Source organism: Ochrobactrum sp. RH2CCR150 (genome assembly GCA_014138095.1).
Taxonomy (GTDB): domain Bacteria; phylum Pseudomonadota; class Alphaproteobacteria; order Rhizobiales; family Rhizobiaceae; genus Brucella; species Brucella gambitense.
Window position 1 is genome coordinate 55562 of sequence record JACGXE010000016.1, and the last position, 42336, is coordinate 97897.

Consider the following 42336-nt stretch of genomic DNA (forward strand, 5'->3'; position numbering starts at 1 on the left):
CAACGGGTATTGCCGAGCAGATTCATTGGTTTGAGCGCTATACGCTCTGGTTCATTATTCCGGTTACGTTGCTGGTTCTGGCGTTGCTGGTGATCGTTGTGCTTCGCTTCCGGGCGAGCGTCAATCCAGAACCGTCGAAGACTAGCCACAATACGATGATCGAAGTGATCTGGACCGTCGGTCCCGTGATCATTCTTTTGTTCCTGGCTGTGCCGTCGTTCCAGCTTTTGACCGCGCAATATTCGCCGGAAGACCCGTCCCTGACGATCAAGGCGACCGGCTACCAGTGGTACTGGGGTTATGAATATCAGGTCGACAATCCGGTCAGCTTCGATGCCCTTCTGTTGAAGGATGGCGATCGCGCCGCTGCGGGCAAAGAGGATAAGTCCCGCTATCCGCGCCTTCTGGCCGTCGATAATGAAGTGGTTGTTCCAGTCGGTGAAAGCGTTCGCCTTCTGGTGACTGCCGCCGACGTGATCCATTCCTGGACCATTCCTGCCTTCGGCGTAAAGATGGACGCCGTTCCGGGCCGTATCAACGAAATCTGGTTCAAGGCTGAAAAAGAAGGCCTCTATTACGGTCAGTGTTCCGAGCTTTGCGGCAAGGATCACGGGTTCATGCCAATCGCCGTGCGTGTTGTCTCGAAAGACCAGTATCAGACCTGGCTCGCTGCTGCGGGATCGGATCTGAACGGTGCGAACAAGGCGTTGCAAGCTGCCGTCGAAGGTGGCGAAAACAATAAAGTGGCTGCGGCGGGTCTCTGATCCCGAACGCCAAACTGTTGAAAAACGGGAGCGAATTCCATGGCTGGCACAGCAGCTCACGAGCATGGTGCCCACGACGACCACAAGCCGCACGGCTGGGTTCGTTGGGTATACTCGACCAATCATAAAGACATCGGTACCCTGTACCTGATCTTCGCAATCATTGCCGGTATCATCGGCGGCGCACTGTCTATCGCGATGCGCGCCGAACTTCAGGAACCAGGCATTCAGATTTTCCATGGCCTTGCGTCCATGGTCTACGGTGTTGAGGGCGATGCCGCGCTTGATGCCGGCAAGCAGATGTTCAACGTGTTCACCTCGGCGCACGCGCTGGTCATGATCTTCTTCATGGTTATGCCTGCGCTGATCGGTGGTTTCGCCAACTGGATGGTGCCGCTGATGATCGGCGCGCCGGACATGGCGTTCCCGCGCATGAACAACATTTCGTTCTGGCTTCTGCCGCCTGCGCTGACGCTGCTTCTGATCTCGCTGTTCATGCCTTCGGCACCTGGCGGCTGGGGTCCTGGTGGCGGCTGGACGCTGTATCCGCCGCTTTCGACGAGCGGTCAGCCTGGCCCGGCAATCGATTTCGCCATTCTGGCGCTGCACATTTCCGGTGCGTCGTCGATCCTCGGTGCGATCAACTTCATCACCACGATCCTGAACATGCGCGCTCCGGGCATGACGCTGCACAAGATGCCGCTTTTCGCCTGGGCTGTTCTGGTGACGGCATTCCTGCTTCTGCTTTCGCTGCCCGTTCTGGCAGGCGGCATCACTATGCTGCTGACCGACCGTAACTTCGGCACGACCTTCTTTGCGCCGGATGGCGGTGGTGATCCGATCCTCTATCAGCATCTGTTCTGGTTCTTCGGTCACCCGGAAGTGTACATCCTGATTCTGCCGGGCTTCGGTATCGTCAGCCACATCGTGTCGACCTTCTCGCGCAAGCCGATCTTCGGTTATCTCGGCATGGCCTATGCCATGGTTGCGATTGGTGTTGTCGGCTTCGTGGTCTGGGCGCACCATATGTACACGGTCGGCCTGTCGCTCGACACGCAGCGCTATTTCGTGTTCGCCACGATGGTCATCGCGGTTCCCACAGGTATCAAGATCTTCTCATGGATCGCGACCATGTGGGGCGGTTCGATCACCTTCCGCGCACCGATGCTGTGGGCAATCGGCTTCATCTTCCTGTTCACTGTCGGTGGCGTGACGGGCGTTCAGCTCGCCAATGCCGGTCTCGACCGTGCACTGCACGACACCTACTACGTTGTGGCGCACTTCCACTACGTTCTGTCGCTTGGCGCTGTCTTCGCGATCTTTGCGGGCTGGTACTACTGGTTCCCGAAGATGAGCGGCTACATGTATAACGAGTTCACCGCGAAGCTGCATTTCTGGGTCACCTTCATCGGCGTGAACCTGATCTTCTTCCCGCAGCATTTCCTCGGTCTCGCTGGCATGCCGCGCCGTTACATCGACTATCCGGATGCCTATGCAGGCTGGAACATGGTGTCGTCCTACGGCTCCTATATTTCGGGCTTCGCCGTGCTGATCTTCCTCTACAATGTCTTCGAGGCATTCGCGAAGAAGCGTGAAGCAGGTGCAAACCCGTGGGGCGAAGGCGCAACCACGCTGGAATGGCAGCTTCCTTCTCCGCCGCCGTACCACCAGTGGGAACAGCTGCCGCGCATCAAGTAATCGTGCGAAGGGCGGGGTCTGCAAAAGACTTCGCCCTTTCCAACAAATTGTGCTAAAGGCGGGCGACATTCTGTTCCGCCCATCGCGTTATGACCGTACTGGCAGGTTTATCCTGCCGACAATTGCACGGCATTTCCGGCAGGAACGGATGTTCTCCGGGAGGGACAAGTTGTGTTGGTTGTCGAACTGCATCGAACAAGATGCGGTGGTCGGACCGGTGAATTTGAGGTTATTGAAGTCTAATGTCGCTGGTGGAAAAAAACGTAAGCGTTTCAGGCCCGAATGACGCAGTCGCGTTCTCGGAGGCAACGGCGCGGGACTATCTGGTTCTGCTGAAGCCGCGCGTGATGTCCCTTGTGGTGTTCACGGGGCTGGTCGGGCTTGTCCTTGCTCCGGGCACGATGAACCCCGTTCTGGCTGCCATCAGCATTCTGTGCATCGCAGTTGGCGCTGGTGCGTCCGGTGCGCTGAACATGTGGTACGACGCCGATATCGACGCGGTGATGAAGCGTACCCGTAACCGCCCGATTCCGGCCGGTGTGATTGCGCCCGATCAGGTTCTGGCTTTCGGCCTGACGTTGTCGGTCTTCTCGGTCCTGACGCTTGGCCTGATGGTCAACTGGCTGTCGGCAGCGCTTCTGGCCTTCACCATCTTCTTCTATGCCGTCATCTATACGATGTGGCTCAAGCGTTCGACGCCGCAGAACATCGTCATTGGCGGTGCTGCGGGCGCATTCCCGCCCATGATCGGCTGGGCCGCGGCAACGGGCGAGATCACCTGGGACAGCGTCGTGCTGTTCATGATCATTTTCCTCTGGACGCCGCCGCATTTCTGGGCGCTGTCGTTGTTCTCGACCAATGATTACGAAGCTGCGCGCATTCCGATGATGCCGAATGTGAAGGGCGAGCTTTCGACGCGCCGTCAGGCGATGTTCTACACACTGCTCATGGCGCCGGTGGGCGTGCTGCCATGGGTGATGGGTTTTGCAGGCCCGGTCTATGGCGCTGTATCGGTGCTGCTGGGCGGAGCCTTTGTTTATTATGCCTGGCGCATGTGGATGGCCGCATCGCAGCCCGCCATGCTGGTTGCCGCGCGCAAGCTGTTCCGCTTTTCGCTGGTGTACCTGTCGGGCCTGTTCGCGGTTATGCTGTTTGAGGCACTGACGTTCAAGGCGCTTCACGCCTTTGGAGTGTTGTAATGGATAAGACGGTAGAAAAGCCGGTACATGAGAAGCTGGAACTGGTCGTACCGACCGAGCAGCAGAAGAAAGCCCAGCGCAACCGGTCCTGGGGACTGGCAATTGCCTTGGCGCTGTTCGTGCTGCTCGTCTATGTCGGCACGATAGCGAAACTGGGTGCCAATGTTCTGGTACGGCCGCTCTGACGAAAAGTTCGGGTTAGGCTGTTTCGGGAGGGAAACTGGGAGGAGACCATGGCAGATCAGCAGGATAAAGACGAAAAGCTCAAGCGGCAGCAGCGTTCCAACCGGACCATTGCCATTGCCTGCGTGTCTTTCTTCGTCTGCATGATCGGCGCAGCCTATGCGTCTGTTCCGCTTTACACGCTTTTCTGTCAGGTCACCGGCTATGGCGGCACGACGCAGCGTGTCGAACAATATTCCGATACGATCCTCGACAGGACGATCAAGGTGCGTTTCGACGCCAATACGGCCAATGGCCTGCCTTGGGATTTCAAGCCGGTGCAGCGCGAAGTGACGGTGCGTATCGGCGAAACCGCCATGATCAAGTATGAAGGGCGCAACCTGTTCGATCAAACGACCTTTGGCCGTGCGAGCTTCAATGTCTCGCCGGGCCGCGCAGGCGCCTATTTCAACAAGGTCCAGTGTTTCTGCTTCACGGATACCACGCTGAAGCCGGGCGAAGACATGGAAATGCCGGTGGTTTTCTTCGTCGATCCGGAGATCGTCAACGATCCCGATCTGAAGGATGTGAAGACCATCACGCTTTCATACACCTTTTTTCCGATCGAAAAGCCGAAGCCGGTTGCTGACGCAAAGCCGGCGACGAAGACCGAAGCTGCGATGAGCAGCGGGGGATAAAGGGACACGAGTTTCGATGCGGCACATAATGCCGCAAAGACAAATGCGACGACTGGTTTTATTGTCGGATTCGGACCGTCGGTAAAACCGCTTGATTATTGACGGTATGCGGCATCTGGTCAGGGAGCCATCTGACGCAAAACATGGTCGCGCTTGCGTGTGTCCCTTCGTGGATTTCAGCAGGCAGGCACGAGAGAGGAGCCCCTCAGGGGATTACGGGGAGAGACATGGCGGACGTACACGAGAAGAACCACGATTATCACATTATAGCGCCCAGCCCTTGGCCGTTCCTGAGCTCGATGGGCGCTTTTGTGCTCGCAATCGGCGGCATTGCCTGGATGCGTTATCTCAATGCGAGTGAGCTGCCGTTCTTCGGGCACAACCTCGTAACGCCGTGGCTTTTCTTCATCGGCCTCGCAATCGTGCTGTATTGCATGTTCGGCTGGTGGTCGGACACGATCAAGGAAGCGCATGAGGGTCATCACACCCGCGTCGTGTCGCTGCATCTGCGCTATGGCATGATCATGTTCATCGCCTCGGAAGTCATGTTCTTCGTGGCATGGTTCTGGGCGTTTTTCGATGCAAGCCTTTTCCCGAATGAAGTGCATCAGGTAGCACGCGCCACGTTTACGGGCGGTGTCTGGCCTCCGAAGGGCATCGAGGTTCTCGATCCGCTTCACCTGCCGCTCTACAACACCGTGATCCTGCTTCTGTCGGGCACGACCCTGACCTGGTCGCACCATGCGCTGCTGCATAACGACCGCAAGGGCATGATCACCGGCCTCGCTATCACTGTGGTGCTCGGCATTCTGTTCTCGTTCGTGCAGGCCTATGAATACATGCACGCTCCGTTCGCGTTCAAGGACTCGATCTACGGCGCTACCTTCTTCATGGCCACCGGCTTCCACGGTTTCCACGTGATCATCGGCACGATCTTTTTGCTGGTCTGCCTGTTCCGCGCAATCGGTGGCGATTTCACGCCGAAGCAGCATTTCGGTTTCGAAGCTGCCGCCTGGTACTGGCACTTCGTTGACGTGGTCTGGCTGTTCCTGTTCTTCGCCATCTATGTCTGGGGTGGCTGGGGTGCGCCGATGCACGGTGGCTGATTGGCCGTAATCTGAATTTCGAGGCGGCCCTGGCAACATGGCCGCCTTTTGCTTGTCTGGAGCAGTATTGAAATGAAGGAGCGCGCCATGCCTGATGCCAATCTTTATCCGCCGGTTGATCCGATCAAAAGCGGTATAGCGGGACGTTGCCCGCGCTGCGGCGAGGGCAAGCTGTTCAACGGTTTTTTGACGGTTGCGCCACGCTGCACTTCCTGCGGGCTGGATTATTCGTTTGCGGATTCCGGTGATGGTCCGGCGGCCTTCGTAATCCTGATCATCGGCTTCATTGTCGTCGGGCTGGCGCTTTGGATGGAAGTCAATGTCGGTCCGCCGCTCTGGGTGCATTTCATCCTGTGGGTGCCGCTGGCGATCATCCTCAGCCTTGTCGCCATGCGATGGATGAAGGGTATTCTGATCAATATGCAATATCGCAACAAGGCTGCCCCCGGCACGATACAAACAAGTGCTGACAGCCATACGGATACGAAAGAATGACCGAGCGTCAGGTTTCCCGCCGTTTTCCCTGGGGCGTTGTCATCGCATCCGGCATCGCGCTGATCATTCTGCTGGCGCTCGGCACCTGGCAGGTGGAACGGCTGTTCTGGAAGGAAGCGCTGATCGCTTCCACCAATGAGCGCATCAAGGAACCGCCCTTGTCGCTGGCGGATATGGAAAAGCTCTATAAGGAAAAGGGCACGGTCGAATATCTGCCGGTCACGGTGTCGGGCACTTTCATGCATCAGGGCGAACGGCACTTCCTGTCCACCTATGAAGGTGCTGCGGGCTATAATGTCTATACGCCGCTGATGCTGGAAGATGGCCGCTTCGTGCTGGTCAATCGCGGCTTCGTTCCCTATGAAAAGAAGGACCCGGCCACCCGCGCCGATGGCCAACTCGACGGGCCGGTCAGCATAACCGGGCTGGCGCGTGATCCGTTGTCGGCGAAACCGGGCTTCTTCCTGCCGAATAACGATATCGCCAAGAATATCTTCTTCTGGAAGGACTGGGCGGCAATGGCCGAAAGCGCCGATCTGCCGGATATCAATCAGGTCGTGCCGTTCTTTATCGATGCCGATAACAAGCCCAATCCGGGCGGTCTGCCTATTGGCGGTGTGACGATCATCGAATTTCCCAACAACCATCTGCAATATGCCGTGACGTGGTATGGCCTCGCTCTGGCGCTGATCGGGGTTGTCGGAACATGGCTATGGCGTTATCGAAAACAGCCAAGGGGTTGACATTGGCCGCGTTGCGGCCCAACTCCGTGAAGGTCAGTTGATATTCGGTCTCTGACGGCCTGCAAATGGCGCGGTTTTCGCTTCCGGTGCTCATGTACCTTCAAGTACATTCCGCTCCGGTTCTCAAACCACACCATTTTCGGCTCCTCATAGACCGAATCTCAGCCGACCCTAAGTCCTTCGTCAAGCCGAACCTGCGAGCTCTTCATGACCGATCAGCGCCCCCCACTGGAAATCCGCCTTTGCGGTCCGCGCGGCTTTTGCGCCGGTGTTGACCGGGCGATCCAGATCGTCGTGCTGGCGCTGAAGAAATACGGTGCGCCGGTCTATGTCCGCCATGAGATCGTGCATAACCGCTATGTGGTCGAAGGGCTGCAATCGCGCGGCGCAATCTTCGTCGAAGAGCTTGATGAGATCCCGGCGGAGCATCGCGATCAGCCGGTTGTTTTCTCCGCCCATGGTGTGCCGAAATCCGTGCCTGCCGATGCTGAATCCAAGAACCTTTTCTATCTCGATGCGACCTGCCCGTTGGTTTCCAAGGTGCACAAGCAGGCGATGCGCCATCAGCGGCTTGGACGCCATGTGATTTTGATTGGTCATTCCGGCCATCCTGAAGTCATCGGCACGATGGGCCAGCTGCCGGAAGGCGCGGTCACGCTGATCGAGACGGTCGAGGACGCCCGCAACTGCCATTTTGCCGATGAGGATAATCTCGGCTTCGTCACGCAGACAACGCTCTCGGTGGACGATACGGCCGGCATTATCGAGGAATTGCAGGTGCGCTTCCCCAATCTTTCTGCCCCGGCTGCGGAATCGATCTGCTATGCCACCACCAACCGTCAGGATGCGGTGCGGGCGGCAGCGCCCGGCTGCGACCTTTTCCTGATCGTCGGCGCACCGAATTCGTCCAATTCGAAACGTCTGGTTGAAGTGGCGGAAAAGGCGGGCGCGCGCATGTCCATGCTGGTGCAGCGCGCCGCCGATATCGAATGGGACAAGATCGGCGATATTTCCGTTGTCGGTCTTTCGGCAGGCGCTTCTGCACCGGAAATCATCGTTGATGAAATCATCGCATCGTTCCGCGACCGCTTCAATGTGCGCATTGAATTGGCGGAAACGGCAGTGGAAACCGAGAACTTCCTTGTAAATCGTGAAATTCGCGATGTGGAACTGACGGTGCAGGATATGGCATTCGTCAATGGCGAGAACAGGGTTGCCGGTATTCCGAAGCTGGCACCCCAGATCATGCCTAAGATAATGCCCAAGGTCATATAGGGGAAATAAACGGCATGGCCGTCTATACTGATATCAATGAGATCGAACTTGGCGCATTCCTGCAGCAATACGATATCGGCACGCTGACTTCCTATAAGGGCATTGCCGAGGGTGTGGAGAATTCCAACTATCTCCTGCATACCACGTCCGGCTCCTTCATTCTGACGCTTTATGAAAAGCGCACCAACCGTGAAGACCTGCCGTTCTTTCTGGGTCTGATGCAGCATCTGGCGCAGCGCGGTCTCGACTGCCCGCAGCCGGTGGTGCGCAGCGATGGCGAGACGATTGGCGAACTTGCCGGGCGTCCGGCTGCTATCGTCACCTTCCTTGAGGGCATGTGGATGCGAAAGCCCACAGTCGCCCATTGCGAGGCTGTAGGTGAGGGGCTGGCGCGCATGCATCTTGCAGGCGAGGATTTCGCCATGCGCCGCCGCAACGGCCTGACGCTGCCCGACTGGCGTCCGCTGTGGGACATGTCGCGCGAACGCGCAGACACGGTCGAGCCGGAGCTGGTCGAGGAAGCGGAAGCCGACCTCGATTTTCTGGAGAAAAACTGGCCTGCCGATCTGCCACAAGGCGTGATCCATGCTGATCTGTTCCCGGACAATGTGTTTTTCCTCGGCGACAAGTTGTCGGGCTTCATCGATTTCTATTTCGCCTGCACCGACATTCTGGCCTATGACGTCGCCATTTGCCTGAATGCATGGTGCTTCGAAAAGGATTTTTCCTACAATCGCACCAAGGGCGCGGCCCTTTTGCGCGGTTACACGTCGATCCGCCCACTTTCGACGGCGGAAGCCGATGCGCTGCCTGTGCTCTCGCGCGGCGCTGCAATGCGCTTCATGCTGACGCGGCTTTATGACTGGCTGACCGTTCCAGATGGCAGTTTCGTCATGAAGAAGGACCCGATGGAATATGTGCGCAAGATGCGCTTCCACCGCCAGATCGTTTCGGCTGCCGAATATGGGCTGGAACCGCAGGGAGCGGATGCGTGAAGCAGATCGAGGCTTACACCGACGGCGCCTGCTCAGGTAATCCCGGCCCCGGCGGCTGGGGCGTGGTGCTGCGCTGGAACGGCAACGAGAAAGAGCTGAAGGGCGGCGAGGCCGACACCACCAACAACCGTATGGAATTGATGGCCGCAATTTCTGCACTATCCGCGCTGAAAGAACCTTGCGAAGTCGATCTCTATACGGACTCGGTCTATGTCCGCGACGGTATTTCCGGCTGGATCGAAGGCTGGAAGCGCAATGGCTGGAAAACAGCGGCCAAGAAGCCGGTAAAAAATGCCGAGCTATGGCAGCTGCTGGATGAGGCGCGCAAGCCGCACAAGGTCAATTGGCATTGGGTCAAGGGCCATGCCGGTCATCCGGAAAATGAACGGGCCGACGAATTGGCTCGCGCCGGTATGGAGCCGTTCAAATATGGCGGGCGTAAATCGCTGAAAGTGCAATAAGCACCGGTCAGAACTGTGTTTTGGTATTAGAAAAGGGCGGTTTTCACCGCCCTTTTTGAATTTGATCAGAGCTGCTCGAGAATTGCCGAAGCAGCCGAAGTGACGGCCTGACCAGCCTGTTCTTCGATATTGAGCGTCTTGACCACGCCGTCTTCGACAATGGCCGAATAGCGCTTGGAGCGAATGCCAAGGCCGCCAGCGGTTGCGTCGAGCTCAAGGCCTGCTGCCTTGGTGAAGGTGGCCGAACCGTCTGCGAGATAGAGGATCTTGCCTTCGCCGCCGGTGCTCTGCGCCCATGCGCCCATCACGAAGGCGTCGTTGACGGCGATCACTGCAATCTGGTCCACGCCCTTGGCGAGAATGGCATCGCGATTGTCGAGATAGCCCGGCAGGTGGTTGAGGCTGCAGGTCGGCGTGAAAGCGCCCGGAACGGCAAAGAGAACGACCTTCTTGCCCTTGAAGACTTCGTCGGTCGTCACTTCCTTGACACCGTCCGCAGTCTTGACCTTGAAGGTTGCTGCGGGAAGCGTGTCGCCAACTTTGATCGTCATCTGTTTTCTCCTGAGGGCAGGGGACAAATTGCCGTCTGGTCCGCTGCCTGTTTTCAAAACTGTCATTGCCGCACCGCGAAGCGCGAGCCGCGACAGTTAAACCGATAACGGGGCGCTCGACAATTTCAAAACGCTGATGTCGCCATCAAAATGGGGGAGGATGGGCAAGCAGTTTCAGGCGAAGCAAAAGCCGCTGAGTTCAGTCGAGTGTAACCTGTCCCGACACTGCCTTGCCATTCTGCACGATGGTGTAGTCGACGGTTGCATATCGCGCATCGCCCTTGACCGTTACGGTGAAGTTGCGACCATCAGAGGCGACCGGATCGGACAGGCGCAGCTTGTCGCTGGCCACAAAAAGCTCCGCAGGTGCTTTCGGGTCAGGCACAGCCAAGGTGAATACTGCGGTGTCCCGATCGCGCTTCACGGCGCTCACACCGAAAGAGGGGGAGGCCGTCGCGGGAAGTCGCCCGAACGCGGTCTCCACGATGGTGCGTGTAGCGATGGCCTGCGGCTCGGCAGATTCGACATTTGTGCTGACGGGGAAGTCAAACTCAGCTTGCACCGGAATGCAGATATGCTCGCAAACGCCGAGAAAGGCATGGCCCTTGAGACGGGTGTCATCAGGCTGCAACTGGAAAATGATGGGCAGCGAAACCGGCTTCTTGTAACCGATGCCATCGTCATCGCCGCCGAACCGCACCGGCGCGGGATAATCGATCTGCGCGTTGGCGTTGCCGTCGAGATTGATCTGCGGCGGCACGCCGGCATCGCCCGGATTGCGCCAGTAGGTTTTCCATCCCGGCTGCAACTCAATCTGCAACGCGCCGCGTATCTCGCGCTTGGGCCCGGCCTCAGTAGAAACCGCGGCATCCTCGATGATTACGCGCACACGCCCGCCGGGCGTTTCGGTCCAGGCGGAGGTCGAGGCATGGGCCGACAAACTGGAGGCGGTAAGCAAGCCGAAAGCGAGAATGTTCAAACGTGTTCTCATTGCTCAAAAATGAAATGAAATCATGGTTGCTTCAAGTCCAACATTGTTGGGAGCAATTATATTTTTGCGTCCTTTGAAGACAAATTTGCGACTCCCATTGTTATTTTCTGCAGGCTTGCTACCTTCATCAATATGACCACGATGCGGAAGCCGAACCAGGAGCAGGGGTTCTTAAACGGGCAATTCCTGCTTGCCATGCCCGGCATGAGCGACGAGCGTTTTGCCCGGTCGGTGGTCTATATCTGCGCCCATTCCGATGAGGGCGCGATGGGCTTCATCATCAACCAGCTTCAGCCGATCGGCTTCCCCGATATCCTGCGCCAGATTGGTGTGATTGATGAGGATGAGCTGATCATACTGCCAGATCGCACGCAGCATATGATGGTGCGCAATGGCGGGCCGGTGGACCGCACACGCGGCTTTGTGCTGCATTCCGACGATTACATGGTCGATTCCACCATGCCGGTTTCCGAAGAGGTCTGCCTGACCGCAACGGTCGATATTCTGCGCGCCATTTATGGCGGCAAGGGCCCTTCACAGGTGCTGATGGCGCTGGGTTATTCCGGCTGGGCGCCGGGGCAGCTTGAAGCGGAACTGGCCGATAATGGCTGGCTATGCTGCGATGCTCCGCTCGACATGCTCTTCGACAGCGATATTGAAGGCAAATATTCGCGCCTCATGCTTCATATGGGCATCGACATGTCGCGGCTGGTTTCCGACGCGGGGCATGCGTGAGTTAAGGCAGTAGGGGAATAGGGCAGTAAGGGAGTAGGTCAAAAAGACTTGCTTCGGCTGATCCGATTCAGTTTTTATTCCCCTATTCCCCTATTCCCCTATTCCCCTATTCCCCTCACTTCACGCCGCCGCCGCTTCCAGCTGTTCCTTGATCATGCGCGTGGCGTCTTCGCGGCTCGTCGGCTGACCGAACATGAAGCTCTGCACATATTCACAGCCCATCTGGCGAAGCTGGAGGGCATCGCTTTCGCTCTCCACACCTTCCGTCACCACCGCCAGACCCAGATCATGCGCCATACTAACGATGGAACGCAGCAGGGTCGTCTTCTGCGGCTGGTCGCCCTTCACGAAGGAGCGGTCGATCTTGATAATGTCGAACGGAAAGCGCGTCAGATAGGCGAGGGACGAATAGCCGGTACCGAAATCATCCAGCGACAGACCGATCCCCATCGTCTTGAGCCGTGCCAGCACATGGGCCGACTGCTCGGGATTTTCCATGAGGACGGATTCGGTCAGTTCCAGCTTCAGGCTGCCCGGATTGAGGTGAATGCGCGACAGCACGGAGCGAACATCGTTGATGAGGTCCTGCCGGATCAGTTGCGTGGAAGACAGGTTGACCGAGACGAACAGGTCGAGTTTCGGGAACTGCTCCTGCCAGGCGAACAGGTCTTCGGCGGCGCGCTGCATGGCGAAAAGGCCAAGCTGCACGATCAGCCCGGAGTTTTCGGCAATCGGAATGAATTCCGAAGGAGAGATTGCGCCACGGCGCGGATGTTCCCAGCGCATCAGCGCTTCAAAACCTGCGATAGTGCCTTCGTCCAGCCTGACAATCGGCTGATAGGCCATGCTGATTTCGTCGCGTTCGAGCGCGCGGCGCAGATCGGATTCGAGCTGCAGCTTGTCGCTGCCGATGGCGCGGAATGCCGGGCGGAACGGTTCGATCCGGTCGCCGCCGAAGCGCTTGGCTTGATACATGGCCAGCTCCGCATCCTTCACGAAATCTTCCGCCGTGGTGGCGGTTTTCGTCCAGGTGATGAGGCCGACAGAGGCGGTCAGAACGATCTCGCGCTTGGCATAGGCAATCGGCGCGCGGGTGGCCTGACGCAGCGCTTCCGCAAAGGCTGCGATGCGGCCCGGATCGCTTTCGGAGGCAAGCAGCAGGCCGAACTGGTCGGAAGAAAGACGCGAGAGTGTGTCCTGCGGCTTCATCAGGCGAGCCAAACGGCGCGAAATGGTGAGAAGGATCGTATCGCCTGCCGACATGCCCAGACTGTCATTGACCTGCTTGAAGCGGTCGATATCGATCATGAACACGGTCGGGTGCAGATTGTTCTCGCCGCGCGCCATGTTCATCACATTGCTGAGACGGTCGAGGAAAAGCTCGCGATTGGGCAGGCCGGTGAGATTGTCGTGCACGGCATCGTGCAGCAGACGTTCTTCGGCCTTCTTCTGCTCGGTGACGTTGACCAGCGTGCCGACGCAACGCACGACTTCGCCGTCCGAACCGATCACCGGGCGCGCACGCAGCGCGTACCAGTGGTAATGGCCGTCATTGGCGCGCAGGCGGAAGATCTGGCCGATGCGTCCGCGACGGTTTTCCAGAATGGCGTCCAGCGTCGAGCGGAAACGGTCGCGGTCGTCGGAATGCATGACCGGCAGCCAGTTGCGCACCGGACCCTGCAAACTGCTTGCCGTATTGCCAAGCTGGTTGGCGATATCCGGCGTGGTGACCACGCGGTCGCGCGGCACATCCCAGTCCCAGACAATGTCGCCTGCGCCGATGACGGCGAGCGCCTGACGTTCCATGTCGGACAATAGCCCCTGCTGGAGTGCACCGCCTGCAAAGGCGTGCTGCATGACGGTGAAGCCGATCAGAAGCACGATGAGAACTAGGCCGCCGCCAAGTGCCGGCTGGACAATGTCGTTGTCGAGACGGCCTGTGACGGCCATCCATGCCCCGAGCAGCCATATCAATGTGAGAAGCCAGGCGGGTATCAGCATGACCGCTCGGTCATATCCCTTCACCGCGAGGTAACCGATGATCGCAACACCGGAAACGATGGTCAGTGCGAGCGAGATGCGGGAAATGCCCGAAGCGATGGGCGGATCGAAAACCGCAACGCCAGCAAGCGCCAGCAAGCCCAGAACCCAGGTCACAGCGCCATAGCTGAAATGGTCGTGCCAGCGGTTGAGGTTGAGATAGGCGAAGAGGAAAATCACCAGCGAGGCGGCCAGCGCCACCTCTGTGCCCGCGCGCCATATCTGTTCGTTTCCGGGCGTGATTTCCATCAGCTTGTTCCAGAAGCCGAAATCGACGCAGATATAGGCGAGGACCGCCCATGCCAGCGCCGCCGTGGCGGGGAACAACGAGGTGCCCTTGACGACGAAAAGAATGGTCAGGAACAGCGCCAGCAGGCCTGAAATGCCAAGCAGGATGCCGCGATAGAGCGTGTAGGAATTGACGGTGTCCTTGTAGGCTTCCGGTTCCCACAGATAGAGCTGCGGCAGATTATGCGAGGAAAGCTCGGCAACGAAAGTGACAACGCTGCCCGGATTGATCGTGATACGGAACACATCCGCGTCGGCGCTTGGCTGGCGGTCGAGCGCAAAGCCTTCACTGGGGGTGATCGACGCAATACGCGGCGAGCCGAGATCGGGCCAGATGATGCCGGAACCGACAAGACGATAATGCGGCGCGACGATCAGGCGATCGATCTGCTGGTCTGTCGGATTGGCGATGGAGAAAGCGGCCCAGTCGCCGGATGCATTGCTGTTCTGGTCGGCCTGTACTTCGATGCGGCGCACGATGCCATCGGGGCCGGGCGCGGTGGAAACCTGAACGCTTTCACCCTTGTTGCGCAAAAGTTCGACGGCGCGCGACAGATCAAGGGCGGTGTCGTCCTTGGATATCTTGATCGGTTCGACGGCAGACGCATAGACGGTCGAAAAGGCCAGAAGGACGATCAGCGCGAGAAAACGCGCGGCGTTCTGGAATAGCTTTTCAGAAAGGCCCCTCACGAGCGTTCAACCTTGCCATTGATCATGCGGCTATCCAACATACGTTTGTCGCTTTCTATGAGGGCAAACAGCAGGTGGTCCTGCCAGAAGCCATTTATCTTGAGATAGGAGCGCAACAGTCCTTCTCTCTGAAATCCGGCTTTTTCGAGAAGCCGGACCGAACGTACATTATGGGGAATACAGGCAGCTTCAACCCGGTGCAACCGCAGTTGGTCGAATGCAAAGGGGATAACCAGAGACAGTGCCTCGGTCATATAGCCTTTGCCCGCGAAAGGAGCGCCGCTCCAATAGCCGATCATGCCGTTCTGTCCTACTCCGCGGCGGATATTGCCGAGCGTGATACCGCCGAGAATGCGGTTGTCGCTGTTGCGGAAAATGAAGAAAGGATAGCCGGTTCCGGCAGAAATTTCTTCCTGAAAACGCCGCATCCGGTAGCGGAAGGCGCTTTTCGTCAGGTCATCGTCGGGCCAAGTCGGTTCCCATGGAGACAGAAAGGCCCGGCTTTGCTCACGCAAATTGGACCAGCCTGCAAAATCGCCCATCATGGGCTCGCGCAGATAAATGCGCGGTCCACGCAGAATAGTCGGATTATTGCGCCGGAACGACAGGCCGATCATTGGAGTTAGGGGAGTAGGGGAATAGGTGAGTAGGGGAATAGGAAAAACGAAATCTTCACGGCCACATACTCCCCTATTCCCTTAGTCCCCGACTGCCTTAAACAGCTATCTTCCTCTTATGCGCATTGGTCGAAAGCGCATCGGACAGATCGTCAAAGCTCATCAGGCGGCCAACCGGACCAACACCTGCAATGGTTGGCTTGTTGTCGAGGAACAGGCGACCTGCGAGATCCGTCAGACGTTCTGGCGTGATCAGGGAAAGACGTTCCATCAGCTCATTATTGTCGACCGGGCGGCCATAGAGCAGGAACTGGCGGGCGAGTTGACCTGCGCGGCTGGCCGCGCTTTCCTGCGACATGAGTAGGCTGGCGCGATATTGCGCGCGGGCGCGGTTGACTTCCTCGATGCTGATCGAGTCCGCTGCCTTGTGCAACTCGTCAATGATGACCGGAACCAGTTCGACCAGCTCGTCGCGACCCGTGGCGGCATGGATGCCGAACAGGCCCGTATCCGAAAAGCCCCAGTGGAACGCATAGACCGAGTAACACAGGCCGCGCTTTTCGCGCACTTCCTGGAACAGACGCGAGGACATGCCGCCGCCCAGTACCATGGACAGGAGCTGTGAGGCGTAGAAGTCGCGCACATGATAGGCACGGCCTTCAAAGCCGATCAGCACCTGTGCATCCATCAATTCGCGGTTTTCGCGGAAGTCGCCGCCGACATAGGTCGCAAGGTCGAGGGTCGGCGCCGTGTTATGGGCGCGGAAGCCGCCGAGACGCTTTTCAACTTCCTTGACGAAAGCATCGTGGTCCACGCCGCCGGCAGCCGTCACGACCATGCGGTCGGCGCTGTACTGCTCGTCCATATATTGGCGCAGGTCGCCGGAGGAGAACGACATCACCGTGTCCGGCTCGCCAAGAATGGCGCGGCCGATGGGCTGGTGACGATAGGCGGTTTCGGTGAAACGATCGAAGACGATATCGTCCGGTGTGTCGTGCGCTGCACCGATCTCCTGCATGATCACCTGCTTCTCGCGCTCAAGTTCGTCTTCGTCGAACTTCGATGCGGTCAGGATATCGGAGAGAATATCGATGGCCAGCGGCATGTCATTGCGCATCACGCGGGCATAATAGGATGTGGTCTCGACGCTAGTTGCGGCATTGATCTCGCCGCCGACGTCTTCGATATCCGATGCAATTTGCCAGGCAGAGCGGTTTTCCGTGCCCTTGAAGGCCATATGTTCAAGTAAGTGAGCTATACCGTGCCGGTCGGCGGCTTCGTTTCTCGCGCCAGCTTTAACCCAGATTCCAAGCGCTACGCTTTCCACATGTGGCATGGTATCGGTGGCTATCGTCAACCCGTTGGGAAGACGTGTTACTTCAACACTCATAAGCGAACTGCTCCCTGCATTCCTCGCTCTGACTTTTTTTCACCCGATCCCGAAACAGGTATCTCCGTTCGGGGCCGGGCGTAAATTTCCTTTCCAGAGCCTCAGGCGTGAGCTCTGGAATGGCGGCTCACGTATTCTTCTACGATTTTCAGGTCGTTGTGAAGAACTGTGAAGCTTTCTTTTCGTTGCATCAAGTCCGACAACCATGCAGGAAGCTGCGGTTCGACACCGCATGCAGCCTTTACGGCGTCGGGGAATTTGGCCGGATGCGCGGTGGCGAGCGCCACCATCGGGGCAGCACTGGACACATTTTCGCGAGCCACTTTGACGCCGATGGCGGAATGCGGGTCGAGAAGGTAGCCGTCATCGGCCAGAACCGACTTGATGGTCTCCGCCGTTTCCGCAACCGTTGAGCGTCCAGCCGAGAACTCGGCGCGGATGGCCGAAAGCGGCTTTTCGGAAATGGTGAAACCGCCGGATTGCTTCAGGCTTTGCATGAGACCGCGCACGGCGGCGGCATCGCGACCATGGGCTTCGAACAGCAGACGTTCGAAGTTGGACGAAATCTGGATATCCATCGACGGCGATGTGGTCTGGGCCACACCGCGCATCTCATAAGCGCCGGTGTCGAGCGTGCGCGAAAGAATGTCGTTGTCGTTGGTGGCGACGATCAGGCGCTCGATGGGCAGGCCCATACGCTTGGCCACATAGCCTGCGAAAATATCGCCGAAATTGCCGGTCGGAACGGTGAAGGAAACTGCACGGTCCGGAGCGCCGAGGCTCAAGGCGGCGGTGAAATAATAGACCACCTGCGGCATGATCCGCGCCCAGTTGATCGAGTTTACGCCCGAAAGCGACAGCGCATCGCGGAAGGCGAGGTCGTTGAACATGCCTTTGACGAGGTTCTGGCAATCGTCGAAATTGCCTTCGATGGACAGCGCATGAACATTGGCGAAGCCCGACGAGGTCATCTGGCGCTGCTGCACCGGCGAGACGCGGCCATTGGGGAACAGGATGAAGATATCCGTGTTGTCGCGACCGCCAAAAGCTTCGATTGCCGCGCCGCCGGTATCGCCAGAGGTTGCGCCGACGATGGTCGCGCGTTCGCCACGGCTTGCCAGCACATAATCCATCATGCGCGCCAGAAGCTGCATGGCGACGTCCTTGAAGGCAAGCGTCGGACCGTGGAAAAGTTCGAGCACGAATTCATTTGCGCCGGTCTGGACCAGCGGGCAGACGGCGTCATGCCGGAAGCTGCCATAGGCCTCGCGCACCATGCGCTCGAAATCGGCTTGCGGAATTTCGCCGCCGGTGAAAGGCGTCAGCACGGCAAGCGCGATATCGATATAGGATTTTCCGCGCAGGCTGCGGATTTGTTCCGGAGAAAATTGCGGATATTCCTGTGGCAGATAGAGGCCGCCATCGCGGGCTAGTCCGGCGAGCAATGCATCGCTGAAACCCAGGACTGGGGCTTCGCCGCGGGTGCTTACATATTTCATTTCGTCAGGCCTTCATTTCAGATCGGCTGCGCAAGTCTCATTCGACGCGCATCTTGTTGGGATGCGTTTCAAAGCTGTGCAAATGCAATAGGGCGTCCATAAAAAAGCCGCAAGAAATTAAAACATCCCGGAGGGGATGGGGTTGCTCTTCGCGGCAAAAAACGGGAAAACGTCATCGCGCACTGTTTTGTGCGCAGTGGTATAGAGCATTTCCAGCAAAAGTGCGAAGCGGTTTTGCGTTCGGAAATGCGACAGACGAAGAGTTTGCATTTCCAGCAAACGCGCGCAGCGGCTTTGCTGGTTAGAAAATGTGGCGGCGGAACAAATTGGGGTGGTCCGGCGATTTCAAAGAAATCGAGGCGCTCTCAAACAAACAGATTAGTGCAGGGAAGCCCGGTCTATGCAAAAAGCATCACAGAATCGTTCATCGTTGTTTCCAGTCTTTGCAACGGTTTTGCTCACAGCGCTCGCAGGCTGCACGACCAGCGGCGGTGACAAGTCGACTGCGACGACAGATCAACCGCGCGTCAAGGCGTCTGAGCTTCGCGCCTATTGCCCGACGGTGACATTGCGCGACGGCACGGCCTTCTTCAGCACTTATGCCAAGAGCGGCGACAAAGATCCGGCGCAAGTCATCTATCAGGCTTCGCTGACCGATGTGACGCGCTCCTGCCAGTATGGCGACGGCACGATCACCATTGATATCGCTGCGGCCGGCAAGGTTGTGCCCGGCCCGCAATACAAGAGCGGCACCATCACCATGCCGGTGCGCGTGGCTGTGCGCCAAGGCGATCAGGTGGTCTATTCCAAGCTGCACAAGCAGACAGTCTCGATCACCAACGGCGATACTGCGACCCAGTTCGTTTTCAGCGACAAGGGAATTTCGCTGCCGATGCCGGACAAGCAGAATATCCAGATTTTCGTCGGTTTCGATGAAGGTCCAAATGCCAAGTGAGTTTCGCAGCGTCTGACAGGGCGAAACATGGATGGAAGCTCGAATGCACGGGAGAAATCTCGTGCATTTTTTGAAGGTCTACTATTTAAAATGGGTTACTAGAGTAAATACATCCATATTCAACAAGTAAAAAATAAAGACATGTCCTGGATTGGGTGGACGGAACATCATTCTTTGGCGTCCACGACTTGGATTAATATCAAGTTGCTCCTCGAATCAGCGCAGCCAATTTCCAGGACGTCTTTACAGCTTTGCTCTAACGCATGAAGGTCTTTTTCAAGTTTTTTGTGTTAGGAAAAAGCAATGCGATGCTGATCTTCTGTTGAAGATATCTTGAGCTATTATGATGCCCGAAGTTCGAAAAGGGCCCATCCCGGCGCTCGCCGCGTTACTGCATATTCAGTGTAGTCTGGCTTTTATACTGTGAGAATTGCGCTCGTGGCCGAATGAGGTGGCTCGGATCTTTCCACACAGTGGTTTTGAAGTTTCCGTCCAAACACACGCTTAACCGATCATTCGGGACTCGGTTCATTGGTCGACCTGAGCAGAGGGCCGGTCGCGCAGAAGGGCCAAAAGGGCAGGGTTGACGTAGAGGTTCTCGCGTCCCGCTTTGATTTCCTGAAGCAAGCCGTGGTCGGTGAGTGCCTTCAGATAGACGGAGGCAGATTGACGTTTGGCAATGCCAGCCTGAACAAGATCCCTGATGCGGCAGTATGGGTTAACGAAGATCACTTCAGCCAATTCTCGTGAGTAGAGTTTCGGGAGATCTCGGCGAATTCGTTGGGCGGATTGATCGAGCAGATCACGAATGGCGTGAATACGCGCTGTTGACCACTCAGCCGTGTTACGAACAGCTTCGAGCATGTAGAGAATCCAAGGCTCCCATGCCTCTTCCGTCGTTACGGCTAGAAGCCGGTTGTAATAGTCGCTCTTGTTGTCAATGATATATCTGCTGAGGTAAAGGACGGGAATGTCGAGCAGCCCTTTGTCAACCAGATAGAGTAGGTTGAGGATGCGACCCGTACGGCCGTTACCATCTATAAATGGATGTATGGCCTCAAACTGGTAGTGCATGACGGCCAGACGCACGAGTGGGTCAATTTCGTCAGCATCATGAATATAACGCTCCCAGTTGGCAAGCTTGCTCCGAAGCAATTCCTGTCCTTCAGGCGGCGAATAGATGACAGTGCCGGTGGCCTCGTTCATCAGAGCTGTGCCTGGCGTCGAACGAATGTCGAGATCGACGCCTTTGATCCTGCGACAGCCGTGGACGTTGATACCGGGCGATCCCTAAGCGACTGAAATCCTTCGCTGAGAGCCGTGCGATAACGCAACGCCTCTTTTGTTGCGGGGTCGGCTTGATCTCCTGACTCGTTGGCGAAGCGGAACAGCCGATCTGTCGTGGTGACGATATTTTCGATTTCTGAGCTTGCCTGCGCTTCAAGCAGAGGAATCGAATTGATGAGGACCGACTGGTTGGGGATAAGTTGTCCTGAGACGCGGAGTTCAGCAAGCGACGCTCTTGCTGCGATGCATGCTTTCAGCACGGCCTTTGTCTCTATGTCCTCTCGCGGCGGCAGGGATGGTAAATCATTATATGGGCTGTTAGGCCGAAATGTCATGTCGATTAATCCCCATTTCGTAGACGCAAGATGTTTAATATGTCGATAGCGTCGACATGATGGAATAACATGTTAATAATAATCGATTTTATCGACATATTTTCTGCGTGCAAGTCGTTTTCCCGGTCGATGGTGATCCGTCACAAGTCCGGGCTTCTACGAGCGGGCATATTAATGCTCTTAAGAAGGTGTGGAAACGGAGGCGCAGTTAGTTCCAGGAGGAAAGCGCTGATAATGGCGTGCTGATCAACGTAGAGGGCTGATATTTGGGCCAACAGGTCTCGGTGAATATCGCGCAAAAAGTGATGGTCGCCCAATCGGCGAAACGCCGAAAGACGACCCGCAAGGGATCATTCCAGGGTATTGGCGGCGAACCGAAGGTCAGGAGAATAAGGTTGATCTTCCAGAAAATTCCATCCATCAGGTGAATTCCGGTTTGAGCTGAATGAAATTAAGACAAGCGTGAAATCAAGTATTTAATCGCATTCTGTGAACATCCTAAAAGTGTAACGTGCTTTAGCTAAAATTCGAATTAAATTGGACAGCGAAGTTCAAACGAAAAGCAACGAGTCTGCGCTAGTCTACACCCATGAAACAGAAATTTGAACGTATTCTCGAGCCGACGGACACCTGGGCGATCTTCGATACGTCTACGGGTGAACCTGTCATAATGGGGACCCGGCTGCTGATCGGTCTTGATGAGCAGGAAGCCGAAGAGCTGCTCGCTTCCCTTACTGCGCCGCCGAAGGGGCGCAACAAACGCTCCGCAGCCTAAGGCAGTGGGGTCGATAGCCCGAACGCTCGGGCTATCGCGATAATCAGATCAGACCGGGCGGTCTTGTCGGCACCTATGCGTCAGGCGTCGGTCCAGATCGAAAGGGCTTCGATGACGCTGGGCAAGTCCTTGTGACGGTGAATCACAGTCTCGGCGCCTGCGTCGGTCAGTCGGTCGGCATGGCCTGGATAGGTGTGCGCTCCGCCCGTAAAGCCGATGACGCGCATTCCGGCAGCACGTGCGCCCTGAATGCCGTGCACAGAATCCTCAATCACGATCACATTGCGCGGATCGACATTAAAATGTTTGGCCGCATAGAGGAACACATCCGGGGCGGGCTTCGTCTTCTTGGTGCCAACTTCCTTGGCCGAAAAAATATTCGGCGCGAAGAGGTCATAAAGCTCGACGCGCTTCAACATCATTTCCAGCCGCGCGCTGGTCGAGTTGGAGCAAATGCATTTCGGCAGCTTCAGCGCTGAAACCACTTCCAGGACATCATCGACAGCCTGCACCTCATTTTTGAGGCGCTCATCGAGAATGCTCTCCGATTTGTCGATCAGCGATGCGGAAAGCGCTATGCCTGCCTCGCGCTCGACCGTGAGCAGAATATCCTGCCAGGTGAGACCGGCGAAACGTTCGGCCAGTTCGTCGGCGGAAATCTGGAAACCGGCTTCGGTCAGAAGTACGGATTCGACTTCCGCAGCGATGATTTCGGAATCCACCAAAACGCCATCGCAATCGAAAATGATGAGGGACGGAGCCGCCATGTGGGTAGCCTTCTTATCGGGAGGAGGACGCATTCACTCTCGCGGGAACGCATCGGGAATATTGAAGGATCAGCTACAACTTTATCGCCCGAGCGTCAAACCTCGCCGGAGACTTCGCGCCGTCTGCGATCCAGCTCTTCACTGTAGCGGCGCAGCGTATGGGCTTCACTCAACAGGCCCATGACTTTGCGTTCCTGCGCATTGTTGACGACAGCGAGCGCTTCGCTTTCGGAACGGTCAAACCGCACGACAGCTTCCTTGGCGTTCATCTGTGGTAACAGGAATTCATCCTGATACTTCAGAAGCTCGCTGATGCTGTGATTTTCCGAACTGTCGAAACTATCGGCATAGACTTCCGGTACCGGGATCATGCCGACATAGCGCCCCTGCGCATCAACAGCGATAACCCGCTGGGTAGAACCGAGCGGGAAATCGTGCCGGAAGGTTTCGATATCCGTATCGATCAGCACAGTGCGCACATCATGACGCATCATGCGGCTGACGGTCAGATTGCGTATCCAGCCGATATCATGCGCCGAGCGGATGGCTTCGCCGCGCAGATGGAAGCGCCAGGTGGCGAAGGAGTAGCCGAAGGTCTTGCGAACCATCAGCGAGGAAGACACGACAGCTCCGAGCACCAGCATGGAAATCGGAAAGTCGCCGGTCAGTTCCAGCGCTAGAAAGGTCATGGTCATGGGGCCGCCGACAATCGCGACGGCAAGCGAGGACATGCCGATCACGGCATAGACTTCCGGCGCAAGCGTCAGGCTGGTCGGCAATACGACGCCAGCGACAGCTGCGAAAAGCTTGCCGGTTAAAGCGCCCAGAAATAAAGATGCGAAGAACAGGCCGCCGCGAAAGCCGGAGCCGATGGAGATTGCGGACGCCAGCGACTTTGTCAGGATCAGCAGCAATAGCGCCGAGATGGTGATACTCGCATTGAGGTCGAGATGCAGCGCGCCATGGCCGGATGCCAGCACCTGCGGTGAGAAGAAGGCGATCAGCCCGACGATCGCGCCACCGATGGCCGGCGTTAGGACATTGGGCAGAAAGCTGCGTCGTGTGATTGTTTCGACGAAGGTCACGCCGCGCATGATCAGGATGGCAATGCCGGCCGAGACAAAGCCAAGCAGCAAGGCGGGCACATAATCGCGTGGCGTGATGGCGTCGATGTGGCCGATATCGATCAGGAAAGGCGCGCCGCCAATGGCTTGCGTCACCAATGTGCCGACAATTGCTGCAACCACAACCGGGGCCAGCGTGGCGATGGAGTAAACACCGATGATCAGTTCGAACGCATAAAACGCGCCGGTGAGGGGCGCATTGAAAGCGCTGGCAATGGCCGCGGCCGCACCGCAACCGACCAGCGTGCGCAAATCGGCCCGGCGCAGCTTGAGCGCGCGCCCGATGCGCGAGGCAAAGCCGCTGGCAAGCTGTGTATAGGCCGCTTCCAGCCCGACCGAAGCGCCAAAGCCGTTGGAAATCAGGTTCTGCCCGACGAGAATGAAGCTGTCGGTCAACGACAGGCGTCCGCCGTGGAGCGCGTTGGCTTCGATGGGATCGACAATGGGACGCTTGCGCCACCGCGCCAGAACCCAGATGACGACCCCCATGAGAATGCCGCCAGCCAGCGGTGCGATGAAGGCGCTGGGATAGAGCTGCGCTGCTGCGCTGAGCTTTTCGCCGGGTTCGAGCGCGAAAAGCGCCTGATGCATCCACTGCGATATGCCGCCAATGGCTGCAACGGCAACACCTGAGATGATACCGATCACGACACCGGCAATGACGAGGCCGATTTCGCTGCCGCGCACAACAGCACGCATGCGGAAGGGGACGAAGAAGACTCTCAGATAACGATTATGGCGCAGTTCTGCGAAATTCATATGCAAAGACCTGACAGGCACCGGTTCGGTCGGCTTAGTTACTCCGAAGGCTGGATTGTTCGCAAATCATACAGGCAAATGAATAACCGAGCCTTATTGGACACGACGCATTACCGGTCGGCCTTTGCATTTCGATGACGGCGTTAAGATGGCAGCCGCGAAAATGTTGCTCATTGTTTGAAAGGAAAAAGCCCGGAAAGCCGGGGATTTGACGTCATTTTAAGAAAAGGTTTACGATTTCAATCACTTGGCGTTAACGCCATATTTACCCTACCCGGTAACCATAAGGACAAGTTTTCGCGTCCACAGGTAATCGAGTATCCCATGTCCCTAGTACGTCTTGCCCATGAGTTGCCCATCGAGGCCCCGCGTACCGCTTGGCTCGACTCCATCATCAAGGGTGATTGCGTTTCCGCTCTGGAGCGCCTGCCGGATAATTCCGTCGATGTCATCTTTGCCGATCCGCCCTATAATCTCCAGCTCGGCGGTGATCTGCATCGCCCGGACCAGTCGATGGTCAGCGCTGTTGATGATCATTGGGATCAGTTCGAGAGCTTTCAGGCCTACGACGCATTTACCCGTGCATGGCTTCTGGCCTGCCGCCGCGTGCTGAAGCCGAATGGCACGATCTGGGTCATCGGGTCCTATCACAATATTTTCCGCGTCGGCACGCAGTTGCAGGATCTGGGCTTCTGGCTCCTCAATGACGTCATCTGGCGCAAGACCAATCCGATGCCTAACTTCCGTGGCCGTCGTTTCCAGAACGCGCATGAGACGCTGATCTGGGCTTCGCGTGATCAGAAGGGCAAAGGCTACACCTTCAATTATGAAGCGATGAAGGCCGCCAATGACGATGTGCAGATGCGCTCGGACTGGCTGTTCCCGATCTGCACGGGTTCTGAACGCCTGAAAGACGAGAATGGCGACAAGGTTCATCCGACGCAAAAACCGGAAGCGCTTCTGGCCCGCATCATGATGGCTTCGAGCAAGCCCGGCGACGTCATTCTCGATCCATTCTTCGGCTCCGGCACCACCGGCGCTGTGGCGAAGCGCCTCGGACGCCATTTTGTCGGCATCGAGCGCGAACAGGCATATATCGATGCCGCAACCGCCCGCATCGACGCGGTGGAGCCGCTCGGCAAGGCTGAACTGACAGTCATGACCGGCAAGCGCGCTGAACCGCGTGTGGCTTTCACCAGTGTACTGGAAGCAGGTCTTCTGCGTCCGGGTACGGTTCTTTGCGATGCGCGCCGTCGCTTTGCCGCAATCATTCGTGCTGACGGCACGCTGGCCGCCAATGGCGACGCCGGTTCGATCCATCGCATCGGCGCCAAGGTGCAAGGGTTCGATGCCTGCAATGGCTGGACCTTCTGGCATTATGAAGTTGACGGCGTTCTGAAACCTATCGACGACCTGCGTCAGGTTATCCGCGACGAAATGGCTGTCGCCGGCGCATAACACGCATAATCATCGGACGGCCTCCAGCAGAGTCTGATCATGGAGCGCTCGAAGCGAAAGCTTCGGGCGCTTTCGCTTATTTAAAAGCTGAGGCCCAGAGATTTCAGATCGGCGGCGAGTTTGGGCGCACCGGTAAAATGCACGGCCTGCCAGCCCGCAGCTTTGGCGCCATCGACATTATGCAGAGAGTCATCGATGAACAGCGTCGAGGCGGGTTCGAGGCCGAATGACGCGACATGCGTCTCGTAGATTTCGCGGTCGGGCTTCAGCATCCTGACGTCGCCTGAAACAGTGACACCACGGCTTTCCGTCAGGAATGGAAACCGCACCTGCGCTTCGCGGAACGTGTCGGAGGCGAAATTGGTGAGCATGGTGACATCGTTCCCCGATGCGATCAGCCCGCGCAGAATGGCGACGCTTTCATCATAGGCATGTGGCACCATGCGGGACCAGTTCTGCCTGAAAGCGAGAATCTGGTCGCGCCATTCCGGGTGAGTGTCGATCAACAGCGCTTCGGCATCCTGCCAGCTGCGCCCGCGGTCCTGCTCCACATTCCAAGCTCCGGTGCAGACGGTTTCCAGAAACCATTGCCGCTGTTCGGCATCGGGAATGATGTCGAGATAGGCCAATTCGGGATCGTAATGGATGAGAACTTTGCCGATATCGAAAACCACATGTTTGATTGGAGCGGTCACAGTTTCTTCCTTTTGGGTTTGCCTGTCTGCTTGAATGCTTCCGGCACGGCTGCGGCGATGGCTTTCTTCATCACGGTAGGCAGAGCTTCTCCGGCGAGTTCATCCGGAGCCGACCACCAGCCATTTGCGGCCAAATGCTCGCTCACATTCTCGGCCCGATAGACCGAGAGGCGCAATTCGAAATGGGTGAAGACATGGCTAATGCTGCCGGACGGGGTCCATGACGCCGGAAAGGGGGCAGCTTTGACTGTCGCATCGCCATCGATACGCGCAGTCCATGGGCTGCCAGGCACTTCCGTCATGCCTGCTAGCAGGCCTTCGCCTTTTCGTTTTTGCAGGAAAATGGCTCCATCTCCGGTAATCGCGACGAAGGCCGCACCGATGCGGATCGGCTTTTCCGCCTTTGGCGCCTTGACCGGAAATTCTTCCGGGTCGCGGGTGGCGAGCGCAACGCAATTATCATTGACAGGACAGATCGCGCAGGCCGGTCGGCGCGGCGTGCAGATCGTTGCGCCGAGGTCCATCATCGCCTGTGCGAAGTCGCCGGGGCGGTCTGACGGTGTCATCTCGGCCATCAGGGCACGGATCTGCGGCTTGGCGGCAGGCAATGGTGTGTCGATGACATAGAGCCGCGAAATGACGCGCTCGACATTGCCGTCCACCACTGCGGCATTTTCGCCAAAGGCAATCGCAGCGATCGCTGCCGATGTGTAGTCGCCAATGCCGGGCAGTTCTTTCAATTCTGCCGCATTGTCCGGGAATTTCCCGCCATATTGTGCGGCGACGAGATCAGCGCATTTCTTGAGATTGCGCGCGCGCGAATAATAGCCGAGCCCCGCCCAGGCCCGAAGGATATCGTCTTCGCTGGCGTTGGCCATTGCGCGCACGCTCGGCCAGCGTTCGACAAAAGCAGTGAAATAGGATTTGACCGCCTCGACGGTCGTCTGCTGAAGCATGATCTCCGAAAGCCAGACCCGATAGGGATCGGGACGCATGCCGCGCGCCTGTTCGGATGGTGTTACGCGCCAGGGCAGAACACGGTGATGGCGATCATACCAGGCCAGAAGCTGGCTGCTGCGTTTTGGGCCGCTGTTTGGCTCATGCGAAGCGGTGATCGGGCGGGCAGTATTGTTCAACGGCAAGGCGGTGTTCCCGGCAAGGTCTGTTTTCTGTAGTTGATAGGAAAAACATCGATAGTGTAAAGCCAAACATGGTCAGCACTTGGCAAATGGCTATGGCAGGTTACAAATCTTCCCATTGCGCTTTTGCCGTGGAAAGAGAATCAGTGATTAATTCCGTACCGGTTTATGTCATCAATCTCGCGCGTTCGCGAGACCGATGGGAGCGCCTGCAGAAAAGCGCCGACGCGTTTTCTCTCGATTTGCGGCGCGTCGAGGCTGTGGAAGGCAAACTGTTGCAGCCGGATGAACTTGGCAATTTCGATGATGCCGGGTTCCGCCGCTGTCATGGCAAAATAGCCTTGCCCGCTGAGATCGGCTGTTATTTCAGTCATATTCGGACTCTTGAAGTCATTGCTGCAGCTCCGGAGCCTTTTGCGGTTCTGGTCGAAGACGATGTTATATTCACGCCCGTTTTCTTGCCGTTCATTGAAAAGGCTAGGAAAATCAGCGGTTGGGATGTGATCAAGCTGGTCAATCATCGCACAGCAGCGTTTAGACCGTTCCGTCAGGTCGATGATGAATTCACAATCGGGCGTTGCCTGCACGGGCCGCTTGGGAGTTCTGCGGCCTATATAGTCACGCGTAAAGGAGCCGGAAAATTGCTGGCTGCGATACGCCCCATGCGGGTGCCTTACGATGTCGCACTCGAGCGGGGATGGGCTGGCAATTACGAGATTTTCACCACGGACAAACCGGCGGTGGAATTCTCCGATATGGCGGTCTCGACGATCGCACAGGGGCGATCAACCTACGCTAAAAAACGATTGCCGCCATACAAAAGGCTAACTACGCTTTTGTTCAGGGCTGCCGATTATATCAGGCGAATCGTTTATGCACTTGCGAAGAGGAATCTCAAAGAGGCGGTCGATTGAGCTATTTCAAAAAATCCTTTTTATTTCGTCGCAAGGTTGACCCCTGGGTTCTTGGCGTGGCTTCCGCAACGATGCCAATTCGGGTCGGACTCGGCCCTCTGATTTTATTCGTATTTTCCTGCATCGGCATTTACATGGCTTGTGGTCGCCATGCGGTTGCCCGGCTGCATTGCAAGAAGTTCTATATTTTCATTGTGCTCTATGCGGCCTGGTCGCTTGGGCTGATCCTGTTTCGCGGCGAACCGTTCAGCGACAACCGCCAGATCGGTTATACGCTGCTAATCGCCGTTTTCGCATTCGCCGGTTCCGGCATGGCTTTAATCCGCGATCCGTTGCGCGCCTATGTGCTTGGTGCACGCGTTGGCGTCATTATCGCGACGATCACTGCATTGTACCTCGCTGTCACGGCTGGGGGGCGTATTGGTATTGGCGGCAATCAGGCGGTTTTCGCCTTCGTGGTCGGCGTTTCGGCCATTTCTGCGGCCATCCCTTTGCGTCATGCGTGGCGCTATCTGCCCAACGGGCCGCATTGGCTTGTGCTGGGTCTGGCGGCCGTCCTGGCCTCCGAAACCCGAGCGGTCATCGTGGTTTTGCCGATCTTCGCAGCCGTTGAGATCATTTTCTTCCTGAAGCGTTTCAGTATCCGCCAGCAGGGAAGCGTTTACGCTGCACTTGCTGTCGCTTTGGCAGCGCTGATTGTTGTCGGACCGGTCGGGGATGTCATCTCGAAGCGCTTTTCGGGCATGATCGAATATTACGACACTGGTGATAGCAAGCAGTGGGAAGACAAGATCTCCGCCGATATCCGCGAGGTGCTTTGGACAAGCGCGAGCAAGATCATCGCGCAGCATCCGTTTGCGGGTGTCGGCTCCTATTCGAAAATGAATGACGTTAGGGCCGAGGCAGGTGACAAGGCCGAAATGCTGGCCGGGTTCCGCCATGTCCACAATACGGTTCTCGATGAATTGCTGAACGACGGTATCGTCGGGCTGATCTTCATGACCGGAGCGTTCCTGTCTATTTTCATCTATTTGTGGCGCACAGCTGATAGCTGGGCGATGCGCAGAGCTTTGATCTATTTCGCCGTGATCAGCAGCAGTTATGGCATGTTGCACAATCCGCTGCTGCACGAGGTTACGATTTCGTCGACCATGTTCTTCCTTGCGGCGCTGAATGCAGCGGCGTCCCGTCGCGTCATGGCCGCACGGCGTGCCGGTCTTAAAACGTGCATATTCGGAAAGAAGTCGATTGCATGAAAGCGATAGTAACGGGGGCAGCCGGTTTCATCGGATACCATACGGCGCAACGCCTGCTGGATGCGGGCTGGCAGGTTGTGGGCATCGATAATGTCAATGACTACTATCAGGTCGAGCTGAAGGACACACGGCTTGCCAAGCTCCACGCGCGCGAGGGTTTTCGTTTTGCCAAAGCCGATATTGCGGACGCGGAAGCGATCAAGGTCGCCATCGGCGCGGACAGGGATGCCGATGTGATCGTGCATCTGGCCGCGCAGGCAGGCGTGCGCTATTCTATCGAAAACCCGGCGGCCTATGTCTCGGCCAATGTCATGGGTCAGGTCAATATTTTCGAAACCGCGCTGAAGCTCGAAAAGCGTCCGCCTGTGGTCTATGCCAGCTCATCGTCAGTTTATGGCGCGAACGAGAAAATTCCTTTCTCGGAAAGCGATCCGGTCAATCATCCGGTTTCGGTCTATGCGGCGACGAAACGTTCCGGTGAATTGCTGGCTTTTTCCTATAGTCATGTGCACAAGTTGTATTCGACCGGGTTGCGCTTCTTTACGGTTTACGGCCCCTTCGGGCGACCCGATATGGCGCCATGGCTCTTCACTTCGGCTATTTTGAAAGGCGAACCCATCCGCGTTTTCAACAATGGCGAGATGCAGCGCGATTTTACGTTTGTGGAGGATATCGTCAGCGGCGTCGTTGGCGCGGTGAAGCGCATTCTAGACAAGCCGGAAGAAACCGCGCCGGTCTATAATCTCGGCAATAACCGCCCGGTGATGCTCAATGATTTCATTGCAGCCATCGAAAAAGCCACCGGTAGGGAAGCGATCCGCAAGCTGGAACCGATGCCTGCCGCAGACGTTCCGCGCACCTATGCGGATATTACGCTTGCCGCCCGCGATCTGGGTTTCAGCCCCAAGACGACGCTCGATGAAGGTATTCCTTTGTTTGTGGAGTGGTTTCGCGACTATAATGGAGCGCGATGAGCGAGCCAAAATCAAAACGCGGATTTAGACCGCTGGCGGATATGACATCGGGGCTGATGGACCCGATGCTTCAGAAACGTGCGGGCATTAATCTCTCGTTGCTGCAATCCTGGGAAGATATTGTCGGTCCGGCCATCGGTGCTACGTCTCGCCCGTTGCGCATTCTCTGGCCGCGTCGCTTGCATGAAGACGAGCCGTTCAAACCTGCCACGCTGATCATCGCCTGCGAAGGTTTTGCCGCCTTGCAGATCCAGCACGAGACCGGCGAGATCATCGGCCGGGTCAATGGCTTTCTCGGTTTTTCGGCGATTGGGCGCATTCGCATCGAGCAAAAGCCCCCCATGTTGCCGGCCAAGCGTCGGGTCAAGCGGCTGGCTCCGCTGGCCCCTTCCGAAGAACGGCGGATCGATAAGGCGACGGACGGCATCGAGGATGATGCCTTGCGGGCCGCCCTTGCACGGCTCGGCAAGAACATTCTGGCGGAGAAGCGCGCCTCCGGTAAAAAAGAGTGATTAAAGCTCAGCGCGTTGCGACAAATATCCCGCAATTGCAAAAACACTTAATTGCGATACAAGCTGCCATAAATTTGATGCAAGCCGTGGTCAGTTTGCAGCGAGTTGAATGAGGGGGCCGGGTCTGTCGTTCTGAATATGGAAACAATGTCGGCGCTGTGCTGACTTTCATGTGAACGATGCGGGGCTGGTGAATATCTCTCTGCCGCCTTAGATTGTATATCGAAACAACCGAATGAAACAGGACTGGATGATTCGTATGCCTGCAGTGCTTAATCGCAGACACGTCATTTCTCTCGCTGGATCGGCTGCTGCCGGGCTGGCTTTTGCAGGAGCATCTGCAACGGGCGCTCTGGCGCAGGACCGTGCCCCGGAAGGCACTGTCGATGCAGCCAAGATTGCTGAACCGGGCAAGCTCAAGGATATGGTCTACGGCAAGGCCGATGCGCCGGTTACGATCATCGAATATGCATCGCTGACCTGCCCGCATTGCGCGGATTTCACGATCAATACATTCCCGAAAATCAAGGAAAAATATATCGATAGCGGCAAGGCGCGGCTCATTTTCCGCGAGTTCCCGTTCGATCCGCGCGCAACCGCTGCGTTCATGCTGGCACGTTGCGCCCCGGAAGATCGTTATTTCCCGATGGTCGATGTGTTCTTCAAGCAGCAGCAGCAGTGGGCAACCGCCGAAGATGGCGAAGCTGCCCTGCTGCAAATCGCAAAACTTGCCGGTTTTACACAGGAGTCCTTCAAGGCTTGCTTGACGAACCAGCAAGTTCTCGATGATGTGAGAGCAACGATGGAGCGTGGATCGAAGGATTTCGGAGTCAATGCGACGCCGACTTTCTTCATTAACGGACAAAAATACGCTGGAGCCCTTTCGGTTGACGAGATGTCGGCAATCATCGACAAGCTTCTCTGACCCGTTTTTCCGGATGAAAAGCGGACGCATCGCTGCGTCCGCTTTTGCTGTTTCTGGAATGGGCGATAAAAACGGGGGAGCTTGCTGATGCGCTTCTCCAAACTGCGCCTTGTCGGTTTCAAGTCCTTCGTCGAACCCATGGAGTTCGTGATCGAAGGCGGGCTGACTGGTGTCGTCGGGCCAAATGGCTGCGGTAAATCCAATCTCGTTGAAGCCTTGCGCTGGGTGATGGGTGAAAACTCATACAAGAACATGCGCGCTTCCGGCATGGATGATGTCATTTTCTCCGGTTCCGCCACGCGCCCGGCGCGCAACACGGCGGAAGTGACGCTTTTCCTTGATAATTCCGACCGCACGGCTCCGGCCAGCTATAACGATGCCGATGAGTTGCAGGTGTCGCGCCGTATCGAGCGCGAGGCTGGCTCGGTTTATCGCATCAATGGCAAGGAAGCCCGCGCCAAGGATGTGCAGCTGCTTTTTGCGGATCAGTCGACGGGCGCGCGTTCGCCATCCATGGTCGGGCAGGGGCGCATCGGCGAGCTTATTCAGGCGAAGCCGCAGGCACGCCGCGCTTTGCTGGAAGAAGCGGCCGGTATTTCCGGCCTGCATACGCGCCGCCACGAAGCGGAACTGCGTCTGCGTGCTGCCGAGGGCAATCTCGACCGTCTGGACGATGTGGTCGGCGAACTGGGCAGCCAGATTGAAAGCCTGAAGCGTCAAGCCCGTCAGGCCAACAGGTTCAAGGCGCTTTCCGCCGATATCCGCCGTGCAGAAGCCGCCTTGCTGCATCTGCGCTGGAGTCAGGCCAAGGTTCAGGAAGGCGAGGCGCAAAGCGCATTGTCGGCTTCCACTGCCACCGTGGGCGATATGGCGCAGGCGCAGATGAATGCCGCCCGCGATCAGGCGGTCGGCGCGCATAAGCTACCGGAACTGCGCGATGCGGAAGCCAAGGCCGCCGCCGCCTTACAGCGCCTTTCGATTGCCCGCACCCAGCTTGACGAAGAGGACGGACGTATTCGCGCCCGCCGCGCCGAGCTGATGAAGCGGCTGGAACAGCTGACCGCCGATATCGCTCGTGAAGAGCAGATGGTGCGCGAGAATGCCGATATTCTGGCAAAGCTGGAGGAAGAAGAACAGGAACTGGTCGCTTCCAACGAAGCATCCGGCGAGCGTGACGAGGAGTTGCGCGCGCTGTTCGAGGAAGCGGAAATCCGCTTGACCGATAGCGAAGGTGCACTGGCGCGGGTCACGGCCGAGCGCGCGGAAGCAACCGCTGAACGGGCGCAGATCGAACGCGCCTTAAAGGAAACGCAAGGTCAACGCGACCGCCTCGCTGTGCAGATGGACAGTATCGAGCGCGATATTGCATCCGTGGTGGAGCAGATCGGCGGTTTGTTCGATCCGGCTGAAAAGCGCATCGTGGTCGATGCCTGTGCGGATGCGCTTGCCGCGGCAGAAGAAGCGGTCGTTGCGGCAGAAGAACTGGTCGCAGGCGCACGCGAAGTGGAAGCGGCGAGCCGTCAGCCACTGAACGAAGCGCGCACCGAACTGAACCGCATCGAGACCGAAGCACAGACACTGGCGCGTATCCTTAATGCTGGCGAGACCGGTCAGTTTCCGCCTGTGGTGGAAGAGCTGCGTGTCGAGAAGGGCTATGAAGTCGCACTTGGCGCGGCGCTTGGTGAAGACCTCGACGCGGCAAGCGACGAGCATGCGCCCGTCTACTGGGCTTATAATCCGGCGCCGGAAGCTGATCCGGTCTTGCCGCAGGGCGCGACGCCGCTCGACCGGCTGGTCGATGGACCGCAGCAGCTGCGTCGCAGGCTCGCGCAGGTCGGTGTCGTTTCGGACAGCGAAGGTCAGCGTTTGCAGGCGCTTTTGCGTCCCGGACAGCGGCTGGTGAGCAAGGCTGGCGCGCTGTGGCGCTGGGATGGGTATACGGCAAGCGCTGATGCGCCGACGCCGGCTGCGCAGCGTCTGGCCCAAAAGAACCGCCTGAGCGAGCTGGAGCAGGAATCGGTCGCCGCCCGCGAGAGCGTCGAGGAGGCTGAACAGGCCGTGCATCGCGCCGAAGCTTCGGTGCGTGAAGCTGTCGAGCATGAGCGTGTTGCGCGCGACCAGTGGCGCGCGAACCAGCGCAAGCTGGACGAGGCGCGCGAAGCGCTGGCGGTTGCCGAGCGTGCGGCAGGGCAGCTTGCAACCCGCCGTTCGGCTTTGGATGAATCCAAGGCGCGACTGGAAGAGAATCTGGAAGAAGCGCAGATCCGCGTTGCGGAAGCGGAAGACCGGCTCGGTGAGATGCCGGATCTGGACGCCATTGCCCAACGCCTTGCGGCGCTGACAAGCGAAGTTCTATCCGACCGCACGGCTCTGGCCGAAGCGCGCGCCGCTTATGAAGGGCTGCGTCGCGAAGCCGAAGCCCGGTTGCGTCGTCTGGACATGATTGCGCTGGAGCGGCGCAGCTGGATTTCCCGTGCGGAAAATGCCGACCGGCAGATTGCGTCGCTGAATGACCGCCGCGCTGAAACGGCGGACGAGGCGGAAGGTCTGGCCGAAGCGCCTGACGAGATTGAAGCGCGCCGCCGGGCGCTTCTGAACGAGCTTTCGCTGGCCGATGATCGCCGCAAGCAAGCCGCGGATATTCTGGCTGCAGCTGAAACCGCGCAGGCCGAACTCGACAAGGCTGCGACGCTTGCCATCCAGCAACTGGCATCGAGCCGCGAACAGCGTGCTCGCGCCGAGGAACGTCTTGCCGCCGCTGAAGAGCGACGCAAGGATGCGGAAGCCCGCATCGTCGAGGCGCTGAATTGTGCGCCGCATGAAGCCATCCGCCATACCGGGCTGAAGGCTGACGATCCGATTCCCGATCCCGATCAGCTGGAGCGCCAGCTGGAGCGGCTCAAGATCGAGCGCGAGCGGCTTGGCGCGGTGAACCTGCGCGCGGAAGAGGAAAGCCAGGAGCTTTCGGACCGTCTCGACGCGATCGTATCCGAGCGCGAAGATGTCATTGAGGCGATCAAGAAATTGCGCCAGGCGATCCAGAGCCTGAACCGCGAAGGACGCGAGCGTCTGCTGGCTGCCTTCGAGGTGGTGAATGTGCAGTTTCAGCGCCTGTTCACGCATCTGTTCGGCGGCGGCACGGCGGAACTGCAACTGATCGAAAGCGACGATCCGCTGGAAGCCGGGCTTGAAATTCTCGCCCGCCCGCCCGGCAAGAAGCCGCAGACCATGACGCTTCTTTCGGGCGGCGAGCAGGCGCTGACGGCCATGGCGTTGATCTTTGCGGTGTTCCTCACCAATCCGGCGCCAATCTGCGTGCTGGACGAAGTGGACGCGCCGCTCGACGACCATAATGTCGAGCGCTATTGCAACCTGATGGACGAGATGGCGGCTTCAACCGAAACGCGCTTCGTGGTCATCACGCATAACCCGATCACCATGGCGCGCATGAACCGTCTGTTTGGCGTCACCATGGGCGAGCAGGGCGTCAGCCAGCTTGTTTCGGTTGATCTGCAGACGGCGGAACGCCTGCGCGAAGCAAGCTGATCCATTTCGCATTTTTCGCGATAAGTCCGACGTCTACTCTTCTTCTCTGTCTTCTAAATCCTCATCGTCGTCATCGGATTCGATGACTTCCCAGATGAAGGCGTGAAGGCGATCTTCAATGCTCTTTTTGGAGGCGCCTGCGGCCTCCATTTCGCGTTTGATCCGGAAGAATCGATCCTTGTCAGACTGGGACAAGTATCGCGCTGCGGATTCGAGGGCTGACAAGGACGTGGACATGGGCTGCTCTAATTTTCACTCCAGACTGCGAGTTCATTACCCGCCGGATCAGTGAAATGAAAGCGGCGTCCGCCCGGAAATGCAAAGATCGGCTTGACGATGGTGCCGCCAGCGTCGGTCACGGCTTGAAGCGCGGTTTCGAGCCGCAGCGCATAAAGCACGGGTAGCGGCTTCGTTGTCGCTTGCGGGTCGGCGTCAAAGCCGCCGTCCAGCCCTTCGGAATAGGCGGAATAAGTGGGACCGTAATCGGTGAAAGACCAGCCGAACGCCCGTGCATAGAAGCTTTTTGTCACGTCGAGTGAGCCATTGGCTGCGGGCATTTCGAGATAATCGAGTTTGCCAGTGATGCGCATCGCACCCTCCTAATGTTCATTATTTGTTCCTATTCTTGCGGCATCCGAGGAGGAGAGTCAATCGTCCGGTGTCCATGGGAGCTTTCAAAGCGTCACCGTTGTCGTGGCCCGACTTTTTTCGTTGGCACAGACAAGGTGATCGCACAGGCAACGAGGGTGGTTGCAGAGAGCGTTTGCGTCTGGCGCGGGGGTTCAAGAACCGGTCGTTTTTCTGGTGCCTTCGACCTTGAGATGTTCTCTAAAAGTTTTTTGGCTCTTTATTTTGCCATTATCGCTTTCCCAATCGCTTTTTCAGCTTTCACGAAGCCACGCCGCGAATTCTTCGAAACTGTGATTGAGTTTCACATTGGCGACTTCATTTGCGCCAGTCCCGTCTTAGCGGTTCAGCCGATTTAACTGTAGTTTTTTTATGCGATCGATCAGCTTCTCTATTTGTGCGTCGTTAGGAAAAATACAAAATTTAGATCAATTTACGCCTTTCTCTTATTATATCCAGACTTAAGGGTCGAATTTAACTGATCTAAAAAAGATAGTAAAAAAAGTGTACCTGTGCAATTATCCAAATCGACACTACCGAAATTCCAACCTGATTTTCATCCCTGAGTGGGGGCTGACTTTTGGCTGGCAGCGGGATTGGGTTGGTTGGCACGTTTGTGAGGTCAGGAGTTAATCGTGGCAATCATGTTCGTTAGAGCACAGATGATCAGCAGAGGGGCAGGGCGTAACATCATCTCTGCGGCCTCTTATCGTCATCGTACCCGGATGAGAGACGAACAGACCGGAACTTCGTTTAACTATCGTGGTGGCGACAATGATTTGGTCCATGAAGAACTGGCTTTGCCGGAAGATGTCCCGGATTGGTTGCGGTTGGCGATAGATGGCAAGACTGCCGCAGGCGCGAGCGAAGTGTTGTGGAACGCCGTCGATGCATTTGAGACGCGGGTGGATGCGCAGCTCGCTCGTGAGTTGATCATCGCGCTCCCAGAAGAACTGACGCGGGCGGAGAATATTGCCCTGGTTCGGGAGTTCGTCCGGGACAATCTGACTGCGAAGGGTATGATTGCTGACTGGGTCTATCACGACAAGGATGGTGATCCCCATATTCACCTGCTGACTGCGCTCAGACCCCTGACAGAAACGGGTTTCGGTCCCAAATATGTGCCGGTTCTCAGACCTGACGGGAAACCATTGCGTGAGGTAAAGTCGAACCGCCATAACGGGGATATTGTTTATACGTGTTGGGCTGGTGACAAAGAGACCATGAAAGCGTGGAAGCTTGCTTGGGCAGAGACGGCGAGCCGCTATCTTGCGCTCTCTGGTCATGATATTCGCCTTGATGGGCGCTCTTATGCTGAGCAGGGTCTGGATGGAATCGCCCAGAAACATCTTGGGCCAGCAAAGACTGCAATGTCTCGCAAGGGCGTGGAGATGTATTTCGCGCCGGCCGAACTTGCGCGTCGGCAGGAAATGGCTGATCGACTGCTTGCTGACCCCGGACTTCTTCTCAAACGCCTCGGCATTGAGCGTTCGACCTTTGATGAGAAGGATATCGCCAGGACACTGCATCGTTATGTTGATGATCCGGGCGATTTTGCCAATATTCGCTCACGGCTGATGGCGTCTGACGATCTAGTACTGTTGAAGCCACAACAGGTGGATCGGCAGACAGGCAAGGCAAACGAGCCCGCAATCTTTACCACCCGGGAGATCCTGCGTGTTGAATATGACATGGCGCGGTCAGCGGAGGTTTTGTCAAAGCGCAAGGGCTTTGGAATTGCTGCTGCGAAGATTGCAGCGGGCATCCAGAAATTCGAAACGGCGGATCCGGGCAAATCTTTTAAGCTTGATCTAGAGCAGATTGACGCCATTCGTCATGTCACCGGCGACAGTGCCATTTCCACCGTGGTCGGGCTTGCGGGTGCTGGCAAGTCCACGCTTCTTGCCACTGCCCGTATTGCCTGGGAAAATGAGCGCAGGGATGTCTTTGGAGCAGCCTTATCCGGTAAAGCTGCGGAAGGATTGGAGGATAGCTCTGGCATAAAATCGCGAACCCTTGCCGCTTGGGAACTTGGCTGGGAGAATGGTCGTGATCTTCTCAAACGCGGAGACATCTTCGTAGTGGACGAAGCCGCTATGGTGTCTTCTGAGCAGATGGCACGCGTGTTGAAGGCGGTTGAGAATGCCGGTGCAAAAGCCGTTCTGGTCGGTGATGCGATGCAGCTTCAGCCAATCCAGGCCGGTGCAGCCTTCCGGGCAATAACGGAGCGGATTGGTTTCGCCGAGCTTGCCGGTGTCCGCCGCCAACGAGAAGCCTGGGCACGCGATGCCTCCAGGCTTTTTGCGCAGGGCAAGGTCGAAGAGGGGCTCGATGCCTATGCTCAAAAGGGGCGCATAATCGAAGCCAAGCGACGCGCCGAGGTTATAGAGCGTCTTGTTGCTGACTGGAACATGGCGCGCCGAGAAGCAATCGAACGCTCGGTTGGTCAAGGAATAGGCGCTCGTCTTCCCGGTGACGAGATGCTGGTGCTCGCCCATACCAATAAAGATGTAAGGCGCTTGAACGAATCCCTGCGCATCGTCATGCACAGGGAGGGTGCTCTGACAAACGCTCGTGAGTTTCGCACGGAGCGCGGCGTTCGAGAATTTGGCTGCGGCGACCGGGTCATCTTTCTAGAAAATGCCCGCCTTGTGGAAAAGCGTGCAAAGCATCTTGGTCCGCAGTATGTCAAAAACGGTATGCTCGGTACTGTCGTTTCGACCGGTGGCAAAGGTGGGCGTCCGCTGTTATCGATCCGTCTCGACACTGGCCGGGATGTGGTGCTTAGCGAGGACAGCTATCGCAATATCGACCATGGCTATGCTGTGACCATCCATAAATCGCAAGGCGTGACCGTTGGTCGGACATTTGTGCTCGCTACCGGCATGATGGATCAGCATCTGACCTATGTGTCCATGACCCGTCATCGTGACCGCGCCGATCTCTATGCCACACGCGAGGATTTTGAGCCAAAAGCGGAATGGGGCGGGAAATCGCGTGTTGATCATGCAGCCGGTGTTACCGGCGAACTGATTGCGACCGGTATGGCGAAGTTCCGGCCACAGGATAGGGATGCGGATGAAAGTCCCTATGCTGATGTGAAGAGAGACGACGGAACCGTGCACCGGCTCTGGGGCGTCAGTCTGCCCAAGGCTCTGTCCGACGGAGGCGTCTCAGAAGGCGATACTGCACTTCTTCGAAAAGACGGTGTTGAAATCGTCAAGGTCAAAATCCCTGTCACAGACAATGAGACCGGCAGGAAGAGTTTTGAGGAACGCGAAGTCGAGCGAAACGTCTGGACGGCAAAGCAGCTCGAAACTGCTATTATTCGAAGTGAGCGGATCGAGCGCGAAAGCCATAGGCCGGAATTGTTTGGGCAACTGGTTGAACGTCTTGGCCGTTCAGGTGCTAAAACCACAACGCTCGATTTTGAGAATGAAGCTGGTTATCGGGCGTATGCGCATGACTTTGCCCGTCGGCGTGGTATCGACACGCTTGCCGGAGTTGTAGCGAGCATAGAAGAGCGTGTCGGACAAAAGCTGGCGTGGCTTGATGACAAGCGCGGACAAGTGGCAAAGCTTTGGGAACGGGCGAGCGTAGCGCTTGATATCAGGATCGAACGCGAGAAAAGCGTTTCCTATAACGAACAACGTTCGCCACACCTTGCAGTACGGCCACCTGAAAAATCAGAGCAACGAGGCGGCGACGGGCCTCATCTTCTTCCATCAATAATCCGGTTCGTCCGCAGCCTAGAAGAGGATGCCAGACGCGCGCAGTTGCAATCGGATCGCTGGAAGGAGCGGGAGGTCATGCTTCGCCCTGTGCTGGAAAGGGTCTATTCGAAGCCTGATGGCGCATTAGCCAGACTCAATGCAATTGCGTCGAATAGGCAAATAGAACCACGTGGCCTTGCCGAAGATATTGCCGCTAAACCAGAACGTCTTGGCCTGATCCGGGGATCTGGTTCTCTGTTCGACAGTCGCGCCGCTCGGTATGAACGCAAGGCTGCGCTTAGCGCTCTTGCTGACCTTGTTGCGCTGGCGCGTGCGCATGCGACAGAATTCCGTCGTCAGGCGGAGCGTTTTGATATGCGCGAAGAGCAACGCCGCGCCTATATGGCGCTGTCGATCCCTGCTCTCTCGAAGCAGGCAATGGCTCGCCTTGTCGAAATCGAAGCGGTGCGCGAGCGCGGTGGATCCGATGCCTATAAGACGGCCTTTGCACATGCTGCGGGGGATCGTCAGTTGGTCCAGCAAGTAAAGGCGATCAATGAGGCGTTGACCGCGCGCTTTGGCTGGTCGGCCTTTACCGACAAAGCTGATGCCGTGGCTGAACGTAATATCCTCGAGCGCATGCCGGAGAACCTCGATCCAGATCGGCGCGAAAAACTGACGCGTCTTTTTACCATTATACGTCGTTTTGCCGAGGAACAGCATCTTGCCGAAACAAGGGGCCGTTCGAAGGTTGTTGCAGCTGCCAGCATCGAGCCATGCGCGAAAATAAATGCCGTGTTGCCGATGCTGACAGCCGTGACGGAGTTCAAAACGCCAATAGAAGATGAGGCAAAGGCGAGGGCGCTCACAGCCAATCATTACCAATACAATCGCGCAGCCCTTGCTAAAACAGCATCCAACATCTGGCGTGATCCGGCAGGTGCCGTCGACAAAATTGAAGCCTTGATTATTAAAGGTTTTGCGGCTGAGCGGATTGCGGCAGCGGTTGCTAACGATCCCGCAGCCTATGGCGCATTGCGTGGTTCTGACCGCATCATGGATAAGTTTCTGGCATCTGGGCGCGAACGAAAAGAAGCGCTTCTGGCTGTTTCAGACGCAGATAGCCGTGTTCGGTCGTTGGGTGCATCTTACGCGACGGCGCTGAGCAACGAGACCAAAGCGATTACCGGGGAGCGCCAGCGCATGGGAATTGCCATTCCAGGTTTGTCACCTGCAGCCGAAGTGGCATTGCGTAGGCTCACACAGACCATGAAGAAGAAAGGCGCAAATCTCAAAGCGGAAGCCGGGCTACTGCACGGCAATATCATACGGGAATTCGCCACCGTCAGCAGGGCGCTTGATCTGAGGTTCGGGCGTGATGCGATCCTGCGCAGCGAAACGACCGTCACCAACACTGTGGCACCGACGCAACGCCGGGCATTCGAGACAATGCAGGAGGGTCTGAAAATCTTGCAGCAAACTGTTCGCATGCAGGCAAGTCAGAAAATCGTAGCCGAACGTCAGCGTCGTGCGCTCGAACGAGGACGCGGGATGACGTATTAAGTTCGACTTCAGTATGTGGAAATTCTAGCTTTGCTGAGCGGGTTGCATTCGCGCACATACTTCCCGCGCTTGATCAACCCGTGTCGCCAGTTTTGCGTGATGACCGGAATTCTGCTGACCGCATTTCGGTTTCAAAAGTGCCTGAAGCTCAACCTCGGCAGTATATTGTATGCAAAGATTGTGTAGCGATAGCCTATGGCCACGTGGTCATGTTCCTCACTATCAACAGACAGAGTGTGTGGTTGGCAGAATAGTGTCACTTGTTGCCCCGCTTTAGGGCGAAAATCGCAGCATCTTTGTAGTGAATTTGCGCGCGCGATCGCCAACGTTTCTTTGTGATGATTTCTTTGGGCTACCGATCACACCATTTAGGCGGCGTGGACGAATTTGAGCCAGTATCTTGCGGTAGCAATATGAACCATGCTGATGAAGCTGTCGGCGAGTTGGTCGTATCGAGTAGCAATGGCGCGGTTGATTTTCAGTCTGCCAAACATCCGTTCGATTAGGTTGCGCTGTTTATTATAGCGCGACAATCAGGATGAGACGCTTGCGACAATCTGGATGAGATTCTTAGGTCGCGGTCGGGATCAAATTATCATGCTGATTGCCGGTGAC

The 42336-nt window shown here is 57.1% G+C and carries 37 protein-coding genes and 1 pseudogene (1 of these 38 running past the window's edge); 23 read left to right on the forward strand and 15 right to left on the reverse strand.

Translation table 11 applies throughout. The features are described 5' to 3' along the window. The 11 genes from coxB to rnhA all read left to right on the forward strand — a co-directional run. Positions 1 to 764, forward strand: the 3' portion of a protein-coding gene (coxB, locus tag FHW03_RS22195; RefSeq protein WP_171058813.1) for a cytochrome c oxidase subunit II. It extends 61 nt beyond the left edge of the window; the window shows 764 of its 825 coding nt (coding positions 62–825); the start codon falls outside the window, past its left edge; it ends in the stop codon at positions 762 to 764. Between the two features lie 39 nt (positions 765 to 803). Next, positions 804 to 2462 (forward strand): cytochrome c oxidase subunit I, encoded by a 1659-nt coding sequence (gene ctaD / locus FHW03_RS22200; protein WP_078338071.1) that lies wholly within the window; start codon positions 804 to 806, stop codon positions 2460 to 2462. Between the two features lie 242 nt (positions 2463 to 2704). Then, positions 2705 to 3661 carry a heme o synthase gene (locus FHW03_RS22205; RefSeq protein ID WP_182522623.1) on the forward strand — a complete coding sequence of 319 codons (957 nt, stop codon included), beginning with the start codon at positions 2705 to 2707 and terminating at the stop codon, positions 3659 to 3661. After that, entirely contained in the window at positions 3661 to 3846 is a 186-nt protein-coding gene (locus FHW03_RS22210; protein WP_138786568.1) for a hypothetical protein, read from the forward strand. Before FHW03_RS22205 ends, FHW03_RS22210 begins: the two co-directional genes overlap by 1 nt. 48 nt (positions 3847 to 3894) lie before the next feature. After that, positions 3895 to 4521: a cytochrome c oxidase assembly protein gene (locus FHW03_RS22215; protein ID WP_182522624.1), complete on the forward strand. Its 627-nt coding sequence runs from the start codon at positions 3895 to 3897 to the stop codon at positions 4519 to 4521. A 227-nt stretch (positions 4522 to 4748) separates the two neighbouring features. After that, positions 4749 to 5627 carry a cytochrome c oxidase subunit 3 gene (locus tag FHW03_RS22220; protein WP_182522625.1) on the forward strand — a complete coding sequence of 293 codons (879 nt, stop codon included), beginning with the start codon at positions 4749 to 4751 and terminating at the stop codon, positions 5625 to 5627. Between the two features lie 87 nt (positions 5628 to 5714). Further along, positions 5715 to 6122, forward strand: coding sequence for a DUF983 domain-containing protein (locus FHW03_RS22225; protein WP_182522626.1), 408 nt, complete (start codon positions 5715 to 5717; stop codon positions 6120 to 6122). After that, a complete protein-coding gene (locus FHW03_RS22230) occupies positions 6119 to 6865 on the forward strand; it encodes an SURF1 family protein (RefSeq protein WP_182522627.1) in 747 nt (248 codons plus the stop codon). The genes FHW03_RS22225 and FHW03_RS22230 overlap by 4 nt, the downstream gene beginning before the upstream one ends. 207 nt (positions 6866 to 7072) lie before the next feature. Next, on the forward strand, positions 7073 to 8140 hold the full coding sequence (gene ispH, locus FHW03_RS22235) for a 4-hydroxy-3-methylbut-2-enyl diphosphate reductase (protein ID WP_182522628.1): 1068 nt from the start codon (positions 7073 to 7075) through the stop codon (positions 8138 to 8140). 14 nt (positions 8141 to 8154) lie between these two features. Beyond that, a complete protein-coding gene (locus FHW03_RS22240; protein WP_182522629.1) occupies positions 8155 to 9135 on the forward strand; it encodes a homoserine kinase in 981 nt (326 codons plus the stop codon). Further along, on the forward strand, positions 9132 to 9596 hold the full coding sequence (gene rnhA / locus FHW03_RS22245; RefSeq protein WP_078338079.1) for a ribonuclease HI: 465 nt from the start codon (positions 9132 to 9134) through the stop codon (positions 9594 to 9596). The genes FHW03_RS22240 and rnhA overlap by 4 nt, the downstream gene beginning before the upstream one ends. 65 nt (positions 9597 to 9661) lie before the next feature. Here rnhA and FHW03_RS22250 read toward each other — a convergent pair whose 3' ends face one another. Both FHW03_RS22250 and FHW03_RS22255 read right to left on the reverse strand, forming a co-directional pair. Beyond that, complete coding sequence (locus FHW03_RS22250) at positions 9662 to 10147, reverse strand: peroxiredoxin (RefSeq protein ID WP_151590396.1); 486 nt, start codon at positions 10145 to 10147, stop codon at positions 9662 to 9664. 199 nt (positions 10148 to 10346) lie between these two features. Further along, entirely contained in the window at positions 10347 to 11138 is a 792-nt protein-coding gene (locus tag FHW03_RS22255) for a protein-disulfide reductase DsbD domain-containing protein (protein ID WP_182522630.1), read from the reverse strand. Between the two features lie 132 nt (positions 11139 to 11270). On the opposite strand from FHW03_RS22255, the gene FHW03_RS22260 reads away from it, so the two are divergent. After that, on the forward strand, positions 11271 to 11873 hold the full coding sequence (locus FHW03_RS22260; RefSeq protein ID WP_182522631.1) for a YqgE/AlgH family protein: 603 nt from the start codon (positions 11271 to 11273) through the stop codon (positions 11871 to 11873). 120 nt (positions 11874 to 11993) lie between these two features. Here the strand turns inward: FHW03_RS22260 and FHW03_RS22265 are convergent, their stop codons facing one another. From FHW03_RS22265 to thrC, 4 genes are all read right to left on the reverse strand, one after another. Beyond that, the gene (locus FHW03_RS22265) at positions 11994 to 14891 is read right to left on the reverse strand and encodes a sensor domain-containing phosphodiesterase (RefSeq protein WP_182522632.1); all 2898 of its coding nucleotides are present in this window, start codon (positions 14889 to 14891) and stop codon (positions 11994 to 11996) included. Beyond that, on the reverse strand, positions 14888 to 15508 hold the full coding sequence (locus FHW03_RS22270; RefSeq protein WP_078338083.1) for a GNAT family N-acetyltransferase: 621 nt from the start codon (positions 15506 to 15508) through the stop codon (positions 14888 to 14890). The genes FHW03_RS22265 and FHW03_RS22270 overlap by 4 nt, the downstream gene beginning before the upstream one ends. 97 nt (positions 15509 to 15605) lie before the next feature. Next, positions 15606 to 16898, reverse strand: coding sequence for a pitrilysin family protein (locus FHW03_RS22275; RefSeq protein ID WP_182522633.1), 1293 nt, complete (start codon positions 16896 to 16898; stop codon positions 15606 to 15608). A 101-nt stretch (positions 16899 to 16999) separates the two neighbouring features. Further along, positions 17000 to 18397 carry a threonine synthase gene (thrC, locus tag FHW03_RS22280; RefSeq protein WP_182522634.1) on the reverse strand — a complete coding sequence of 466 codons (1398 nt, stop codon included), beginning with the start codon at positions 18395 to 18397 and terminating at the stop codon, positions 17000 to 17002. A gap of 400 nt (positions 18398 to 18797) precedes the next feature. Between thrC and FHW03_RS22285 the strand changes: the two genes are divergently transcribed. Continuing rightward, positions 18798 to 19352, forward strand: coding sequence for a hypothetical protein (locus tag FHW03_RS22285; RefSeq protein WP_182522635.1), 555 nt, complete (start codon positions 18798 to 18800; stop codon positions 19350 to 19352). 528 nt (positions 19353 to 19880) lie between these two features. Here the strand turns inward: FHW03_RS22285 and FHW03_RS26140 are convergent. Continuing rightward, positions 19881 to 20558: a Fic family protein gene (locus FHW03_RS26140; protein ID WP_377515468.1), complete on the reverse strand. Its 678-nt coding sequence runs from the start codon at positions 20556 to 20558 to the stop codon at positions 19881 to 19883. Next, the gene (locus FHW03_RS26145) at positions 20558 to 20974 is read right to left on the reverse strand and encodes a Fic/DOC family N-terminal domain-containing protein (RefSeq protein WP_377515470.1); all 417 of its coding nucleotides are present in this window, start codon (positions 20972 to 20974) and stop codon (positions 20558 to 20560) included. The genes FHW03_RS26140 and FHW03_RS26145 overlap by 1 nt, the downstream gene beginning before the upstream one ends. A gap of 589 nt (positions 20975 to 21563) precedes the next feature. On the opposite strand from FHW03_RS26145, the gene FHW03_RS22295 reads away from it, so the two are divergent. Beyond that, a complete protein-coding gene (locus FHW03_RS22295; RefSeq protein ID WP_182522636.1) occupies positions 21564 to 21749 on the forward strand; it encodes a hypothetical protein in 186 nt (61 codons plus the stop codon). An 80-nt stretch (positions 21750 to 21829) separates the two neighbouring features. Here the strand turns inward: FHW03_RS22295 and FHW03_RS22300 are convergent, their stop codons facing one another. After that, entirely contained in the window at positions 21830 to 22516 is a 687-nt protein-coding gene (locus FHW03_RS22300; RefSeq protein WP_182522637.1) for an HAD family phosphatase, read from the reverse strand. A gap of 95 nt (positions 22517 to 22611) precedes the next feature. Continuing rightward, positions 22612 to 24399 (reverse strand): chloride channel protein, encoded by a 1788-nt coding sequence (locus tag FHW03_RS22305; protein ID WP_182522638.1) that lies wholly within the window; start codon positions 24397 to 24399, stop codon positions 22612 to 22614. Between the two features lie 324 nt (positions 24400 to 24723). On the opposite strand from FHW03_RS22305, the gene FHW03_RS22310 reads away from it, so the two are divergent. Beyond that, positions 24724 to 25857 carry a site-specific DNA-methyltransferase gene (locus FHW03_RS22310; RefSeq protein WP_138786552.1) on the forward strand — a complete coding sequence of 378 codons (1134 nt, stop codon included), beginning with the start codon at positions 24724 to 24726 and terminating at the stop codon, positions 25855 to 25857. A gap of 80 nt (positions 25858 to 25937) precedes the next feature. On the opposite strand, the gene FHW03_RS22315 is transcribed toward FHW03_RS22310, so the two are convergent. Together FHW03_RS22315 and mutY are read right to left on the reverse strand one after the other, a co-directional pair. Continuing rightward, positions 25938 to 26552, reverse strand: a complete 615-nt coding sequence (locus tag FHW03_RS22315; protein ID WP_182522639.1) for an HAD family phosphatase — start codon at positions 26550 to 26552, stop codon at positions 25938 to 25940. Continuing rightward, positions 26549 to 27667, reverse strand: a complete 1119-nt coding sequence (gene mutY / locus FHW03_RS22320; protein ID WP_182522652.1) for an A/G-specific adenine glycosylase — start codon at positions 27665 to 27667, stop codon at positions 26549 to 26551. Before mutY ends, FHW03_RS22315 begins: the two co-directional genes overlap by 4 nt. 95 nt (positions 27668 to 27762) lie before the next feature. Here mutY and FHW03_RS22325 point away from each other — a divergent pair, with 95 nt between their 5' ends. From FHW03_RS22325 to FHW03_RS22350, 6 genes are all read left to right on the forward strand, one after another. Then, entirely contained in the window at positions 27763 to 28605 is an 843-nt protein-coding gene (locus tag FHW03_RS22325) for a glycosyltransferase family 25 protein (protein WP_377515473.1), read from the forward strand. 134 nt (positions 28606 to 28739) lie between these two features. Then, a complete protein-coding gene (locus FHW03_RS22330; protein ID WP_377515475.1) occupies positions 28740 to 29861 on the forward strand; it encodes an O-antigen ligase family protein in 1122 nt (373 codons plus the stop codon). Beyond that, positions 29858 to 30835: an SDR family NAD(P)-dependent oxidoreductase gene (locus tag FHW03_RS22335; protein ID WP_182522641.1), complete on the forward strand. Its 978-nt coding sequence runs from the start codon at positions 29858 to 29860 to the stop codon at positions 30833 to 30835. Before FHW03_RS22330 ends, FHW03_RS22335 begins: the two co-directional genes overlap by 4 nt. Next, positions 30832 to 31347: a DUF721 domain-containing protein gene (locus tag FHW03_RS22340; RefSeq protein ID WP_182522642.1), complete on the forward strand. Its 516-nt coding sequence runs from the start codon at positions 30832 to 30834 to the stop codon at positions 31345 to 31347. Before FHW03_RS22335 ends, FHW03_RS22340 begins: the two co-directional genes overlap by 4 nt. A 259-nt stretch (positions 31348 to 31606) precedes the next feature. Next, positions 31607 to 32272: a DsbA family protein gene (locus FHW03_RS22345; protein ID WP_182522643.1), complete on the forward strand. Its 666-nt coding sequence runs from the start codon at positions 31607 to 31609 to the stop codon at positions 32270 to 32272. An 87-nt stretch (positions 32273 to 32359) separates the two neighbouring features. Continuing rightward, complete coding sequence (locus FHW03_RS22350; protein ID WP_182522644.1) at positions 32360 to 35818, forward strand: chromosome segregation SMC family protein; 3459 nt, start codon at positions 32360 to 32362, stop codon at positions 35816 to 35818. A 33-nt stretch (positions 35819 to 35851) separates the two neighbouring features. On the opposite strand, the gene FHW03_RS22355 is transcribed toward FHW03_RS22350, so the two are convergent. Further along, positions 35852 to 36055, reverse strand: coding sequence for a hypothetical protein (locus FHW03_RS22355; protein WP_182522645.1), 204 nt, complete (start codon positions 36053 to 36055; stop codon positions 35852 to 35854). 8 nt (positions 36056 to 36063) lie between these two features. Next, positions 36064 to 36408, reverse strand: coding sequence for a VOC family protein (locus FHW03_RS22360; RefSeq protein WP_182522646.1), 345 nt, complete (start codon positions 36406 to 36408; stop codon positions 36064 to 36066). A gap of 135 nt (positions 36409 to 36543) precedes the next feature. Between FHW03_RS22360 and FHW03_RS22365 the strand changes: the two genes are divergently transcribed. Then, on the forward strand, positions 36544 to 36804 hold the full coding sequence (locus FHW03_RS22365; RefSeq protein WP_182522647.1) for a hypothetical protein: 261 nt from the start codon (positions 36544 to 36546) through the stop codon (positions 36802 to 36804). 276 nt (positions 36805 to 37080) lie between these two features. After that, positions 37081 to 41721: a Ti-type conjugative transfer relaxase TraA gene (gene traA / locus FHW03_RS22370; RefSeq protein ID WP_182522648.1), complete on the forward strand. Its 4641-nt coding sequence runs from the start codon at positions 37081 to 37083 to the stop codon at positions 41719 to 41721. Between the two features lie 368 nt (positions 41722 to 42089). Here the strand turns inward: traA and FHW03_RS22375 are convergent. After that, positions 42090 to 42239: pseudogene (locus FHW03_RS22375) on the reverse strand (transposase); the annotation flags it as partial. Positions 42240 to 42336 lie beyond the last annotated feature (97 nt).

What these genes read in the sequence shown, in the direction of transcription:
- FHW03_RS26140 (WP_377515468.1), bottom strand. Translation starts at nt 20,558, where the DNA reads ATGAACGAGGCCACCGGCACTGTCATCTATTCGCCGCCTGAAGGACAG.
- ctaD (WP_078338071.1), top strand. Translation starts at nt 804, where the DNA reads ATGGCTGGCACAGCAGCTCACGAGCATGGTGCCCACGACGACCACAAG.
- FHW03_RS22225 (WP_182522626.1), top strand. Translation starts at nt 5,715, where the DNA reads ATGCCTGATGCCAATCTTTATCCGCCGGTTGATCCGATCAAAAGCGGT.
- FHW03_RS22305 (WP_182522638.1), bottom strand. Translation starts at nt 24,399, where the DNA reads ATGAATTTCGCAGAACTGCGCCATAATCGTTATCTGAGAGTCTTCTTC.
- FHW03_RS22340 (WP_182522642.1), top strand. Translation starts at nt 30,832, where the DNA reads ATGAGCGAGCCAAAATCAAAACGCGGATTTAGACCGCTGGCGGATATG.
- FHW03_RS22335 (WP_182522641.1), top strand. Translation starts at nt 29,858, where the DNA reads ATGAAAGCGATAGTAACGGGGGCAGCCGGTTTCATCGGATACCATACG.
- FHW03_RS22230 (WP_182522627.1), top strand. Translation starts at nt 6,119, where the DNA reads ATGACCGAGCGTCAGGTTTCCCGCCGTTTTCCCTGGGGCGTTGTCATC.
- FHW03_RS22205 (WP_182522623.1), top strand. Translation starts at nt 2,705, where the DNA reads ATGTCGCTGGTGGAAAAAAACGTAAGCGTTTCAGGCCCGAATGACGCA.
- FHW03_RS22310 (WP_138786552.1), top strand. Translation starts at nt 24,724, where the DNA reads ATGTCCCTAGTACGTCTTGCCCATGAGTTGCCCATCGAGGCCCCGCGT.
- FHW03_RS22260 (WP_182522631.1), top strand. Translation starts at nt 11,271, where the DNA reads ATGACCACGATGCGGAAGCCGAACCAGGAGCAGGGGTTCTTAAACGGG.
- FHW03_RS22355 (WP_182522645.1), bottom strand. Translation starts at nt 36,055, where the DNA reads ATGTCCACGTCCTTGTCAGCCCTCGAATCCGCAGCGCGATACTTGTCC.
- FHW03_RS22345 (WP_182522643.1), top strand. Translation starts at nt 31,607, where the DNA reads ATGCCTGCAGTGCTTAATCGCAGACACGTCATTTCTCTCGCTGGATCG.
- FHW03_RS22210 (WP_138786568.1), top strand. Translation starts at nt 3,661, where the DNA reads ATGGATAAGACGGTAGAAAAGCCGGTACATGAGAAGCTGGAACTGGTC.
- FHW03_RS22285 (WP_182522635.1), top strand. Translation starts at nt 18,798, where the DNA reads ATGCAAAAAGCATCACAGAATCGTTCATCGTTGTTTCCAGTCTTTGCA.
- FHW03_RS22330 (WP_377515475.1), top strand. Translation starts at nt 28,740, where the DNA reads ATGGCTTGTGGTCGCCATGCGGTTGCCCGGCTGCATTGCAAGAAGTTC.
- FHW03_RS22360 (WP_182522646.1), bottom strand. Translation starts at nt 36,408, where the DNA reads ATGCGCATCACTGGCAAACTCGATTATCTCGAAATGCCCGCAGCCAAT.
- FHW03_RS22270 (WP_078338083.1), bottom strand. Translation starts at nt 15,508, where the DNA reads ATGATCGGCCTGTCGTTCCGGCGCAATAATCCGACTATTCTGCGTGGA.
- FHW03_RS22275 (WP_182522633.1), bottom strand. Translation starts at nt 16,898, where the DNA reads ATGAGTGTTGAAGTAACACGTCTTCCCAACGGGTTGACGATAGCCACC.
- thrC (WP_182522634.1), bottom strand. Translation starts at nt 18,397, where the DNA reads ATGAAATATGTAAGCACCCGCGGCGAAGCCCCAGTCCTGGGTTTCAGC.
- FHW03_RS22240 (WP_182522629.1), top strand. Translation starts at nt 8,155, where the DNA reads ATGGCCGTCTATACTGATATCAATGAGATCGAACTTGGCGCATTCCTG.
- ispH (WP_182522628.1), top strand. Translation starts at nt 7,073, where the DNA reads ATGACCGATCAGCGCCCCCCACTGGAAATCCGCCTTTGCGGTCCGCGC.
- FHW03_RS22350 (WP_182522644.1), top strand. Translation starts at nt 32,360, where the DNA reads ATGCGCTTCTCCAAACTGCGCCTTGTCGGTTTCAAGTCCTTCGTCGAA.
- FHW03_RS22220 (WP_182522625.1), top strand. Translation starts at nt 4,749, where the DNA reads ATGGCGGACGTACACGAGAAGAACCACGATTATCACATTATAGCGCCC.
- FHW03_RS22325 (WP_377515473.1), top strand. Translation starts at nt 27,763, where the DNA reads ATGGTCAGCACTTGGCAAATGGCTATGGCAGGTTACAAATCTTCCCAT.
- FHW03_RS22255 (WP_182522630.1), bottom strand. Translation starts at nt 11,138, where the DNA reads ATGAGAACACGTTTGAACATTCTCGCTTTCGGCTTGCTTACCGCCTCC.
- FHW03_RS22250 (WP_151590396.1), bottom strand. Translation starts at nt 10,147, where the DNA reads ATGACGATCAAAGTTGGCGACACGCTTCCCGCAGCAACCTTCAAGGTC.
- FHW03_RS22300 (WP_182522637.1), bottom strand. Translation starts at nt 22,516, where the DNA reads ATGGCGGCTCCGTCCCTCATCATTTTCGATTGCGATGGCGTTTTGGTG.
- FHW03_RS26145 (WP_377515470.1), bottom strand. Translation starts at nt 20,974, where the DNA reads ATGACATTTCGGCCTAACAGCCCATATAATGATTTACCATCCCTGCCG.
- FHW03_RS22295 (WP_182522636.1), top strand. Translation starts at nt 21,564, where the DNA reads ATGAAACAGAAATTTGAACGTATTCTCGAGCCGACGGACACCTGGGCG.
- FHW03_RS22215 (WP_182522624.1), top strand. Translation starts at nt 3,895, where the DNA reads ATGGCAGATCAGCAGGATAAAGACGAAAAGCTCAAGCGGCAGCAGCGT.